Below are 56,645 nucleotides of genomic sequence, written 5' to 3'. Positions count from 1 at the left end.
GGCCGATCGCGCTGTTCAAGCGGCGAAGCACATCGTCAGAAAAGCCGGCGAGATACGCGGGGCAGACTATCGGCTTTCGGTGCGGGTGGGTGTGGCGACCGGGCTTGTCGTCGCCGAGTTCGACGGCACCAATTCCAAGATCACTGGAGCGAGCGGGGTTCTTGCCGCTCGCCTGCAGGCATCGGCCGATTCCGGATCGATCTATATCTCCGATCTGACACGTCGGCTCCTGCGGCGGGAAACGGAGGTCCGCTTCGTCGGGAATATGTCCCTCAAGGGTTTTTCGAAGCCGGAGCCCGTCTGGTGTCTCGATCTCGAAGATACAAAGCGAATGGGAGGCGATGGCTTTCCATTTTTCGGCCGGGACGCGGAACTATCGAGGCTGGCGCTGGCATGGGAAGCAGTCTTGCAAACCGGTCGCGCCAGTCCGCTTTGTATTCTTTCCGGCCGGCCGGGGATCGGCAAGAGCCGTATATTGCGGGAGCATGGCCTGCGTTGCCCGGCCGAGCAGAAGAGCATCGTGCTGCAGGCGGCCGAGCGGCAAAGCAATACGGCACTCTATCCTGTCGTGGAGTGGCTGAAGCTTGACGACCGGGTCTCTCTCGGAACTGATGATGCCGATTATTTGCGTGCGCTTTGCCAGCCCGAAACCGCTGTGGGATTGCATTTGAGAGAGGCGCCCGGCGCCATTCGCCAGGGGACATTCGATGCCCTATCGGCCTCCTTTCTCAGGATTGCTCAAGCCGGTCCGATACAGATCGTCATCGAAGATCTGCAGTGGCTGGATCATAGCACGCTTCAATTGATTGCCAGGCTGCTGACGGACCTGGACGACTGCCCCATCCAGTGGCTCGCCAGCGCCCGACCCGAGTTCATGGACGGCCCTGGAGAACTCCAGAGCGCGGTGCTGACCATCGGAGAGCTGAGCGCTGTCGAATGCCATGAGGCCGTCGTCAATTGCTGTGGAGAAGGTGTCACATCCGCTTTGGCGGAGGAAATCGTCGGTAAATCCGAAGGCGTGCCCCTTTTCCTTGAGCATCTCCTTCGCGAACTTAACGAAGGACGCATATCTGGCCATGAGACCGTACCTGAAACGCTCGTCGGAGCACTGGTCGCGTGGATCGACAGCACGGGACCGGCGCGACGTGTCGCCCAATGCGCTTCGGTCGTCGGGCGCTATTTTGACGAGACGATGCTTGCGCAGGTCTCAGGCCTCTCTCATCAGGATTTGAACTCCGACATCGAGCGCCTCTGCAAGGCGGAGATTTTCCGGCGGGAGAATACCTCTGCCTTGAGCTTTCGGCACGATCTGATCCGAGACGCGGCCTACAGCACTCTGCTGCGCAAGCGGCGAGAAAGTCTTCACAAGCGGGTTGCCTGGGTTCATACGCAGAGCAATCCCCATGTCGGCGACAAGGTCATGGCGGAAATCGCCTATCATCATGAGGCTGCAGGAGATCATTCTCTCGCGGCGGACTATAGGCATAAGATCGGCAGGTACACGACGGCCCTCGGCGCCTTTGACGAAGGCGAGAGCCAGCTCCGCCACGCTGTGAATCTGCTCGCGCTTGCTGCCCGAAACGGCCTGGATGTCGAGCATCAGCAGGCGAACCTGCTTGTCGATCTGGCTGCAAACCTGATGCAGACGCGGGGCTTCACCGATCAAGACGTGCTGGGAACCTATGTGAAAAGCCTGTCGCACCTCGAAAAGATCAATCGGGTTGACGGTGACAGCCTATCCATTTTCTGGGGTATATTCACATACCAGGTTCTGATCGGTCATACGAGGGATGCGGCCATGACCGTATCGAGAATGGAGGCCGTGCTTCATCGGCTGCCGGAAAGAGAAAGGCTCGCGGAGCATACGCTCTCCGTACTGGGAACCAGAAACGGGATTCAATTTTATTCCGGGCAGTTTCATGCGCAACTTGCGACGTTGGACAAGATCAAGACACACTATGAACTCGAGCTTCACGCACCTCTGGCGGCCAAGTACGGGATGGACCTTTTGGCGACCGCGCATGCATTCTCGCCTCACTCGGCAGCCATTACCGGACAGTTCTCGCGGGCACGCGACCTTGTTATCGAGGCGGATGCACATCAGTCCGTGCTCGACATTCCCCTCATGCTGCCGTTCATCGATATCTGGGGCGGGGTCGCATTAAGCTATCTCGGCGATTTCGATCTGGCATTGGCCCGCATGGAAAGAGGCATCGCGCTTGCCGATAGGCAGGGTGCCGCGTTCTGGTCGGCGACAGGCCGGATGTGGCAGGCAATTGCTGAGTTCGAAGCCACAGGCAATCCGTTCAGCCAATCAAAGATGGAACAGGCGCTTGCGCTCCAGAAACTCATGGGCGTCGGCATCGGCATTCCCTATTGGTCGGCAAAGTTGGCGGCTGCCTGTGCCATGAACGGCGATGATCGACGCGCGCAGGAGTGCATCAACGAGGCGTTGACAGGCTCGCCCGGCACTTCGGAAGGCGTGTGGCGAGCGGAACGCCAGAGGCTGGTAGGCTTCGTGCACGAGCGCGCCGGACGCCTGGACAAGGCAATTCACTTCTATCGTCTGGCTGCGCAAACCGCGGGTAAGCAGTCGGCGATATTATGGGAGATGCGCGCGAGAAGGGCAATTTCACACCTCGCGCCCCATGATGAATTGAACCGTCTCCGACTGACGATGCTTTCGGATGCGATCGCGCAAATCAATGCCCGAGAGAGTCCGGTCGCAGTTTCTGCAATGGTTTGAAACTGGCTGGACCGACGCCCCAGGTTACGCATCCGTAACCGTGAGCGCGAGCTGAAATTTTCCGCACGATATCTTTGATCCGATAACTGAAGTTGCGGAGCCTATATTCAAAAATCGCGGGAAAAGCGCATCTGGGACGCTTTGTGTGAGGCGCCGCACAGAGCGGAACGGCTGATCCCGATTTGCTGATGAAGTCAACCGATGCCGACGCGGCATCCAAACTTCATCGGATCTCACCATGTTTGAGCACGTCATACGCGACATCCGCCCGGCTTCGCCTGGCCTCGGCATGCCCTGGCTGCAGGAGCATGCCAGCCCCCTTATCGAATTGAACATTCCGCGCCGTTTCCTGTTCCTGGGCTTTACAGAAAGCAAGGCCCGGGAACTGCGCCAGATTCTCGAAGAGACGGAACACGCTGACCGCATTGTTTACGATGGAGGCGGTACGCCGAGCGTAGGTGCCGTAAGCCTTGTCGATGTTGGCGATGGCCTCTCACTCGACCTGTTCGGCCACACCCCGGCTGCCTCGCCCGCCATTGCGATCGTTGGGCGCGATCTGCCTGACATCGACCGGTTGTTTGCGTGCGGGTTCGTCGACTATATCACGTACCCCTTCAGCCCTCCGGAAATTCAACGACGCCTTTTTATCAGTTTAACGGCCATCCACGAGGCGACAGCCTCCGCGGGGATCGGCGGCGATCCTATGGTGCGAGCGGCATGCAGCTCGCTGGACGCCAACCTCGCCAATCCCGTGACAGTCGATGAACTGGCGGCCACCCTTGGGACCAATCGCAACACATTGAACAGGGCGTTCAACCAGGCATTTGGCGTTGGGCCGATGACGTGGCTGCGCCAGCGTCGCTGTGAAGTCGCGGCGCAACTTCTGCGTGATGGTTCAGAGAGCATTCTGAATATTGCGCTGACTGTCGGCTATGGCGATCCGAACAATTTTTCGACTGCGTTTCGCAGGCTCTACAACCAGGGGCCGATGGAGTTTCGCAAAAAATGTCAGGCGCAAAGAATTTAGGTACGGGCTCAAAGGCACGCCGCAACGATGCCGGCTAGTGTCCAATTGCTGGCGAGGGCCACGCGCTTCATCGAAACACGAGAGGATATATCGACAATGGTAACCGAGAACATCAGGCTCAATTTCAGGAACGGTTCGGGCGACACGAACAATTCCAGCATTCTCATTTTCCAGCAGAACGTCGCGGAATCCTTTGGGGAAATCGCCGTCGCCTGGAAGGTGATCAAAAACTGCGGGCGCCTCGACACGCATCCGTTCATTTTTCCGCTTCAATTCCAGGTTTCGGCCAAGGATAGCTGGGGCAACTACACTCCGCAGCTGACGGCCTATGACGGCCAGGCTTTCGACATGACCCTGGACAACTCCGGCGACGTGCTGGCACTGTCGAAGAACGGCGCTACCTCTCCGAACGAAGTCGAGGTGCGCAATCAGCTGAAGCAGGGCGCGATCAGCGCGTGCATCTTCAAGGATGGCAAACTGCTGGCGACCAAGACCAACATGGCTCCCGGCCAGAAGGCGGTCTTCCAGTTCCAGCCGCGCATCTATATCGGCGTCGTCAGCCAGGTGAGCGAAGGCCAGGTCATCGATTCCGCGATCATCAGCCAGGTGAACACCGAGATCAATCTCTTCGGGATCACCAGCGCCGACATCGTCATGACCGGCGGCGGCCCAGGCCCAAACTCGTCGCCCTTCGAATTCCACCTGGAAAACATCAACCAGTAAGCGCCCGTCATCTCGGCGAGATGACCATTGATCCGGGATACCAGACCAGCAGTCAGCGGGTATCCCGGTTTCCCTTTCATGAACAAGAGGACAGTCATAGCCATGAAAACGGAAACCAGCCTGAGGCTTTCTGGGGCGAAATCTGCTTTGGCCGCCACGAAGCCTGATAATACCGACGACCCGACCGACTCCGATTCCCCGATCGTGGACGACGGCACGGAAGATTCCGATGCCGCTGCTGCGGCCGGAGGTAGCTCCGACAACGCAATTGGCGGTACCGGCGACAGTGCCGCCGGCGACGATCGTGATCGCTCCAAGCTTCACGCAACGATCACAAAAAGCTGGACCTCGGGCGGTATTGCCGGAACCGACAAGGACAGGGTCACCATCACGGCAACCTATCCTGCCGTCCAGGACAAAAAGACCGGCGCGGTCAGTCTCGGCGCAAAAAGCTTTGCCCTGACGATAACCAACCTGGACACCAAGGCCAGCTCGACGATCCAAAAATATCTTTTCTCGAACACCGATTGGACGGAGATCCCGGCTCCTGAAAAGCCTGAACTCGCCGAGAAGTTCCATGTGAAAGGCAACGTCAAGATCGATGTGCAGACCTCGGGAAAGATGATGCGGGTGCGCTTCCATCTGGACACGGGAATCCACCTTTCGGACATCGGCTATATTTTCGTGCTGGATATTCCGGAGAACACGAAATTCATCGACGATGAGCAGAGCGAACCGTCGTCGTAGCCGCCATGCAAACCTGGTTGACCTACGAGAATGGCTCTCTCAATCCGCATGTCAGCCGCGTGGGTGTCTTCTGGGATGTATCAGGGATGCTGCCCGGCACCATGCCGGTCCTGTGGGCGGCGATCGAACGGTGCCGTTATGGGTGGCATCACCCTCTCTGCATCGGCTGGGAACCGGCATTCCTGATCCGTGACAGTTACGGCAACGAATGCCCGCTCCAGCCGGGCCATGGTAACCCTGACACGGGAACCAGGATAGACGGTCCGCACGGTTACGGATTGAAATCGGGGCTCCTTCTGAGCCAAGGCACGCCTCGCCCCGATCTGTCGCTCTGCATCTGCCGGAACAGCCGGCCGATCGCTGAATTGCCGCTCGACCGTGCAGGGTCGTGGGCCGTGTTCATGCCGGATCGCTTGAAGTTTCAGATCGACTGCCGCGTCGAATTGCGCGGCCGGGTCACTGACGCCTGCGGTACGCCCTTTGCTCTGAGCGGGCTGCATGCCCTCAAGGTTCAGCTTCGCGGCGGCACGCCCGGACCGCGGGCCACGCCACTCACCTTTGTCTCATATCGTGCGGAATCGGCCTGATCCGATCCGCATCTGAAACGGATAGAAAGGATAGTCCCATGCCTGATCTGCATTTTGTCTATACCATCGTATTTTCCCGTACGGCGCAGCAAAGCGTTCGGTTCATCTGCTTCCAGAAAAGAGCCAAGGGGTACTTCTTCTCCGGCAAGGGGGGCGCGATCATACCGGGTGGCCAACCCTTGAAAGGCGCGGCAAAGTTCGCCTTGCCGGGTGGGGAATTCGAGGGCGGCGACTGGGATAAGGACGCCGATGTTTACTCGGAATGCCAAAAGGAATTCACCGAGGAATGTGGGCGACAAATCAGTTTCGCGACCCACGACGAGGTCGTCACCGAAGGAGTCGGGGACGATGACGAGGTGATCCATGCGCTTGCCTATTTGCAGCGTTGGGGTGTGAATATACCCACCCGCAAGGGCACTATCAAAGGCTATGCCGCGATGTACATTCAGGTGGCGGATAACCAGCTTAAGCTTGTCGCCGACTATATCGGCGTCTGCTTTAAGCAACGTGACCAGGCCGTCGAAAAAATTCTTAAACAGGAGTGGGGAGCTCGCGATTACGCGAAAATTGCCCAGACATTTCCCATGGCGCCGCCGGATGATGAGCTGGATTTGGCAAACCCGGCGATCCGCGAGATTGCCCAGGGTGGCTTTGAGAATAATCAGTGGATCCAGACCCTCTCCGGGGATTCCGACACCGACTGGTTCGCCCAGATCATCAAGGGTCTTGAAACCATAGACAGTTGAGGGATGTCATCATGACCGGCCACACTGAGATCCAGGAATGGCGCGACATCCCGCATAAGGACCAGAACGAAGAAATCGTGATCCGTTTCCGCATCTCCTATGAGGATGCGGGTCGCCACTCTGTGCAGAATGTCGCGGCCGAGATCTTCCGGGCGGTTTTACCGCTCGAGACATATGTTGTCGAAGGCTTACGCTTCGATCACGAGACCCCGTTCCGCGTCGCGTTTTCGGGTGGCCGCAAGGTTCATGGCTGGTTGCGCTGGCGCACCGGGCTCGACGTGCAATATTCGCAGCAGATCATGGGCCGGGTGGAAATCGAAGAGGCCGATGACATCTACTACTGGAACTATATCGGTTTCATGATCTGCTTTGGCAGCACGCGGCCGGTCCCGCCTTCGCCGCCTGTTCCTCCGCCGGATGATGATCTGCCGGTGCCTGGACCGCTGCCTATCCCGGATCCCGCGGAAGGCATGGCGATCGCCGACGCGCATCTGGAGGCCGGCGAACTCTTCCCCTTCGTCTATATCAAGCCCTGGCCAAAGGTGGCGACCAATCTCGTCGATCAGCGGTTCATGGCTGTGCCTGCGGCCGCGGCCGCAAGCGCATTCTATGCGAAGTTGAAAGGCACCGATCCGGCAGCCAAGCGCGAGGCGGCTGTTGCCTTTATTGACGACACGATCTCGCCGGAGACGAACGGCACCCCAAGCGATCCGTTTGTGACGCCGACGCAACCGCTTGCGAAACCATACGCCAGCTTCCGTCATTTTCCGCATCGGCTGAGCAAGGACTGCACCTATGCAGGGCTCGACAACTGGGTGACGGAGACGTTCGACAGCTGGGAGAAACTGGCCAAGGAGCTGCAGTCGACCGAGGCCCAGGCTACGCTCACCGATATATGGAACTCGGCGATCGCCCTGATGATTACGCTCGGCTATGATCATACCTGGTTTGCCGATTTGATCCGGCTGTTGCAGGTCACGCATCTGATCAACTGGGTGCTGGCCTTTAAAGCGGCGCATCCGAAGGTGGATGAAGATCCCGCGCCAATACCGTCAGACGCGGCGCTTTCGCGCGTGCTCAACGCGGTGATGATCCTGCCCGATGATATTTTCCCTGTCGATCCGCCTCCGGCTCCGGCCGATCCTCCTGCCGTTCAGCCCTATGCCGTCGGCGCCATCCGCACCGTGCACTACCGACCGGGCGGCTATGCGCTCGGAGATATCGAGCGCATTGAAACCGTGATCGCGGGAGAAACCCGGCAGGAAGTACGCCGCAATTTGCGGCGTACGGAAACGGTCGAAGACGACCAGACATTGAGTGACAGCACCAGCAATTTCGGACGGGATACCACGACTGCCGACCTGATCAATCAGGTGCAAAAGACGCTGTCGGACCGTGTTTCGACCACGACGATCAACGATTATAAAACCGACTACGGGCAACCGGACGCCAATTCCATGAAGGTCACCGGCAGCTGGTGGGTGCAGGATCAACCGGCCGGCGGTTACCTGCAGGATATTTCGAAATTTGCGCGGGATGTCATTGACCGTTCGGTCAAGGCTTTGCGCCGTGAATCGGTATTGCGCCGCAGCAGCCGCGTATTCGAAGAACTGGAAACCACGCAAACGCGAACCCTGTCCAACTCCGGCAACAACGGCAATCTTCAGGCGGTGTTTTGCTGGGTGAACCGAGCATACGATCTCCAGACCCGGGCCAGTCAGGACAGGCTGGTGTTTGAGATGTTCGTCGATGATCCCGGCGCGCATCTGGCCGACGCGATTTCGCAGTATCATGACCTCAGGCTTGTCGCGCCGCCGTCTCCGGCCTCCATGGGCATAACGTCCTATGCCAGCCTGTCGCCGGAACCGGTCAAGTCCGGCTCGCCGCCGGCGTCGGTCTATTATCTCGATGCCTTCCAGGCCTATGGCATTGCCCCGGACGGGCCGCCGCCGCCGGCTCTTCGCGTGATCAGCAATGGCTTTAAGTCCCGAAATCCGTTGTCGGACGCGGAACTGGACGTGCCTGACGGTTATAAGCCCGTCACGGCGACCGTCAGCATCAGCAGTTTCATCGCCAATCCCACGGCGCAGGTGACGATGAGCGGCGTCATCCTGACGGCGGATCAGACCGGCACGATCACAACTTTCAAGGGGGATCTGACCGTGGCCTCCGCGCAATATGCCGACCGGCTACGGGCATCGATCCTGTGCAGTGCGCCGCCGAAGACATCTTCCGCAGCGAGCATGGCTTCCGGCAAAGAGGCCGGGTCCGGGCAGGGCGACGCGCCGGCTCCCGACACCTCTCCCGCGGAAGGGGCAACGGAATTCGATAGTTACTATGCAACGAGCATAGAGGTTCAGTGCGCGCGCAGCGCCGCGACGCTGGCCAATTGGCAAATGGCGACCTACCAGAGAATCCAGGCTGCCTACCAGGTGGCGATGGCAAACTATCACGCCGCCCTGACGGAGCAGAAGAAGGCGCTGGAGGCCGACAATCCCAAGCTTCTGACGCAGATCGTCCAGGAGCAGATCGTTCAGGCGGCCATCGCATTGTTTGCCCGCACAACGCTTGCGAGATCAACGGATGCCGCGGGCAAGGCCGCATCCATCAATTTCGAACCGCGTTATTTTCAGTTCCTGCGCCACGCGTTCGACTGGGATGGAATGGCGATCGAGCTGATCCAGGACCCTGCTACGGACCCCTATCTCAGCGACGGACAGACCGCGTTGATCTCGCTGTTTTCGCCCAGTCGCTATCTGCGGGACTTGCTGCGCGCCAAACGGGCGCATTTGTTGCTGTCGGTCAAACCCGAGGCGGCAAGGATGGTGCTGCTCGCATTCCGGACAGGTCAGATCTGGCCCTGCGCAGAAGACCTGACCCCGTGCATGACTGCGGATACGAGCGCGGTCGATCTTCTGCTGGAGCAGCCGGACGAGCCGTCCAAAACCATCCAGGACAGTTGGTCGATCACCGTTCCGACCGCAATGGTCGCGCTGTTGAATGACAATCCCTTCAAATGATCGCAGGAGCGACGAATGCTGCCACCTTCGTTTATTCCGCCTGTTTTTCCAGGAAATTTTCCCGGGCAGGAGCCGCGCCACCAGTTCTTCCCGCACCCGCGTCCTGGGGTTCACGATGGCGTTCCCATCGGGGCGATCATTATATTTCCTGGCGAGCTCCTGCAGCAGACACAAACGCTGACATCGGCCATGACGGATCTGCGCTATATGCCGTGGATGATCTGTGACGGGTCCAGCCTGCTGAGGACCGAATATCCGGAACTTTTTCGGGTGATCGGCGATCTTTACGGCGCGGATGGAAACGACAAATTCAAGCTGCCCGACTACCGCGGCTATTTTCTGCGTGGCGTGGATCTGAAGAAGTCGTTGGACAAGGATGACCGCACGCCGCCACCCGGTACGGCCGTCAATCCGCAGGGCGTCGGCTCGACCCAGAAGGATGCGTTGCAGGATCACAAGCATAAGTTGAATATGACTGCTATGTCCGTTACGCCGCAAGAAACACCACCGGTGAATTTCGAAGTGGCCGCGACTGACCCGTTGTCGCATACCGACACTATTTATCCGGAGGGTGACGTGCGCGTCAGCAAGACGGAAACGCGGGCCGTCAATATCGCGGTGAACTGGCTGATAAAGACAAAGTAGGGCGATCCGGTCGCGGTGCGCCTGTCACTGTTCGCTGAGCAAGGCGTTCGGCTGAAGGATCGTCAGCTTCTGCCGCCCGGCCTCCAGAATCCCGGTTCGCTTCAAGGCGGAGATGGAGCGGCTGACCTCTTCGCGACTGGCGCCGATGGACCCGGCGATTTCGGCATGGGTCGGAAATTTTGCCAGCTGCCCATTCGGCTTGAATGCGCCGCTTTCCAGCGCCATCCGCGCCAGATAGGCCTTCAGACGCTTATCCACGCTTTGGCTGGTCAGTTGGTAGCTGTGCCTGGTCAACCTGCGGATCCGCTCGGCCATGTCAATCATGATCCGCTGTCGCACTAGGGGTATCGTCTCGAGCAGATCCAGAAATGCCTGTCGTTTCATGATGATCAGGCAGGAATCGGTTTTTGAATAGACCGAAAGGGAACGCTTACCGCCATCAATGGCTGACAGTTCTCCGAAATAGTCATGAGTGTTCAGCCGCGTGAAGATAAGCTCCCTGCCATCCTGATCGAGATAGAGAGCCAACAGCAATCCGGAGCGCAGAAAATAGACATCGCCGCTCGTATCGTCCTGGTTGAACACGATCTGGCCCGGCGCATAGAAGCGGGTCCGCAAATCGCGGGCGTCGAGCACGACGCTTTCGCGGGCTACGCCGGCAAACAGGGGGCAGCCGAGCAATTGACCAATGTCGGTCACAGTGTCCTTCCGCAATTGTCCAAGTGGTTGAATTTGCTGTGAAACGCCAAATGAAGATGCCTGCTTCCGATGATCGAAGGTGATGTCGCGTCGCTACGGGAAATGTCGCATTGACGCGCGTTTTGAAAGCAAAAAGCACCTTCGAATCTATTTCAAAATTGCATATTGAAAAAATGAGACTGTGGTTGGGAGCATTATGTTTGAGCCAGAGAGGCACTCTCCACTATCCCATATTCTATGAGCCGGCGTTATAGGGCACGTGCCTCTGGCGAAGAAAATTTTCTTGAAACCTTAGGTTTCGCGCAAAGCCTAAGAGCGGGCTTGAATGCGTTATTGCCGGACCTGTTTTGCCTTGCGGGGAAATGACGCCAGGTTCACCCACTCTCTCCCTTCGCCAATGTTCCGCATCCCTCACTTCGAATGGTGCGAAGTCGTACGCCAGTGGCGTCCCGTAAAAAATGTCAGTCGCAAAGAATTCAGGTACCCGCGCAAAGGTAAGCCGAGATGACAATAGGTAGAATTTAAGTGTTGGCGATGGCCAAAGGTCTCAACACACACTTAGAGGGTAAGTTCATGATGCTACCTGAAAACATCAAGCTTGATGTCACCAATCGCTCTGGCGAGACGAACAACTCCCGCGGAGGCTACTGAAATGATCGCTATAAACCAGCCGCCGCGCTCTCTCGAGGTGGAATTGCCACTGACGACGCTACTTAATGATTACAGCGTGCAGTTGAAAATAAGAGAGCAAACTGTCGCAGTCAGCCTGGATCTCAGCGGTGGCCCGAGGGAAGTTCAGAGCGAGCCAATATCGGTGGGTTCTTTCGATGGCGTGCCGATCATGGCGCAAATTAGCTTTCAGTATGATTACAACGTCGATGAGGACGAACTCACCATCCATGGGAACGATGACCGGACGGAGGATCAGCTCCGGATCACGGCCTTTCTGCAAAGCGCACCGGGGCAGCTACCCGACCAACGCGTGGAGTTTAATGCAAGACCGAATGATGCCGGGACAAACCAACCTGTTACCAAGCTTTGGGCCGACTATGTCGCGAAAAATACAACGCTTCATCAGCGGTTGATGGATATAGCCCACCGCTGCAATGAGATACTGGTTGATGCCGCCATAGAGGCCGGCGTCGGCCGTGTCGTCGAGCTCGGGACAGCCCCTGTCGTTACGCTGGACAATCTCGACGACTTCAAGCGCATGTATGGCAGGCCGATAGTGGCAGAACCTCCCACCGACAGGACCGCCGAGCTCGCCGAGATCCAGGAGCTTGTGCGCTCCACCTATGTTGGAACCGTCACTTGGGCAGACAACGCTGATTTTGCCAATGTCAGAGGTAGCACGCATGATCCGAAGGTGGACGGATTGTCGTGGATCGCTTTGTGGGAGGAGAAATGCAAAGCGACGGCTCACTATTGCACCTCTCATAACTGGTTCAGTAACGATCACACTCGGCCATGCAACGGTGTTCTCATTGGCGGACATGTGATCACAGGGCAAGAGTCGTCACGAGAGCACAAGGGCGCGACCGTTTATATCTATCCGATATGTACGAGGCACAATGCGAACAATAACTCGTATATGCATGTTGTCTATAACAACAAGGGTGTTCAATTGAAGTATTGGGAATAATTGATCCTATATACTTCTTTGAACTGAGAGCCGGCGGGCGATGTCGGAGTCCCACACCGTGGAAAGAAACCTCCGGACTTGGATCGGCAAGTGATCCAAGCCCGGACCAGCATTGCAACGCCAGCCCGTATCGATCAAGTTGCGCGATCTGAAGAGATCATCCGATATGCTTGCGCCGGAGATCGACGTCGTGTGTGAGCGGGCTGGTTCCTTGTTTCTGTGCATGCCCGTAGGTTAAGGCTGACTTATTCCAGTATCCCTACGAAAGACAGACGCCTTCTTGGCACGACCTTGACAATTCCGGCGCAAATACCCGGCAAAACCGTTCTCGCCGGGTATTTGCTTGAATCAGAAGACATCGAGCGTCGTCTCGCCGCCGGCGAACGGCCGTGATTTCGCTATCGGTCAGGCTGCGCACAGCCTGAAATACGGCCTGCTCAAGCTGCGATCGTCTGGTCGTGGCGAGGCCTGACGATACAGTCGGCGATCTCGACGGCTTCGTCGCGTTCTTCGGCGTGGCGCTGACCCCATCGGCAAAGAGCGAGCAGAATCGGCTCCAGGCCCAGCCCGAGTTCGGTTGCATTGTATTCGACGCGAATCGGAACGTCGGGGAAGATCTGCCGGTCGACCAGCCCATGCTCCTCCATTTCCCGCAATTGCTGGATCAGCACCTTCTGGGTGATGTCAGGCATCATGCGCTTCAATTGCGAAAGCCGCTTCGGCCCTGAAAACAGGTAACAGAGGATCACCGGCTTCCAGCGCCCCGAGATGACCTTCAAGGCGCGTTCGACAGGTAGTTTCGGCAGTTTCTTGATCGGCTCCGGCATGGTCACTTCCTGGTGGGTAGGGCACGAAAGGGTGTGTATCTCGGCGGCGAGGCTTGCTGCTAAAGCCAGCCTCACATCATTTTAAGGTGAGGTTGCGATGCGAGCTGTTCAATACAAGCGTTTCGGCGGGCCGGAGGTGCTCGAAGTTGTCGAGGTGGAAACACCAAGGCCGGCTCCCGGCGAAGTTCTGGTGAAGGTCCATGTTGCCGGCGTGAACTTCTTCGAGGCGCTGATGCGCGCCGGCCGTTACGCGGTCACCCCGCCACTTCCGGTCTTTCCCGGTGTCGAAGTTGCCGGCGTTGTCGAGGCCCTGGGGGAAGGGAGCGATCTCCACATGCTGGGTGCCCGCGTCGCAGTGCCGCTCTTTGCCACGGGCCGCGGGGCCGGCGGCTACGCGGAATATATCGCCGTCAATGTTGAATCTTTGATACCGCTGCCCGACGCGCTCGCCTTCGAAGATGCGGCCGCCTTGATGGTTCAGGGGTTGACGGCGCTCCATTTGATACGCCAGGCGCCGCCGGCCGGCAGGGTAGTGCTGATCCACGCGGCTGCGGGCGGTGTTGGATCGCTGCTCCTGCAACTTGCCCGACGTGCGGGGGCCAGCCGCATTATTGCGACCGCAAGCAACGCGGAGAAGCGGGCCTTGGCTTGTTCGCTCGGGGCCGATGCGGCAATCGACTACACAGTCGATGGATGGCAAAACGAGATAGGCTCTCAGGCCGCTGGAGCGGATCTGATCTATGAAATGATTGGCGGGAGCGTCAGCCGCGCTTCGATCGAGGCTTTGGCGCCGGGCGGCGAGATGGTGTTCGGCGCCATGGGGCGTTTCGAGCTGGACACTGCCGACATCGAACGCATGCTCGGTCTCAATCAGTCGCTGAAAGGTTTTGCGCTCCTGCCCTTGTTGACGCCGGAAAACCTGCGGCGAGATCTGCTGGAGCTCTTCGATCTCGCCGCCAAAGGCGAGCTGACCGTCGTACAGGGCGGCCGCTTTTCACTGGAGGCCGCCGCTGAAGCGCATCGCGCGCTCGAAAGCCGCAAAGCCAGCGGCAAGATCGTCCTGGTCCCTTGAGGGTGGCCTGATGCGATGGCTGTTGCAGCGGAGTAACCGGCAAAGAGTAGCAAACGAATTCGTCGTATCTTGACGGTAGCGATGCCGGCTGGTGCCCGGAGGTCCCCTCTGGCGACGGATGCGAGCGAGCGGGCGGCATCGCGGCAAAACATCGAAGGCCGTTGTCTTCTGTAGGTTGAGTTTTTTAATCGATTACTCAACCTGATCTTAAAGATTGTGCCTTATAGCGTGAACCATGGAGGCGATGTCACGTCGGCATGATCTGGATTTTATCAGGGTCGCAGCATTCATGCTGCTGATCGTCTATCATGTCAGCCTGATGTACAACTCCAGGGGCTTTCTGCTGAAGGCACCGGACAGCTCTTCCATCTTTGACATCATCCATCTGTGGACCCACCCTTGGCGCATGTCGCTGCTGTTTTTGATCTCAGGCGTCGTCACGGGGATGTTGCTGACGCGGCAAACTCCCGAGGTGCTGAGGAGGGCGCGAACGAGGCAGTTGCTGGTTCCGCTGCTGGTTGGTGTGCCGTTTCTGATCCCTCCCCAAATGTATGTCTGCCTGAATACCAGCCTGGGGGTCAACATCAGCCTCCGAGACGTCTTCTGGCACTATCTGACCCTGACGCCCGTTCCGCTGCCCGACGGAAGTGAGGTCAATCTCTTCTGGATGCAGCACCTGTGGTACCTCGCCTATCTCTGGACCTATACCGTAATCCTGACGCTTGTCGTATCCGCCTGGCCGAAGTTGCTGCCCCTCGCGAGCGATCGGCTGACGCCACGGCTGGCGGGCAAATGGATACTGATAATTCCCGTCATGCTGTTCATCTTGCTCAGGCTCGCGCTGCGACCGGCCTTCCCCCCGACACTCAATATCCTGACCGACTGGTACAGCCACAGCGTCTATCTGATGTCATTTCTGTTCGGCGTCGTGATGGCCATGCGCAGCGAATACTGGGAGGCGGTCGTCGACATGCGAAAACCCGCGCTGATACTGACGTTGGGTTGTGCGGTGCTTTTGGCGATGCTCTTTCCGGGCCTGCCTGCCGGCGCGCCTGACAGGTGGCAGGCATTTGCAGGAAGGGTGCTTGCCGGCACCTTCCAATGGTGTGCGATCGTCGCAATTCTCGGATATGCAAAGATCTGGCTGAATTCGGAGAACGCCGTTATCCGCTATCTGAATAGGGCAGTGCTGACCTACTATGTGCTTCACCAGACGGTCATGTTGGTTATTGCCTACTGGTTGCGTGAGCTCGGGTTGATGTCCGCCTCGTCTTTCATGCCGATTGTGGTTGCGACGCTCGCCATCTGTGCGTTGTGTTACGAACTGAAACGACGCCTGGAAATCTCCTGGAAAGCCAGGATCCGCGCTGGCATTGCCTGACGCATGGATGTCTCGATATCCACGCCGGGTCTGTGTGAAGTCCAGACAATATAAATATATAAAGATTTGTTTATATCTCTTGAAAATTTCGCTCGGTTGATGAGAAATCATCCCGTCATGGTTCCCTGGAGCAATCTGTTTGCTTCAAGGCTAAGAGGGAATCCGATGCGCCGACAATCGGCCCCGACGTCGACGACATCCACTCGCCGCGCATTCCCGAGGTCAAGGAGATGACCGATCTTCTGTTCTTGGCGCGAAAGCGTCTTCAGGACTTAGCCACAGGCCTTATCAACATCTTAAATGAAGGATCGGTGACGGAACCTGTTGACGCAAATTTAACCTCGTCTACTATATATAGTGTTCGAGGTTCCTTCGATTCGCAAGGATTGGAGGCTAAGATGGGAATACGGTCGACGAGCATGATGCTCATCAAGCCGTAGCTGCCCCCGCAACTGTGAGCGGCGAGCATTTGTTCTGCATGTGCCACTGAGGAATATATGCCTCGGGAAGGCAAGAGCAAATACTTCGACCCGCAAGCCAGGAGACCTGCCTCGAGCAATAGCGTCCACGGGCGGGGTGTCCGGATGGCGAGTGATGGCTTGCGGCATGTCGCCGTTGCCGTCGCTTTCCCCGAATGGCCCGCAAAGGTTAGTTCGGGGTGTGAAGTCCATGTCTTTGAGTATCCTTATCTGCCTGCGCGAATGACGGCCGCCTGAGCGTCCGGCAGTCGGCTGTGCCCGCCGCCATTTTTCAGATTGCCGAACGGGTGTCGCTCGACGCCCGGACGATCTTGCACGCCTGTCATATATACGAGGACAACCATGAGCATTACCGTCTACAGCAAGCCTGCCTGCGTCCAGTGCACCGCGACCACCCGCGCCCTTGACCGTCAGGGCATCGATTACACCATCGTCGATGTGTCCACTGATACTGAAGCCTACGAGCTGGTGCAGGGTCTCGGCTATCGTCAGGTCCCGGTCGTTGTCGCCGGTGAGCAGCATTGGGCCGGCTTCCGCCCCGACATGATCAGCTCCCTCGCCTGAGGAGGCGGGCGGTGGGCGAGATCGTCTATTTCTCCAGCAGATCTGAGAACACCCATCGGTTCATTACCAAGCTTGCCTTGCCGGCCGCTCGCATTCCGCTTGGCGCGGGAGAAGAGCTTCGAGCGGCCCGTCCTTACGTTCTCATCGTCCCGACCTATTCCGGCGAAGGGGGCAAGGGTGCCGTGCCCAAGCAGGTGATCCGCTTCCTCAATGATGCGGATAACCGTTCAAACATCCGCGGAGTCATCGCCGCGGGCAACAGCAACTTCGGGGCGACCTTCGGTATCGCCGGCGACATCGTCTCCACCAAATGCCAGGTGCCGTACCTTTACCGGTTCGAGCTTTTGGGCACGGAAGAGGATGTCGCGAATGTCAGACACGGATTGGAACGATTTTGGACACGCTAAGCTCTTCTTTGTCGCGGGACGCAGGCGAAAAACCGCTTCACGCTTTTTCTCATCCCGCGAACGACCGGCCATCGAAGGTCACGGAAACGGCATTGGACTATCACGCCCTCAACGCCATGCTGAACCTCTATGACGAGCAGGGTAAGATCCAGCTCGACAAGGACCGGCTGGCGGCCAAGCAGTATTTCCTTCAACACGTCAACCAGAACACCGTCTTCTTTCATAATCTGCGGGAGAAGCTCGATTACCTCGTGACCGAGGGCTATTACGAGCAGGAGGTGCTGGATCAATATGCGTTCAATTTCGTGCGCGATCTCTTCGATCACGCCTATGCGAAGAAGTTCCGCTTTCCGACGTTTCTCGGCGCGTTCAAATATTACACCAGCTACACGCTGAAGACCTTCGACGGAAAACGCTATCTGGAGCGCTATGAAGACCGCGTCTGCATGGTGGCGCTGGCGCTGGCGCAGGGCAGCGAGCAGCTTGCCCGCGACATGGTCGACGAGATCATCTCCGGCCGCTTCCAGCCGGCGACGCCGACCTTCCTCAATGCCGGCAAGAAGCAGCGCGGCGAGCTGGTCTCCTGCTTCCTGCTGCGGGTCGAAGACAACATGGAGTCGATCGGCCGCGCCATCAATTCGGCGCTGCAGCTTTCAAAACGCGGCGGCGGCGTGGCGCTGTCTCTCACCAACATTCGTGAGGCCGGCGCGCCGATCAAGCACATCGAGAACCAGTCCTCCGGCATCATTCCGGTGATGAAGCTGCTCGAAGACTCCTTCTCCTATGCCAATCAGCTCGGAGCCAGGCAGGGGGCGGGCGCCGTCTACCTCAACGCTCATCACCCTGATATCATGCGTTTCCTCGATACCAAGCGCGAGAATGCCGACGAGAAGATCCGCATCAAGACGCTGTCGCTCGGCGTGGTCATTCCCGACATCACCTTCGAGCTCGCGAAGAACAATGACGATATGTACCTGTTTTCGCCCTATGACGTGGAACGCGTCTATGGCGTGCCGTTCACGGAAATCTCGGTGACGGAAAAGTACCGCGAGATGGTGGCCGACAGCCGCATCCGCAAGAAGAAGATCAAGGCGCGCGACTTCTTCCAGGTGATCGCCGAGATCCAGTTCGAGAGCGGCTATCCCTACATCATGTTCGAGGACACGGTGAACCGCGCCAATCCGATCGCCGGCCGCATCACCATGAGCAATCTCTGCTCGGAAATCCTGCAGGTGAGCGAAGCGAGCGAATATAGCGACGACCTTTCCTACACGCACATGGGCAAGGACATCTCCTGCAATCTCGGTTCGCTCAACATCGCAGCCGCGATGGACAGCCCCGATTTCGGCAAGACGATCGAAATGTCGATCCGCGCGCTGACGGCAGTATCCGACATGAGCCATATCTCGTCGGTGCCTTCGATCGAGAAGGGCAATGACGACAGCCACGCCATCGGCCTTGGCCAGATGAACCTGCATGGCTATCTCGCCCGCGAGCGCATCTTCTACGGCTCCGAGGAAGGCGTCGATTTCACCAACATCTACTTCTATACCGTCACCTATCACGCCATCCGTGCCTCTAACCTGCTTGCGGTCGAGCGAGGACAGAGCTTCAAGGGCTTCGAGAACTCGAAATATGCGTCCGGCGACTATTTCGACAAATATACCGAGCAGGAATGGGTGCCTGCGACCGAGCGCGTGGCCGAGCTGTTCGAGAAGGCCGGCATCGCCATCCCGACACAGGAAGATTGGGCGGAGTTGAAGCAGGCCGTGATGAAGGGCGGCCTCTATAACCAGAACCTGCAGGCCGTGCCTCCCACAGGCTCGATCTCCTACATCAACCACTCGACCTCTTCGATCCACCCGATCGTCTCCAAGATCGAGATCCGCAAGGAAGGCAAGATCGGCCGCGTCTATTACCCGGCCGCCTTTATGAGCAACGACAACCTCGATTACTATCAGGACGCATACGAGATCGGGCCGGAAAAGATCATCGACACCTATGCGGCGGCCACCCAGCATGTCGATCAGGGCCTGTCCTTGACGCTGTTCTTCCGCGATACGGCGACGACGCGCGACATCAACCGCGCCCAGATCTACGCCTGGAGGAAGGGTATCAAGACCATCTACTATATCCGCCTTCGCCAGATGGCGCTGTCCGGCACTGAGGTGCAGGGCTGCGTTTCCTGCGCCCTCTGATTTCCGGTTTGAAAAGGACATTCCCGTGAACATGCAATTCAAGCCGGTAAGCCGTATCCGCGCCATCAACTGGAACCGTATCGAGGACGACAAGGATCTCGAGGTCTGGAATCGCCTGACCGGAAATTTCTGGTTGCCGGAAAAGGTGCCGCTGTCGAACGACATCCCGTCCTGGGCGACCCTGAAACCGGAGGAGCAGCAGCTCACCATCCGCGTTTTCACCGGTCTGACCCTGCTCGACACCATCCAGAACGGCGTTGGTTCCGTGAAACTGATGGCCGATGCCGCCACGCCGCATGAAGAGGCGGTGCTGTCGAACATCTCCTTCATGGAGGCCGTGCACGCTCGGTCCTACTCATCGATCTTCTCGACGCTCTGCTCGACGCCGGATGTGGACGATGCCTATCGCTGGTCGGAGGAAAACGAATTCCTGCAGCGCAAATCGACGTTGATCATGGAGCAATATTCTTCCGGCGACCCGCTGAAGAAGAAGGTCGCCAGCGTCTTTCTCGAAAGTTTCCTGTTCTATTCGGGCTTCTATCTGCCGATGTTCTGGTCGAGCCGCGCCAAGCTCACCAACACCGCCGACATGATCCGCCTCATCATCCGCGACGAGGCGGTGCACGGCTATTACATCGGCTACAAGTTCCAACGGGGGCTTGAGCGGCTGCCGGAGGAGCGCCGGCAGGAGATCAAGGACTTCGCCTTCGACCTCCTGCTCGAACTCTACGACAACGAGGCTAGATATACCGAGTCACTCTATGACGGCGTCGGCCAGACCGAAGACGTCAAGAAGTTCCTCCACTACAACGCCAACAAGGCGCTGATGAACCTTGGCTACGAGGCGCTGTTTCCTGCCGAGGCCTGTAAGGTCAATCCGGCGATCCTCTCGGCGCTGTCCCCGAATGCCGACGAAAACCACGACTTCTTCTCCGGCTCCGGCTCGTCTTATGTGATCGGGAAGGCCGTCGCGACCGAAGATGAAGATTGGAATTTCTAGGACTGAGTGATCCGCTCGCGCGGCGTCGGGGATCGCCCTGACGCCGGCGATGCGGAAAGCCTACTCGGACGCCGGTTTTCCGGCGGCCGCGCCCGGCAAGCCGAAAGCCTGTTGGAAGTAGTTCCGAAATGCCTGCATCGCAGGCGTCAAGGCGTTACCCGCACGCCATGCAAGTCCGACATCCATGGCCGGCACGGTTTCCTGGATGTTGATCGTCTCGATGCGGCGGCCTTCGAGTGACCACGGCCGATACACCATGTCGGAAAGGATGGCGACGCCTTGATTGTTCGCGACCATGGACCGAACGGCTTCCACCGATGACGTGCGAAGCGTGACATTCGGCTGGTAGGGTGTCTTGCTCCAATATTTGAGCGATGACTGGGCGGCTTCGTCCACCGTCAGCATGATATAGGGCTCTTGCGATATTTCCTGCAGACCTACGCCCTTTCGCTGCAGCAGGCGATGTTGCGCCGGAACCCAAAGCCTGCGCACTGAGCTCAATAGCGTCTCTGTCGTGATCATCGGATTGAGAATGTTCGAGGTGAGCAGCACGGAAAGGTCGTAGCGGTTGGTCAGCAAGCCTTCCTCGATCGATTCCCTGTTCAGTTCATAGAGCTGCACCCGCAGTTTCGGGAAGAGCCGGCGTATCCGCTCGATATGCATCGGCAGGAAATAGCCGATCACCGTGTAGGTGGCCGCGACGACCAGTTCGCCCTCGACATCGGTGTTGATGAAGTTGAGCTGCATCGCCTCGTCGATCTTGGCGAGGATCTCATAGGCATGCGACAGGAACTGCCGTCCCGACGAGGTCAATTCCATCCCCTGCGCCGTGCGGGCGAAGAGGGGAACGCCGACGATCTGCTCGAGCTCCTTGATGGCGGCGGTTATGGCGGACTGAGAAATGTTCTGGCTGATCGCCGCCTGGGAAACCTGCCCATATTCCGCTGTCGCGACGAAATAGCGAAGCTGGCGAATGCTGAGAGCCACTGAACCATCCCTCCAATAAATTCAGATTACTGCACTGCAAAAATGAATAATGCTGGTCAAAACTGCATCATGTTCAGGAGCAATTTTTGAGCATGCCTTGTAAGTATATATTTTATCGCGATTTTTTCCGCATCACTCTGGCGTATCATTATCATATTTTCAGATATTACTGCTCAAAAGAATCTATTTTTCAAGCCTCAAATTAGACCCTACCGTACGGATGAGGAAGGCCCCCGCCAAGGGATGGCCCTCGGTGCTGACGTTACCAATGAGGATTGCGGGTTTGAAGCGAGCGGTCGATATCAACTGCGATATGGGGGAGGCGTTCGGCCGGTGGCGTATCGGCGATACCAGCGATGAGCATCTCATAGCGCATATAAGCTCCGCCAACATAGCGGCCGGCTTTCATGCCGGCGATCCCAATCTCATCAACGACACCGTAAAACTGGCCGCCGAACACGGCGTCGCGGTCGGCGCGCATCCGGGATACAACGACCTGCAAGGTTTCGGGCGCCGAAAGATCTCGGGCAGCAACAAGGAAATCGTCAACGACATCGTCTACCAGGTCGGCGCGCTTCGCGAATTCTGCAGGCGTCATGGCACCAGCATGCAGCACGTCAAGCCGCACGGCGCGCTCTATATGGAGCTTGCGGCCAATCCGGAACTGTCGGACGCTTTCATCGAGTACATGCGCACGACTGCGCCCAATGCCCCCATTTTCTGTATGGGGAACTCGGCGACCTACGAGGCTGCCAGACTATTGGGCCATCCGGTCGTCAGGGAATTCTACGCCGATCGCGATTACGACGACAATGGCTGGATCGTCTTTACCCGCGATGCCGGCCGGCCGGATCCCAAGGCGATCGCCAGAAAGGTCTTGCGTGCCTGCACAGAAGGAAAAGTGCGCACCGTCCAGGGAAGCGATATCGCAATCGAATTTGAATCCATCTGCTTCCATTCCGATACGCTCGGAGCATTGGATATCGTCCGCGACATGCGCGAGGCGCTGGTGGCCGAAGGAATCCGGATCACGCCCGTTTCCCAGATATTAGAACAGCAAAAATGAGGGGCTATCATGAGCAAAGCTGAAATCAGATCACCGCTGCCCGGCACCTTTTACAGGGCCTCGTCGCCGGACGCTCCTCCGTTCAAGGCCGATGGTCAGGACGTCGCGGAAAGTGACATCGTCGGCGTGATCGAAGTCATGAAGACCTTCCATGAGATCCCGGCGGGGCTTTCCGGAAAGAACATCACCTTCCTCATCGACAACGAAGAGCCGATCATGGCCGGCCAGGTCATCGCGGAGGTGGAACAGTGACGATCAGCTCCGTTCTCATCGCCAATCGCGGCGAAATCGCGGTTCGGATCATCAAGGCCGCCAAGGCCCTTGGTATCCGCACGGTGCAGGTCCATAGCGCAGCCGATGCCGACATGCTGGCGGTGCGGCTGGCGGACGAGGCGGTCAACATCGGACCGCCGGCGCCGAAGAAATCCTATCTCAATATCGAGGCCGTCATCGCGGCTGCCAAGGCCGCGAATGTCGATGCGGTGCATCCCGGCTACGGCTTCCTATCGGAGAATGGCGATTTCGCCGATGCCGTCGCGGCGGCCGGCTTGACGTTCATCGGCCCGAGTGGCGATGCCATTCGCCTGCTCGGAGACAAGGTGGCGGCGCGCGAGGTTGCCAAGCGCGCCGGCGTGCCGACCGTGCCCGGCAGCGGCGGGCGCATCTCCGATCTCGCAGCAGCTCACGAGATTGCCAATCGCATCGGGTTCCCGGTGATGATCAAGGCCGCCGCCGGCGGTGGCGGCCGCGGCATCCGCATGGTCGAGTCGCTTGCGGATCTCGACAAGCAGTTTCCGCTTGCCGCGGCTGAAGCGCTGGCTGCTTTCGGCGATGGCGGCCTCTATATCGAGAAAGTCATTTCCCGTGCGCGCCATGTCGAGGTGCAGATCTTCGGCGATGGCGAGAATTTCATCCATCTCCATGAGCGTGAATGCTCGTTGCAGCGCCGCCGTCAAAAGGTCTGGGAGGAGGCGCCGTCGCTCCTTCTGCCGCAGGTCGTGCGCCAGAAGCTCTGCGATAGTGCCGTCGCGCTGGCAAGAGAGGTTCGCTACAAGGGCGCCGGCACGGTCGAATATCTCTACGACGAAGATAGCGGCGAATTCTATTTCATCGAGGTCAACACGCGCATCCAGGTCGAGCATCCGGTGACCGAGATGATCACCGGCGTCGATCTTGTCCAGGAGATGTTCAGGGTTGCCGGCGGCGCGCCGCTTTCCGTCACGCAGGACGATATCCGCCCGCGCGGACATGCCATCGAGTGCCGCATCAATGCCGAGGATCCCTTCAAGGGGTTCGCGCCGGCGCCGGGGCTTATCGGGCGCCTGGTGGTTCCCGAGGGAGACGGCATCCGCTTCGATACGATGCTCTACGAAGGATATACCGTCCCGCCCTTCTATGACTCCCTGCTGGGCAAGCTCATTGTCTGGGGTGAGACACGAGGCGAATGCCTGATAAGACTTGGTCGAGCGCTCGACAACCTTGTGATCGAGGGGCTGGCGACGACCATTCCGCTGCATCAGGCACTCGTGCGCTCCTCGGCCGTGCAAATTGCGGCCTTCCATACACGCTTCCTTGAGGGGTGGCTGGAAACCGAATTCTCTCCCAAAAACCATATTCGATCGGAGGTCGCCTGATGGCCGCGCGCTATAGCTTCGGAGGGGATGAGCATCTCTTCATCGAATGCAGCGATGAGATGTCGCTGGACGCCTTCTTCAAGAGCCTGTCGATGGCAACAGCGGTGCGGGAAAGCCAGATCAAGGGCGTCACCGAGATCTGCCCCGCCAACGCCTCGTTCCAGGTCAAGTTCAACCCGGATATCATCAAGCCCGACGACATTCTGAAGGAAGTCAGGGCGATCGAGGTCGATGCGGAAAAGGCCGAACCCGTGCTCAAGACACGGATCGTCGAGATCCCCGTTTTCTACAACGATCCCTGGACCAACGAGACTTTGATGCGCTTTCGCGAGCGGCACCAGGAACCTGAGGGCACCGATCTCGATTACGCCGCCAGGATCAATGGCTACGATGCCGTCGGCAGCTTCATCGAAGCCCATCACGGCTCGCCGTGGTTCGTCTCCATGGTCGGCTTCGTCGCCGGCCTTCCCTTCATGTATCAGATGGTCGAGCGCCAGCGGCAGATCGAGGTGCCGAAGTATCTGCGCCCGAGAACCGATACGCCGCGGCTGACCGTCGGCCATGGCGGTTGCTTCGGTTGTATCTATTCGGTGCGCGGCGCCGGCGGCTATCAGATGTTCGGCATCACGCCCATGCCGATCTTCGATTCCAGCCAGACGACGAGCTATCTCCGCGACTTCATGGTCTTTTTCCGCCCGGGCGACATCGTGAAGTTCAAGCCTATCGACCGTGCCGCCTATGACCAGGCGGTCGATGACGTCGACAGCGGCAGGTTTTCGCCGCCGATCCGCGAGGTCACCTTCGATCTTCGCGAATTCCAGAAGGACATCGACGGCTACAACACCAAGCTGGAGGGTAGGCTCTATGCCCATTAAGATTCTACATCACGGCGTTTCCACCAGCGTTCAGGATCTCGGCCGCCCGGGCTATTTTCATCTGGGCATTCCGATGGGCGGCGCCATGGATCGCTATGCGTTGCGGGCAGCGAACCTTTTGGTCGGCAACGACGAGGGTGCCGCCGGCCTCGAGGCCGTCTTCATGGGGCCGAAGCTCGAGTTCACGCAGGATGCGCTCGTTGCCGTCACTGGCGCGGACATTCCCGCCAAGCTCAATGGCGAACCGGTCCCCGGCTGGACTGCCTTCAAGGTGAGGAATGGTCAGGTCCTGACCTTCGATTTTCTGAAGTCCGGCGCCCGCATCTACATCGCGGTTGCCGGCGGCATCGATGTGCCGATCGCCCTTGGCAGCCGCTCGACCTATCCGATCGGCGCGCTCGGCGGCTACAAGGGGAGGGCGCTTGCGCCGGGAGACGAACTGCCGGTCGGCCAAGGCGGCCTTCAAGGCGAAGGGCGCACCATTGCTGAGGAGCTGCGCCGCAAACCGGGAATGCCGGCGGAACTTCGCGTGCTGCCGGGCCTCTACTGGGACAGGCTGACTGACGCGGCGAAGGCGAACTTCTTCGCCGACACTTGGAAGGTGGCGCCGGAGGCCGATCGCATGGGCTATCGCTTTCGCGGCGGTCGCAAGATCGAGTTCGTCGAGCGCAAGCAGTCGTTCGGAGCCGGTTCCGATCCGTCCAATATCGTCGACAGCTGCTATCCCTATGGCTCAATCCAGATCCCGAGTGGCACGGAACCGATCATCCTGCACCGTGATGCGGTCTCGGGCGGCGGCTATTTCATGGTCGGCACGGTGATTTCAGCCGACATGGATCTGATCGGGCAACTCCAGCCGCATACGCCGACACGATTCATCGAGGTTTCGATGGACGAAGCCTTGGCTGCGCGAAGGGAGCGGGCCTCGCTGCTCGATAAGCTCAGATCCACGTTTAACTGAGCATCTGCCCGTTTCGGCTTCTGAACTGCCGATGGGTGCGTCATCCAAGAACTCGCAAGACGAATACACCGGCCCTCAAACAGGGCCGGTATTTTCATCGTTGCACAACGAGGCCGTAACCCGCTCTTACTTGTTCAACGCATCCTTCAGCGCCTTGGCCGGCGTGAAGGCGAGCTTCTTTGCGGCGGCAACCTTGATGGTCGCACCGGTCGATGGATTGCGTGCTTCCCGTGCCGGCGTGTCCTTGACCTTGAACTTGCCAAAGCCCGGGATCGACGTCTCGGCGCCGGAGGTTGCAGCTCCGGTGATGGCGGCGAAGACTGCTTCGACGACAGCCTTGCTCTGAGCCTTTGTCAGCTTGTGATCTGCGGCAATCTTGTCTGCGATTTCGTTGGTGGTGGTCATCATGCTTCCCCCGGGTTGTTTACGGTTGAATCATTTCCATCGTAATCGCCCAATGTCACGCGCTGCCCGGGTCTCAGAGGGCTCATACACCGGCATTTCCACAATTTCCGATGGGGAGATGCCCATTTTCGGGCTTTTCCCCTACTGGTCCCAGGAGATGCGGTGCCGATTGTTGTTCTGTCGCAAACACCGCGCTCTCTCCGCTTTTGCTGATTCTCCCCCGGGCACGTGCCACGGCGGTCTCGCCAAAAGGCATAATCTGGATGGACAAAATGATGGATCCATCACGTCCTGAACCGCGTTATGCCAGCGATACTGGTCATGGGGCCGGTGACGGTATAGATGCCTGACAACGACAAATAACGGGACAAGCAATGGAAGACGCGATCAAGATAGACAACCGCGGCGACTTCGGTCTGTGGGCCATCGAAGTTGCAAAGCAGATCGTCAGCGAGCAAGGTTTCGCTCTCGCCAAGGCAGCCCGAGACGGCACAGACGAAGATGTTCGCGTCGCCGGCGGCGCCCTTGGGCAGGCGATCACCAACGCGCTCATGGAAGTCTATGACGGTTTGCTCGATGGTGTGGATGAAGGCTAGGCGAGCGCGCTAGCATCTCGCCGCCAGCGCGGGGCGGAATGCTCACGCATCATGGTCGAAGCGCGGGTGGAGCCGGAAAGTCGAGAACGCTATTCGTGTAGGTTTCGACCAGCGTGCTGAATGGCGTGCCATCCGGCAGCTTCAGCACCGCGCGATGTTCGAGAAGAAACGGCGGCAGCGCAAGCTGTCCCTTGCCGGCGGTTGGCAGATCGGGTTCCATCTCCCAACCCTCGGCAAGAGGTGACCAAAGCAATTTTGCCGACAGGTTCGTACGAGTGAAGTTGAGAGACTGAACGGCTCGCCCAAAGGCGATATCGGAGGTGTTCAGTGCCTCGTTCATGTCAGCCGTCAGTTTTGCCGGGACATACCAATTATCGGCTTCCGACAGAACGCGATCGCCACAGGCCAGACGAACGCGGCGATAGGCAATCGGAGCATCCGGCCCCACAGCCAGCAGCTCACGGATATGGGCATCGGCCGGCTTATCCTGCCCATGCACGCGCTGCGCCAGGATCTTGGAGCCTGCCGGCGCAAGCTTATGCGCGGCACACCAGCGGTCGAGCGTTAAAGTGGCGCTGGCATTGCTGAGGAGATTGGCATTCAGCGTCTGGAGGACCGCAAGGGCTTCCAGACGCGATGTCGGAGTGTCGGGCCATTGCGACGGAGCGGCTGAATCCTGAGCCATCAAAGCGTGGGTAGCCAGCATGACGGCCGCGGAGCCGGCCAGAGCTGCGATCCGGACGAATGTCGAAAGGCGGAAAGGCATGGGAAAGGAAATCCTCTATATGAACATGTCTTATCGATCAGAATCTACGCATCCAACGTCTTGAAAGGCCATGCTTGCAAGCTCAATGGCGGCATAGATGGAGAGGGCTTTTCCGGCGGCAAGGCCCAGGGCCAACAATGGTCTCGATCCTGGCAATGAGCGGAGCAGTGCAGCGAGCGACCAGATCCACGACCGCCGGCGTCGACCGAGGAACCCGGAAGCCATATCGACTTGCAGCCTATGGCGACCGGCGCGCCATAAGGGCAAGCGCGCTTCCGAACACCACCAACATTCAAGAGCGCCCGAATGCCAAAAGGACCGGGATCGCCATCGGTGGCGACACACCGGACAAGGTTGCTTTTCGCGACTGTGATAACGACGCAGCCTTATCGAATGCGCGTATTTTTTGGCGGCCCTGCCCCTGTACCAACTTACAATCGCAATTTGGCATCCCCATATGGTCGGCAGATTGTCTTTCTGCCCAATGACAGGAGAACCAATGTTCAGTGCAGTTCCGCGTTTCGCCAAGATCGCAGCCATCGTCGCCCTCGCTGCCGCATCGTCCTTTGCGAGCTTTAGCGACGCTGACGCTCGCCGTGCTGGCTCCAGCGGATTCGGTAGCCGCGGAACAAGGACCTTCGACACGCCTGCCATTACGCGGACAGCGCCGACCCAGGCCGCTCCGATCGACCGGACGATGACACCCCAGACGCAGACAGCGACGCAGCCGCCGATCAACGCGCAGCCGCGTCCCGGCCTTTTCGGCGGCTTCGGCGGGTCGATGATCGGCGGATTGATCGCCGGCGGCCTGCTCGGCATGCTGATCGGTCATGGTTTCGGCGGCGGCTTCGGCTTCCTCGGCATGCTGCTGCAGATCGGCCTGATCATCGCGGCGATAAGCTTTGCCATGCGGTTCTTTGCAAACCGCCAAAGAACCAACTATGCGGGATCGGCGCCGGGCACATCCTATAACATGAACAGCATGAATACGTCGCAGCGCCCCTCCTTCTCGATCCCGCCGATCGGCGGTGGTGGCGCGGCGAACGCGAAGCCGGCGGCGCGGCAGGCCAATGACGAGATCGGGCTGAAGCAGCCCGATCTCGAACGCTTCGAGCAGCTTCTCACCAAAATTCAAACGGCCTACGGCTCCGAGGATTACGCCACGCTGCGCCAGCTGACCACGCCCGAGGCCATGTCCTATCTTGCCGAGGAGCTCGGCGAGAACGCGACCAACGGCGTCCGCAACAGCGTTTCCGATGTTCGCCTGTTGCAGGGCGATATCGCCGAAGCGTGGCGCGAAGACAATGCCGAATACGCGACGCTCGCCATGCGCTATTCGAGCATTGACGCGATGGTCGATCGTACGACGGGAAAGCTCGTGGATGGCGACGATCGCAATTCCTCGGAAACAACCGAGATCTGGACCTTCGTGCGCAGGCCGGGTTCGGACTGGAAGCTCTCCGCTATCCAGGGAACCGGGCCTCGCGGCGCCTGAGTCTGACTTTGGCAGAAGATTGTCCTCGCGAAAGATCGAGGGCAATCGACCGGCGTTCTCTTCTCGGGATAGCTTACGGTCTCGTGCCCTTTGCGTCTCATCTCAACGACAATCGCCACTCAGTAATTGTTGGCGCCGAAGCCGATGTCGTCGGCTTGGCGATTGCGGACCACATGTCGTGGAGTGCGATCCGATTGTCGAACTCGCTGCGGACACTCCTGCTTCTTGGCAAGCGGTGAGCCGAATTAGGAAGACGGGCCTCATCAGGCTCGTCACTTTTAGAATCTCTCAGGAACCCAAACGAGGCAAATGTGGAAACGATACCGCATCTGTCTTGACTCGTTATGCCCGTTCTCTACTGTAGTATGGAAACGTTACCATACTGGGAGGAACTGGATGAAGTCCGCGCGGCTCAACCGCCTTTTTGGCGTGTCCGGAAATTGCTTCGACGTCGCCATCGATCATGGCATGTTCAATGAACGGACCTTCCTCGCCGGCATCGAGGACATGAAGACCGCGATCAAGGTGATTGCGGATGCTGCGCCGGATGCTATCCAGCTGCCGCCGGGTACAGCGCCTCTGCTGCAAGCAATCCCCGGCAAGCATCGACCGGCACTGGTCTTGCGCACGGATATCGCCAACATCTATGGCAATCCGCTGCCGTCAGCGCTGTTTTCCGAAATGATCGACCGGGCGGTGGAGCAGGGCGTGGCGCTGGATGCGGCCTGCGTCGTCGTCAATCTCCTAATGTTGCCGGACCAGCCCGAAGTCTATCGCGCCTGCGTGCGCAACGTGAACAGCCTGAAGCGTGAATGCGAGATCTATGGCATGCCGCTGATGGTCGAGCCGCTGGTCATGCAGGACAATTCCAAGGGCGCTTATATGGTCGATGGCGCGATCGACAAGATCCTGCCGCTGGTGCGTCAGGCGGCCGAACTGGGCGCCGATATCATCAAGGCCGACCCGTGCGACAACGTCGAAGAATATCACCGAGTCATCGAGATCGCTCAGGGTCTTCCTGTGCTGGTGCGCGGCGGCGGGCGTGTTTCTGATCAGGAAATCCTGAGCCGCACCAAGCAGTTGATGGGGCAGGGCGCGCGCGGCATCGTCTATGGCCGTAACGTCATCCAGCACCAAAATCCTGCCGGCATGACACGCGCCTTGATGGCGATCGTCCACGACGCGGCTTCCGTCGAGGAAGCCTCGCGGCATCTCGCCTGACGCATCCTGGGAGGAATGGACATGACAAGGGTATTCCGTTTCGGCGTCATTGGCTGCGGCCTGATGGGGCGTGAATTCGCAAGTGCGGCCGCCCGCTGGCTACATCTTGCCGACGTGAAGGCGCGACCGGAAATCGTCGCCGTCTGCGACACCAATGCGACGCTGCTCGACTGGTTCAGGGATCATGTGCCGACCGTGCGCCAGTTTACCGGCGACTATAAGGAGCTTCTGGCCAATCCAGAGATCGACGCGATCTATTGCGCCGTGCCGCATGTGCTGCACCAGCAATTCTATATCGACATTCTGAAGGCCGGAAAGCATCTGCTCGGTGAAAAGCCATTCGGCATGGATGCGGCTCAGAACCGCGAGATCATGGCGGCTCTCGTCGAGCACCCGGAATTGCTGGTTCGCTGCTCGTCGGAAATGCCTTTCTTCCCTGGTGCACAGAAGGTCATCGCCCTCGCGGAAAGCGGCGAGATGGGCGACATCCTCGAGGTCGAGGCGGGTTTCCTGCACTCGTCCGATATCGACCGGCAGAAGCCGATCAACTGGAAGCGCATGGCTGAGATCAACGGTGAGTACGGCTGCATGGGCGATCTCGGCATGCATGTCCTGCACGTGCCGTTGCGGCTTGGCTGGCGCCCGACCACGCTGCATGCGCAACTGGTCAAGAAGGTCACCGAGCGTCCTGACGGCAAGGGCGGAATGGCGCCTTGCACCACCTGGGACAATGCCACGATCAGCAGCCGGGTGCGCACGGCGGATCAGGATTTCCCGATGGTGCTCAAAACCTGGCGCATCGCGCCCGGCGAATCCAACACCTGGTACATTCGTATTCTCGGCATGAAGAAGAGCGCCTTCTTCAGCACCAAGTCGCCGCGCCAGTGGCAGTGGATGGATTATACCGGCGGTACGCAGGCCTGGAGCACCGAGGACCTCGGATATGGCTCGCTGTTTCCGGCAATCACCGGCAAGATTTTCGAGTTCGGCTTTGCCGACGCCATCCAGCAGATGTGGGCGGCCTTCGTCGATGAGCTGGCAGGCGGGAACGCCAACGGCTTTGGCTGCGCCACCCCGGCCGAGGCACAGGCGCATCACGCGGTTCTGACGGCGGCGCTCAGATCCGGCCGTGAGAACATCGTGGTGCCGGTCGACTATGAGGGGGCAGCGATCTGATGAAGCGCTCAGAGATCAACGCCGCATTGCGGCGGGCGACCGAAACTCTTGAACACTGGCATTGGTCCCTGCCGAGCTGGGGATATTGGACAGCGGCGGATTTCGCCGCCGATCCGCAGGCGACAGCCTATCTGCGTGCCCATCAGCTGGGCTGGGATGTCACCGATTTCGGCTCGGGCCGGTTTGCAGAATGCGGTCTCGTGCTGTTCTGCCTGCGCAACGGCATCGTCGGCGCCGAGGGTGAGCGGAGCTATGCTGAAAAACTGCTGTTCGTCGAGGAAGGCCAGGTAACGCCGACCCATCGTCATGCGGCGAAGATGGAAGATATCATCACCCGGGCCGGCGGCGATCTCGTCATCGAATTCGCCGCGGCCGACGCCGAAGGCAATGTGCTGAAGGACGATGTCACCGTTCCGGTGGACGGACTGCCGGGCAAGCTCGCGGCATGGGAACCGCTGGTTCTTTCACCCGGCCAGAGCGTGACGATCCGCACCGGGCTCTATCATCGTTTCTACGGCAGAAAAGGCGGCGGCCCGGTTCTCGTCGGCGAAGTCAGCCAGGTCAACGACGACAATAGCGATAATTTCTTTCTGGAGCCGATCGGGCGCTTTGCCGCAATCGAGGAGGATGAGCCGCCTCTCAGGCCCTTGTGGAACGAGGCAGGCTGATGATGCGGACAGGGGAAGGGGAGGAGGTTCGCGGCAGCAAAAGGCAGAAGACGGGCGGCATCGTTTGCGCGGGAAATTTCATCGTCGACCGCGTTCACACACTGTCCTACTGGCCCGAACAGGGCAATCTTTCCCACATTCTACATCAGGATCTGGGTGTGGGGGGCGGAGCCGCCAATGTCGTCACCGACCTCGCCTCGCTCGGGTTTCCCGGAAAGCTGGCGGCAGCGGGATGTGTCGGCGCCGATATTGACGGAGAGATCGTCAAGTCGCGCCTGATCGATGCGGGTATCGATGTCGGTGGGCTGATGGTGCTGTCCGACCGGGCGACGGCGCATACCCATGTCATGAATGTGCCGGGTGAGAACCGCACGTTCTTCTATCACGGCGGTGCCAATGATGCGGTCACGGATGCGCTCGTCTTCCCCGAGGTCTTCGCGAGCGCCGGCTACCGGCTGTTCTATCTCGGTTATCTTATGCTGTTGCCTGGTCTCGACCGGCTCGATCCGGATGGCCGCTCGGGAGCGTCGCGCCTGCTCGAAGCCGCCCGTCGCGCGGGCCTTACGACCTGCGTCGATTTCGTATCGAGCGAAGATCCGGAATTCGCAGCCAAGGTCGGCGCTTCGCTGCCATATTGCGATTTCCTGATCATCAATGAGGTGGAGGCGGGTCGCGCAACGGGCGTGACCGTGCGCGACGCGCGGGGAGACCTGATCGAAGCGGGAATTCTGACGGCCGGCGAGCGTCTGCTTGCGGCGGGCGTGGCCAGAGGTGCCGTCATTCATGCGCCGGAAATCTGCTTCTGGTTTGCGCCAGATGCCTTGCCTGTTGTCACACGTTCGCGGCCCGTCGATCCAGGCGACATCGTCAGCACCGTCGGTGCCGGCGATGCGTTTTGCGCCGCCGTGCTTTACGGCCTGCACGAGAATTGGCCGGTCGAGCGCATCTGTGCCGTTGCCCACGCCGCCGCCGCCCGCTGCCTGGGAGGTGCGACGGCGACGGATGGCATCCCCGACATGGCGGTCCTCGTCGATGATGCGAAGGAAATGCATCCGGCATAGAGCATCGCTCATGAGGTCATCAGCATTGTTGGCAATTGGTGTAGTTTATCGTGACGATTGGCGCATCATGCGGCGATGATCAATGGAATCTGAAGATTGGAGGCGAGGAATGAGGGCTGTCCGCTTGGAATCGATCGGGTCCATGATCATGCGCACCGTTGAGAAGCCGGTTGCCCGACCCGGCGAGCTCCTCGTCCGCGTCTTGGCTGCCGGCATCTGCGGCTCCGATCGGCACATGTACAAGGGCGAGTATCCGACAGCGCTCCCCGTGACGCTCGGCCACGAATTCTGTGGCATCGTGGAGGAGGTCGGCGATGGCGTCTCGTCGTTTGCCGGCGGAGAACTCGTCACCGTGGACCCGAATATCGCCTGCGGCACCTGCCAGGCCTGCCGGCGCGGGCGACCGAACCTGTGTGCAAGGCTGACGGCCATCGGAGTAACACGGGACGGCGGCTTCGCGGAATATGTGGCGCTGCCGTCTGATCAGGCATTCACGCTGCCGTCCGATCTCGATCCCGTGCATGGCGCCTTCTGCGAACCGCTCGCCTGCTGCATTCATGCCATCGACAAGGCAGACATCCGACCAGGCGATAGCGTCGCCATCCTGGGCGGAGGTGTGATCGGCCTTCTCGTGGTGCAATTGGCATGCCTGGCCGGGGCAAGCCAGGTGATCCTGATCACGCGACAGCTATCGAGGCGCGAGACGGCGTTGCGTCTGGGCGCTACGCACACCTTCGATCCAGCATCTTCGGACACGGTCGCTTCCGTTCGAGATGTTACCCAAGGCGGCGCAGATGTCGTCATCGAGTGTGCCGGTGTCGCCGACACCTTGCAGACCGGTCTCAGGATGGCGCGACGAGGCGGCACGTTCGTGCTGTTCGGCGTGACGCCGGCTGGCATTGAAGTGCCCGTTCTGCCCTTCGACCTGCTCGTCAACGAGGTCGATATCAGGCCGGCCTATCTCAACCCGTTCACGCATTCCCGTGCCGCGGCAATGGTCGCGAGCGGAGCGCTGGAATTGGACTCCTTGGTGACCAAAGCCATAGGTCTCGAAGAGGTTGCAGACGTGGTCGGCAGCGCGCCATTGCCGGGCGAGATCAAGGTCATCGTCCGACCCTAGCTTTGGGAAATCACCGGCCTATCTTGCCGGTCAGCTACACGCCGCTCGCCTCAGCCGCGGACAGGTCCCGTGGAGTCGCGTTCGATCAGCGTCACGGGGATCTTGACGATCATGCCCTGTCGCGGCTCGTGCCCCGCCTGCTGCTCTTCGATCAACGCCTTCAATCGCTGCGCCGCCTGCTCACCGACCTCGCGGATCGGCTGTGCGACCGTGGTCAATCGGGGAAAGACATAGGCGGCCTCCGGCAAGTCGTCGAAGCCGATCACTGAATAGTCGCGCGGAACAGAAAAGCCGCGATCCTGGACCGCATGGATGACTGCGATCGCCGAAATATCTGTTGTGCCGACGATCGCCGTCACTTCCGGCCGGGACGTGAGCAATTCGCGAGCAAGCTCATAGGTTGCCGCAAAGCTATGCTCCTCCGCCATCGTCACCACCGCGGGCGCGATCCGGTCCTTCGCCATTTCCGCCCTCATGCCCTCAAGGCGAAGCTGGACGGGCTGGCTATGCGCGGGTGCGCCGACGATGGCGATCGACCGGTGGCCGAGACCGATCAGATGGCGCGCCATCAGCCGCCCGCCTTCCTCGTGATCGGCCATGACGGCATCGTTTGCGATACCACCCAGTTCGCGGTCGATGGCGACGATCGGAATATCGGCATCGCGCAGCGCCCCGAAATGTTCGATGCTGCCGAAGGCGCTGGCCACGATGACGCCGTCGACGCGCTGGGACAGCAGCATGGAAATGTAGCGCGCCTCGTGTTCCATGTTTTCCGCCGTGCTGCAGATCAGCGTCTGGTAGCCGTGCCGGAACAATTCCTGCTCGATGGCATGGGCGAGAATCCCGAAGAAAGGTACATCGATCGACGGCAGCATCAGCCCGATCATCCGGCTCGGCGCACCCCGCAGCATGCGGGCGCCCTTGCTCGGCGTGTAGTTCAGCTTGCGGATCGCCGCTTCCACACGTTGTCTGAGCTCCGGGGAGGCATAGCCGCTATTGTTGAGCACGCGCGAGACTGAAGAGACCGATGTTCCTGCAAGCTTGGCGATATGTCTGATGCTGGTCGTCACTTGCTCGCATTTCTTTGTCTGGCGGTGGAACATTCGCCCGACGGGCTGTAGACGTTCAACTCTATGTCGGCACCGACTAAATCACTGGCGGCACGTCGCATCAAGCGCAATAGGGGCGATCATTGACAGCGATCGGCAACGTCGGCGTCGATCCTATCAGGCATGAGCAAAGAGCCTCAGGCTCTTTTATCACGCGTAAACATCCTTATCTCAGCGCTACGGCAATATCTGTTGGGGCGCGAAGTGCTTTTTCATCCAGATCGACTTTCATTCGGTATCGTCCTGCCGGCCCAACCGAGAACCTCCGCCGATGTCGAGTTCGATGCCCAGTTGAAGCTCGCAAGCCATGCGGACGAATTGGGTTTCGATGCGCTCTGGGTCCGGGATGTGCCGCTGAACAGCGAAAGCTATCCGGATCCCGTCGGACACGCCGATCCCTGGGTCTTCCTTGGAGCGTTGGCGGCGGTCACATCGAACATCGGCCTGGCGACAGGCGCGATCGTTCTGCCTCTGAGACATCCTCTGCATATTGCCAAGGCCGCGCTTTCGGTGGCGGCCCTGTCGCGAGGGCGGTTCGTGCTTGGTCTCGGGTCGGGAAACAGACCGACCGAGTACGAGGTATTCGGGAAAGATCTGGAGAAACGGAAGTCGATCTTTCAGGAAAATTGGGAGCGCCTGGCTGCCGCGCTTCGCCCGAATCAGGAGATATTGGACGAGAACGGCCAGGTGCGAAGAGAATTCGCCGTCAGACCGAGGTTGCAACAGGCACCCATTCCTTTGGTGGCTGTCGGTTCTTCGTCGCAATCGCTCGAATGGATCGCTCGGCACGCGACCGCATGGATGACATATTACCGGCAATTGCCCGTCCAAAGGGACCGGCTGACGCTTTGGCATAATGCCCAGGCGAAAGTGACTACGGAATTCCGCGGCTTCGGCCAGTCGATGGTGCTGGAGCTCGTCGATAAGCCCGATGCGGCCTACGAAGAGATAAATCTCGGTGGCAGAACGGGCAGGCAAGGGCTGATCGGCGCGCTATCGGCCATGCGCGAATCCGGCATTCATCACGTCGCGTTCAATCTCGTTTCGGGAGATAGGCCGCCAGGCGACGTCATGGACGAAATCGCCGGGGACGTGATGCCTGCTTTGGTCTAGACGGCGCGGCGCGGCAGACGCCATCCATCGTCGGCAAGGCATTCGAGAGCGCCGGACTGCCGGTGCTGGCATTTATAAGATTTTTATATCTTCTGCATTCCCGCCGTCTCGAACCTTAATGCGGTTTAGTCGCATATTGTATGGCGAAGATACACGCTAGGTGATCTTCTCTCTGTGCGGAAAGAAAAGAGGCGCTCTTACCAAGGGCGCCCTGTATCATTTTCGCAATCAACAAGAACAATCAAGGAATCGCGATCGATGATGGACATTATTCTTGTCGGGATCGGCGTTTTATTTTTCCTCCTCTGTGTCGCTTACACCAAGGCCTGCGACAGCCTCTAGTCGGAGAGACGGCAATGCTTCTCGATTACATTCTCGGTGGCGGCGTGACACTTTTTCTCACCGCCTACCTGATTTACGCTCTCATTCGCCCCGAGCGCTTCTAATTCCATAGCGCTGGATAGGGAAAGTTACCCGCATGACCTTCAACGGATGGCTTCAGATCCTAATTTACATCGGGATCCTTCTTCTGCTCGTCAAACCGCTCGGCGGTTACATGACGCGTGTCTTTACCGGCGAGCGCACATTTCTTTCTTATGTCCTCGGTCCGTTGGAACGGGGACTTTATCGTCTCGCCGGCACGAATGAGCGCGAAGAGCAGCACTGGACGACCTATTCGATCTCCATGATTCTGTTCAGCCTCGCCGGCTTCTTCGTACTCTATATCCTGCAGCGGTTCCAGGGGAGCCTGCCTTACAATCCCGCAGGCATGTCCTCGATCGGCCCGGAGCTTTCGTTCAACAACGCCGCGAGCTTCGTAACCAACACCAACTGGCAGAACTACGGCGGCGAAAGCACGATGTCCTATCTCGTGCAGATGGCCGGTTTCACTGTCCAGAACTTCGCCTCCGCCGCGACCGGTATTGCGCTCGCCATTGCGCTGATACGCGCCTTCTCGCGCGCTTCCGGCAAGGCGATCGGCAATTTCTGGGTCGATTTGACCAGGGCGACGCTCTATGTACTGCTGCCGATCTGCATCGTCCTGACGCTGGTGTTCGTCTATCTCGGCGTGCCGCAGACGCTCGGACCCTATGTCAACGCCACAACGCTCGAGGGCGCGCAGCAGACGATTGCCGTCGGCCCGGTCGCCTCGCAGCTTGCCATCAAGATGCTCGGCACCAATGGCGGCGGCTTCTTCAACGCCAACTCCGCTCATCCCTTCGAAAATCCGGATGCGATCTCCAATCTGATCCAGATGCTGGCGATCTTCGCGATCGGCGCTGCACTGACCAACGTCTTCGGACGCATGGTCGGCAATCAGCGTCAGGGCTGGGCAATCCTCGGCGCGATGGGCGTGCTCTTCATCGCCGGCGTCATCGTCACCTATTGGGCTGAAGCTGCCGGCAATCCGCTGGTGCATGCGCTCGGCGTCCAGGGCGGCAATATGGAAGGCAAGGAAGTCCGCTTCGGCATTACGCTGTCGTCGCTCTTTGCGGTCATTACCACGGCGGCGTCCTGCGGCGCGGTCAACGCCATGCATGGCAGCTTCACAGCAATCGGCGGTATGATCCCGTTGATCAACCTGCAGCTCGGCGAAGTCATCGTCGGCGGCGTCGGCGCCGGTTTCTACGGCATCCTGATGTTCGTGATCATCGCCATCTTCGTTGCCGGCCTGATGGTCGGGCGCACGCCGGAATATCTCGGCAAGAAGATTGAGGCCAAGGAAGTGAAGATGGCGATGCTCGCCGTGCTTTGCCTGCCCTTCGGCATGCTGATCTTCACGGCGATCTCCGTCGTGCTGCCGTCGGCAGTAGCCTCCATCGGCAATCCCGGTCCGCACGGCTTCTCCGAAATCCTCTATGCCTACAGCTCGGCGGCGGCGAACAACGGCTCGGCCTTCGGTGGTCTCTCCGGCAACACGCCCTGGTATAACGTCACCCTCGCTATCGTCATGCTGATCGGCCGCTTCCTGGTCATCGTGCCGGCGCTTGCGATTGCCGGTTCGTTGATCACCAAGAAGACGGTCCCGGCTTCCGCTGGCACCTTCCCGACGGATGGTCCGCTCTTTGTCGGCCTCTTGGTCGGCACGATCCTCATCGTCGGCGGCCTGACCTTCTTCCCGGCGCTCGCGCTCGGACCGATCGTCGAACATCTGTCGATGATCGCAGGCCAGACCTTTTAAAGGATTGATGTCATGAGCGGTTCGCTTTTGACCAAGCTTAGAAAAGTCATCGATCCACGCCCCTTCGACAGGGGGCGTGGCCCAGCCGGGACGACCTGTGCCTCTGACGCCATTCTCTTGGCGATGGTCACCCTGTTCCTCGGCCTCGTCATCTTCGGATTCTTAATCGGCTGATCGGTGCGTTCCGATCTGACGTTTTCCTCTTCACGCTGGAGCCTCTTATGAGCCAGTTAAAATCAGCGAGTATTCTGGATTCTCGCATCCTCATTCCGGCGGTCGGCGCTGCTTTCCAAAAGCTGAACCCGCGCACGCTTGCCAAGAACCCCGTCATGTTCGTGGTCGCCGTCGTTTCAATGCTGACGACCGTCCTTTTCCTGCGTGACCTTGTCAGCGGCGGCGGCAATCTCGCCTTCTCCCTGCAGATCAATATCTGGCTGTGGTTCACGGTGCTGTTTGCCAACTTCGCCGAAGCTGTTGCCGAAGGCCGTGGCAAGGCGCAGGCGGATTCGCTGCGCAAGTCGCGCACCGAAACCCAGGCAAAACTTCTGAGCGGCAACAGCCGGACCGACTACAAGATGGTGCCGGGCACCAGCCTGAAGGTCGGCGACGTTGTTCTCGTCGAGGCCGGCGATATCATCCCGTCGGACGGCGAAGTCATCGAAGGCGTGGCCTCGGTCAACGAGGCGGCGATCACAGGTGAATCGGCTCCGGTCATCCGCGAATCGGGCGGCGATCGCTCCGCCGTGACAGGCGGCACGCAAGTGCTGTCGGACGAGATCCGCGTACGGATCACGGCAGCAGCCGGTTCGACCTTCATCGACCGCATGATCGCACTCGTAGAAGGTGCCGAACGACAGAAGACGCCAAACGAAATTGCGCTCAACATCCTGCTCGCCGGCATGACGCTGATCTTCGTGCTTGCTACGGTGACGATCCCGAGCTTTGCAGCCTATGCCGGCGGCTCGATCCAGACGGTCGTGCTCGTCGCCCTGTTCGTGACGCTGATCCCGACCACCATCGGCGCGCTGCTGTCGGCCATTGGTATCGCCGGCATGGACCGCCTGGTGCGCTTCAACGTGCTTGCCATGTCGGGCCGCGCCGTCGAAGCCGCTGGCGACGTCGACACGCTGCTGCTCGATAAAACTGGCACGATCACCCTCGGCAATCGCCAGGCGACCGCCTTCCGCCCGGTCAGGGGCGTCAGCGAGCAGGATCTGGCCGATGCGGCCCAGCTCGCCTCGCTTGCCGACGAAACGCCTGAGGGACGCTCCATCGTCGTGCTCGCCAAGGAGAAATATGCGATCCGCGGCCGCGACATGACGAGCCTGAAGGCAACCTTCGTACCCTTCACCGCCCAAACGCGGATGAGTGGCGTCGACCTCGATGGCTCCTCGATCCGCAAGGGCGCCGTCGATGCGGTGCTTGCCTATGTGGACGGTGCCGCAAACAGCGGAACCGATGGTACGGCTGTCATCTCGCGCACCACGAGCGAGACGCTTCGCGAGCTGCAGGCAATCGCCGACGAGATCGCCAAGGCCGGCGGTACGCCGCTTGCGGTAGCCCGCGACGGCCGCCTGCTCGGTGTCATCCATCTCAAGGACATCATCAAGGGCGGTATCCGTGAGCGCTTTGCAGAACTGCGCCGCATGGGTATCCGCACCGTGATGATCACGGGCGACAATCCGCTGACGGCCGCCGCCATCGCCGCGGAAGCCGGCGTGGATGACTTCCTCGCCCAGGCGACGCCGGAAATGAAGCTGGCACTGATGCGCGAAGAGCAGGCCAAGGGCAAGCTCGTCGCCATGTGCGGCGACGGCACCAACGACGCCCCGGCACTTGCCCAGGCCGATGTCGGCGTCGCCATGAACACCGGCACGGTCGCCGCGCGCGAAGCCGGCAACATGGTCGATCTCGACAGCGACCCGACGAAGCTCATCGAGATCGTCGAAATCGGCAAGCAGCTGCTGATGACCCGCGGCGCGTTGACCACTTTCTCCATCGCCAACGATATTGCGAAATATTTCGCGATCATCCCGGCGATGTTCATCGCCTTCTATCCGCAGCTGAAGGCGCTGAACATCATGGGGCTGGCGACGCCGCAAAGCGCCATTCTTTCGGCCATCATCTTCAATGCCTTGATCATCGTTGCGCTGATCCCGCTGTCGCTGAAGGGTGTTCGCTATCGCCCGATTGGCGCCGGTGCGCTGCTCAGCCGTAATCTGCTGATCTACGGCGCTGGCGGTATCATCGTGCCCTTCATCGGCATCAAGGCCATCGACATGGTGATTACCGCCATCGGCCTCGTTTAAGGAGCTTTTCCATGCTGAAACAAATCAGACCGGCCATCGTCATGATCGTGGTCACCACTGCCGTGACAGGCCTTCTCTATCCGATCGCCATGACGGGCGCCGCCCAGGCGCTCTTCCCTCACCAGGCAAACGGCAGCCTGGTGGAAAAGGACGGCAAGGTGATCGGCTCGACCCTCATCGGCCAGAACTTCGCCACCGACCGCTACTTCCATGGCCGTCCGTCGGCGACAACCGCCGCTGACCCGAATGACGCAACCAAGTCGATTGCCGCACCCTACAACGCGGCCAATTCCGTGGGCTCCAATCTCGGCCCGACCAGTGCGAGCCTGATCACCCGCATCAAGGGCGACGTCGCCACCTTGCAGGCGCAGAACCCGAACATGCCGGTTCCGATGGATCTGGTGACCACATCAGGCAGCGGTCTCGATCCGGATATCTCGCCTGATGACGCCTACTTCCAGATCCCGCGCGTCGCCAAGGCCCGCAACATGGATGAGGCCAAGCTCCATACGATCGTCGATGCAGCAGTCGAGGGGCGCGAGCTTGGGGTTCTCGGCGAGCCAGTCGTTAACGTCCTGGCATTGAACCAGGCGTTAGATGCTTCTATGACTCAGTAAGACCAAAGGGTTGAGGCGGCGATAGTCGCCTCAACCTCAGTGCGTCACGAAAGAGTAATTGATGCCAGACGATAGTCGCGACACCTTGAGCAGGCCTTCGCCCGATGCGCTTCTCGAAAAGGCGCGGGCCGAGGCACGCGGGCGGCTGAAGATCTTTCTGGGTGCTGCGCCCGGCGTCGGCAAGACCTACGAGATGCTGATCTCCGGCAGGGCGAAGATCGCCGATGGCGTGGATGTGGTCGTCGGCGTCGTCGAAACCCATGGCCGACGCGAGACGCAGGCGTTGATCGAGGGCTTCGAGATCATCCCGCGTGTCAAGGTCGACTACAAGGGACGGGCGCTCGAGGAGATGGATCTCGACGCCATCCTGAAACGCCGGCCGCAGCTGGTGCTGGTCGACGAACTTGCCCATACCAACGCGCAGGGCAGCCGCCACCCGAAACGTTATCTCGATGTCAAGGAACTGCTGGACCGTGGCATCGACGTCTATACGACGCTGAATATTCAGCATGTCGAAAGCCTGAATGATGTTGTTTCCCAGATCACCCGCGTCCGTGTGCGCGAGACCGTGCCGGATTCGATCATCGATCTCGCCGACGATGTCGAGATCATCGACCTGACGCCCGACGACCTGATCAAACGCCTGCATGATGGTAAGGTCTATGTGTCGAATACGGCTGAGCGGGCGCTGACCAACTATTTCACACCCGGCAATCTGACGGCGCTACGCGAGCTGGCGCTCAGGCGCACGGCGCAGCGCGTCGACGATCAGCTGCTCACCCACATGCAGGCGCATGCGATTTCAGGCCCTTGGGCTGCAGGCGAGCGCGTGCTGGTGTCCATCGATCATCACCCGCGCTCGGCCTCGCTGGTGCGCTATGCCGCGCGCATGGCCTCCCGCCTGCGCGCGCCCTGGGCTGCGGTCTATGTCGAAACCAACCGCTCGATCAACCTGACGGAGCCGCAGCGCGACACGATCGCCGCAACGCTGCGACTGGCCGAACAGCTCGGTGGCGAGGCCATCACCATTCCCGGCCGCGAAGTGGCCGAGGAACTGATCCGTCATTCCGCCAGCAACAATGTCACCCATATCGTCATCGGCTCGCCGAAACTGGGGTCCTGGCGTGATTGGTCGCGCCGCTCGGTTTCCTATGATCTGATCCGCAAGGCCGGCGAGATCAGCGTCCATGTCATTTCCGGCAACGATGCGGATGCCCAGGCCGCCAGCCGCGGCGTCCGGTCGGCGCCTGCTCCTACCCCCTTCCAGTTGCACGGCTATGTGCTGGCAACGCTCTATGTCGCCGTCGCGCTTGGTTTCTGCGTCATCCTCGATCAGGTGCTCGACGTGCGCAATCTGGCGCTCGTCTTCCTGATGGCGGTCCTGGCGACCGCGGTGACGCAAGGGCTGCGTCCGGCGCTTTATTCCTGTATTCTCGGTGCACTCGCCTTCAATTTCTTCTTCCTGCCTCCGCGTTACACGCTGACGATCAGCGATCCGGAAAGCGTGCTCGCCTTCTTCTTCTTCCTCGGCGTCGCTGTCATCGCCAGCAATCTGACGGCGACCGTGCAGCGGCAGGCGTCGGCCGCGCGCCAGCGGGCGCGAACGACGGAAGATCTTTACCTGTTCTCCAAGAAGCTCGCCGGCACCGGCACGCTTGATGACGTATTGTGGGCGACGGCTTTTCAGCTGGCCTCGATGCTGAAGCTGCGGGTCGTGCTGCTTCTGCCTGAGAGTGGCACGATCGCGGTCAAGGCCGGCTATCCGCCAGACGATACGCTCGACGACGCCGATATCGCCGCGGCGCGTTGGGCCTGGGAGCACAATCATGCGGCCGGTCGCGGCGCCGACACCTTGCCCGGCGCCAAACGTCTATACGTTCCGCTGCGCACCGGCCGCACCGCCGTCGGCGTCATCGGTCTCGACAGTGATCGGCGCGACGGGCCGCTCCTGACACCGGAACAGCAGCGGCTGCTCGATGCCCTGGCCGATCAGGCGGCGCTTGCTATCGAGCGCGTGCAATTGGTGGCGGACGTCGACCGGGCAAAGCTCGCCGTCGAGGCAGACCGGCTGCGCTCGGCGCTGCTGACGTCGATTTCCCATGACCTGAAGACGCCGCTCGCCGCCATCCTGGGTGCTGCCGGGACGCTGCGTGACTATCTTGAAACGCTGCCGCACGAGGATCGTGTCGATCTTCTGGCGACTGTCATCGATGAATCCGAACGGCTGAACCGCTTCATTGCCAACCTGCTCGACATGACGAAGATCGAGTCCGGTGCGATGGAGCCGAACTATGCGCTGCACTATGCCGGCGATATCGTCGGGAGCGCCCTTCGACGGGCCACGAAGATGTTGGGTCGCCATCGCGTCGAGGTGCAGATGCCGGTCGATCTGCCGATGGTGCGGGTCGATCCCGTGCTGTTCGAGCAGGTGCTGTTCAACCTGCTCGACAATGCCGCCAAATATGCGCCTGAGACCTCGGCTATCCGCCTGGAGGCATGGGCCGATATCGACAACATCGTTTTCAGGGTCATGGACGAGGGGCCTGGCATCCCGCCCGCCGATCTCGAGCGCGTCTTCGATACCTTCTACCGCGTGCGCAAGGGTGATCAGGTGCGGGCTGGCACCGGTCTCGGCCTTTCCATCTGCCGCGGTTTCATCGAGGCCATGGGCGGTACCATTGCCGCCGGCAACAGAACGGATCGTCAGGGGGCGGTCTTCACCATCCGCCTGCCAAGACCAACGGATATCCCGAAGCTGGATGAATTGAAATGAACACGACTGCCGTCAAGATTCTCGTTGTCGACGACGAGCCGCCGATCCGCAAGTTGCTGCGCGTCGGTCTCGGTGCCCAGGGCTACACTGTAAACGAGGCGCAGAATGCCGCCGCCGCCCAGGCCTCCGTGGACGAAGACCGGCCTGACCTGATCGTGCTCGATCTCGGACTGCCCGACAAGTCCGGCCAGGATCTGCTGATCGAATGGCGTGAGGATGGCATGCAGATTCCGGTCGTCATTCTATCGAGCCGCACCGATGAGGCCGGCATCGTCAAGGCATTGGAAAGCGGGGCGGATGACTACGTCACCAAGCCCTTTGGCGTCAACGAGCTTGCGGCGCGCATCCGCGTCGCGCTGCGCCACCGACTGCAGCAGCAGGGCGAAAAGGCGATCTTCCAGACCGGCGGCCTTTCGATCGATCTCGTCAAGCGCATCGTCAAGGTCGAGGGCAAGGAGATCAAGCTATCGCCGAAGGAATACGATATCCTGCGTGTGCTTGCCCAGCATGCCGGCAAGGTGCTGACCCATCAGTTCCTGTTGAAGCAGATCTGGGGGCCGGCGGCGGATGTGCAATATCTGCGCGTCTATGTCCGCCAGCTCAGGCAGAAGATCGAGCAGATTCCCGATCAGCCCCACTATATCACCACTGAGACAGGCGTCGGCTACCGCCTACGCGAACCGGAATGAGGCGAAGGATTCGGTCCTGCGATGAGGCGCCCTTGTCCTGACCGATGTCGCGATGAACACCACTCCAGCATTATCGATTGTCCGACCCCCTAAGAGCGACCATGGCCCTTTCCACTATCATCCTGCCCGAGCATGTCTTCATCGGGATGTCGGCCCCGACCAAATGGCGGGCATTGCAGATGCTCTCGTCAAAGGCGGCTAGCTGTTTCGGCCTTGACGAGGGCACGGTCCTTCGGGCGCTGGAAACGCGCGAGAGGCTCGGAACAACCGGTATCGGCAATGGCGTTGCTGTTCCGCACGCCGCGATCGCCGGCATGACCAGGCCGCGTGGCCTGCTGGTCCGTTTCTCTCATCCCGTGGATTTCGAGGCCATCGACGACATCCCGACCGAATGGGCCTTCGTGCTGCTTTTCGGGGAAGGCGCGCGCAGCGACTATCTGAACGTGCTTTCCGCAATTGCCAGGCGGTTGAGAACGGAGGGTGTTCTGACGGCGATGCGGCAGGCAAAAAGCGCGGACGAACTTTATTCCGTTTTCATGTCCGACTCCGTCGCCTGATACCGGTGATTGTGGAGCGTTGTAGCCAAGCGAGAATGTGATTTCATTTTTCCGGATTCTATGGGATGCTGTTCTCTGGAATTCCCCAAAACGGGAACGGTCTTCGTTACTTTATACGACCAAGTTGATAGGGTTTAAAGACAAACGAAGGGGGTTCATCCATGCAGACGATAAAGCTTTCCCGGCTTCTCGCCACCGCAGTTCTGATCGGCAGTTTCTCGATTGCGGCGGTTGCGCCGACATGGGCTGCGGACAAGACGCTTCTGAATGTGTCCTACGATCCGACGCGTGAATTATATAAGGATTTCAACGCCGTCTTCGCTGCGAAGTGGAAGAAGGACACCGGCGAGACTATCAATATCAAGGCTTCGCATGGCGGTTCCGGCGCGCAGGCCCGTTCGGTTATCGACGGTCTCGATGCCGATGTCGTCACCCTGGCGCTCGAGGGTGATATCGATGCGATCGCCAAGGCGACGCATAAGATCCCCGCGGACTGGAAGACCAAGTTCCCGAACAATTCCGTTCCCTATACCTCGACCATTGTCTTCCTTGTGCGCAAGGGCAACCCGAAGGGCATCAAGGACTGGTCGGATCTGGTCAAGGACGGCGTCGAAGTCATCACGCCGAACCCGAAGACATCGGGTGGCGCGCGCTGGAATATTCTGGCGGCATGGGCATGGGCCAAACAGGCCAATGGCGGCGACGACGCAAAGGCGCAAGAGTATCTCACGCAACTTCTCAAGCATGTGCCGGTTCTCGATACCGGTGCGCGCGGCGCAACGACGACCTTCGTCCAGCGCGGCCTCGGCGATGTCCTGCTTGCCTGGGAAAATGAAGCCTACCTCTCGATCGACGAACTCGGTGCCGATAAATTCGAGGTCGTGACCCCGTCTTTCTCGATCCGGGCTGATCCGCCGGTCGCAGTCGTCGATGGCAATGTCGACGCCAAGGGGACCCGCAAGATTGCGGAAGCCTATCTGAACTATCTCTACTCGGATGATGGTCAGAAGATCGCCGCCAAGCATTATTACCGGCCGATCAAGCCGGCAGCGGCCGATCCCAAGGATGTCGCCCGTTTCCCGGCTTTGAAGCTCGCAACGATTGACGATTTCGGTGGATGGGCTAAAGCTCAGCCGAAGTTCTTCGACGACGGTGGCGTCTTCGATCAGGTCTACAAGCCGGGAAAATAAGTCTGAATGCAATCCATAACCCGCAAACGGTGGCGGTTTCGGCAGCCGAGTGTCATTCCGGGCTTCGGATTGGCACTCGGCGTTACCTTGGCTTGGCTCATCTTTATCGTTCTCATCCCGCTGTCGGGGTTGCTGTGGAAGAGCAGCTCTCTTGGCTGGGAGAAATTCTGGGCCCTGGCTCTTGATCTGCGCACGCTTTACGCGCTGCGCATGAGTTTTGGCGGCGCCTTCATCGCGGCGCTCGTCAATGCCGTCCTCGGCCTCATCCTGGCCTGGGTTCTGGTGCGTTACCGTTTTCCCGGCAAGCGCGTCATCGACGCCATGGTCGATCTGCCATTCGCGCTGCCGACAGCAGTCGCCGGTATCGCGCTGACGACGCTTTATGCACCGACCGGCTGGATCGGACAGTTTCTGGCGCCGCTCGGCATCAAGATCGCCTTCACTCCGGTTGGCATCGTCATCGCGCTGATTTTCGTCGGTCTGCCCTTCGTGGTGCGCACCGCGCAGCCGGTCATGGAGGAAATCGACCGCGAAGTCGAAGAGGCGGCTGCGACCTTGGGAGCGACCCGTTTCCAGACGATCACCCGGGTATTGTTGCCGGGACTGGCACCTGCCGCGCTCACCGGTTTTGCGCTGGCTTTTGCGCGTGCTGCCGGCGAATACGGATCGGTCATCTTTATCGCCGGCAACAAGCCCTATGTCTCGGAAATTGCGCCTTTGCTTATCGTCATCCGCCTCGAGGAATATAATTACGCGGCGGCAACGGCGATCGCGACGGTGATGTTGTTCATCTCCTTCACCATGCTTTTGATCATCAATCTCACTCAGGCGTGGAGCAGAAGGAGGTACGGCTATGGCACATGATCTTTCCGCCGCCTCCGGTGTGGAACATCCCGTCATCACCGAAAGCCGGGTCGCGCGCATTATTTTCGTGGTGATCTCGCTCGTCTTTCTGACGCTGATGGTGCTGTTGCCTCTGGCCGCCGTATTCGTCGAGGCTTTCCGCAAGGGCATCGAGGCATTTTTCGATGCCTTGGTCGACGAGGAGACCTTTGCGGCCATCCGGCTGACACTGATCGTCGCCGGCATCAGCGTGCCATTGAATCTCGTCTGCGGCGTCGCTGCCGCCTGGGCAATCGCCAAGTTCGAATTCAAGGGCAAGGCATTCCTGACGACTCTGATCGATCTGCCTTTCTCTGTCTCTCCGGTCATATCGGGTCTGGTGTTCGTGTTGCTGTTCAGTTCTAACAGCACGCTCGGCCCCTGGCTGCAGAGCCATGGTATCCAGATCCTGTTTGCGGTTCCCGGTCTCGTCCTGGCGACGATGTTCGTGACTTTCCCCTTCGTCGCGCGTGAATTGATCCCGCTGATGCAGGAGCAAGGAAACGCGGACGAGGAGGCGGCGCTCTCGCTCGGGGCCAATGGCTGGCAGACCTTCTGGTATGTCACGCTGCCGAATATCAAATGGGGTCTGCTTTACGGCGTGCTGCTCTGCAACGCCCGAGCCATGGGTGAATTCGGCGCCGTTTCTGTCGTCTCGGGTCACATCCGTGGCGAAACCAACACCATGCCGCTGCAGGTCGAGATTCTTTATAACGACTATAATTTCTCGGGGGCGTTTGCCGTTGCCACGCTGCTGGCCATGCTTGCCCTTGTCACACTTATACTGAAGACGTTGCTGGAAATGCGCTATAGCGAAGAGATCGCAGCCAGCCGGCGTCACTGAAGGAATTTTTGATGGAAGTTCGCGTTCAAAACCTGCGCAAGGAATTCGGTCGCTTTCCCGCATTGCATGACGTCTCCCTGGATATCCGTTCGAGCGAACTGATTGCGCTTCTCGGGCCGTCCGGTTCCGGCAAGACGACGCTTCTGCGGCTGATCGCCGGGCTGGAGACGCCGACGGAAGGCCAGATCTTTTTCGGCGAGGAGGATGCCTCGCGAAAGACCGTGCAGCAGCGCAATATCGGCTTCGTGTTCCAGCATTATGCGCTGTTTCGGCATATGACCGTGCTGGAGAATATCTCATTCGGCCTCAAGGTGCGCTCTGCATCGCGTCGCCCGCCACGCGCGGAAATTCACCGGCGTGCGACGGAACTGCTGGAATTGGTGCAGCTCAACGGGCTGGAGAAGCGTTATCCGGCGCAGCTTTCTGGCGGACAGCGGCAACGTGTAGCGCTGGCGCGCGCCATGGCGGTCGAGCCAAACGTGCTGCTTCTGGACGAGCCTTTCGGCGCTCTCGATGCTCAGGTGCGCAAGGACTTGCGCAAGTGGCTCAGGGAGATCCACGATCGCACCGGTCACACGACGGTTTTCGTGACCCACGACCAGGAAGAGGCGTTGGAGCTTGCCGATCGGGTCGTGGTTCTCAACAAAGGCGCAATCGAGCAAGTCGGCACACCGGACGAGATCTACGATACGCCGAATTCTCCGTTCGTTTATGGTTTCATCGGCCAGTCCAACCGCGTCAAGGTGCGCATCACCAGCGGCGAGATATGGTTCGAGGACAGGCCGCTCGGTTTGAGTACGCCGCACGAGCCGGATGGCGAGGCCTATCTCTATTTCCGTCCGCACGATATCGAACTTCATGAAGGCGATGGTGGTGCAATCGCCGGCCTGCTCGTTGGAAGCCGGCGTGTCGCCGGCACGCGCCATCTCGAAATCAATATCGGCGCCAGCCACGATCATATCGAGATCGAGCTGCCGCCGAACAAGGCAGATGCTCTCGACCGCAACCGCATCGCATTCAGGCCGACCCGTTGGAAGCTGTTTCGCAACGGCAGTTAAAATCGATCGCGGTGCTGATAATTCCGCCTCAGTCTTCGGGGTGAGCGGCTGAAGCAAAGCCGCCGCCCTGAAAGATGACGGCCGGATCGTTCGGATCTTCCGCCGGTGTCTTGGCGAGAATTTCGGCCCGCCAATGGGCAGCATTGTCCTGCGGTTTCCAGCCGAGGAAGGCGGCATTGCCGTTATCCCACCATTGCTCGTCATTGTCGGAGACGCCGTAGACGATCGTATGTCCGAGCCGGGGGGCTTCGAAGGCGCGTCCGCAGAGGGAGAGAAAATCCCGGACGCTGAACCAGGTTGCCAGCATGCGCGTGTTGCGCGGCTCGGGAAAGCACGAGCCGATGCGCACGGAGAGCGTTTCCTGGCCGAACTTGTCGAAATAGAGGCTCGCCACCGCCTCGCCGAACACCTTGGAAACGCCGTACAATGAATCGGGTCGTGTCGGCACAGTGTTGTCGATGCGCTCGTCGCGGCGATAAAAGCCGATCGTGTGGTTCGAACTGGCAAAGACGATGCGCGGTCTGCCGGCAGCGCGGGCAGCCTCGTAGAGATTGTAGAGGCCGACGATGTTTCCCTGCAGGATCATGTCGAAGGGCTTTTCAAGCGAAATCCCGCCGAGATGAATGATACCGTCGACACTCCTAACCAATTCCTCGACCCCGCTGCGGTCGGCAAGATCGCAGGCAACGAAGCGTTCGCTCGGGCGAAGGTCGTTTATGGGCGTGAGATCGGACAGCACGACAGTCTCGGCAATCTGCGACAGAAGCGGCCTGAGCGCCTGGCCGACGCCACCGGCAGCGCCAGTCAGCAGCAGAGTTTTCAGCATGATTTCCTCCCGGATCGGTCTAGTCGGTGGGGACGTTATAAGATGGTCTTTCGGCAGTCACCATATATCTGCGGAGTGCCTATGCAAAAGCGAGGAAGGCCGGAATGTGGTGTTATATCAGGCTGATCGCCGGGAATGTTTGATCAAGCAAACTGCGACGCCGGCGATCTCTAGGCAGTGCGCGAATGCGCCGCGGCTTCACCGTCCAATGTCTCCAACCTGATCACGGCCTTGATGGGCAGATGATCGGACGCGATGCGCGCCAATGGCGAGTCGTGGACTTCGACCGCCGAGATCATGCCGCGCCGGTTGGCCATGATGCGATCCAATGCCAGAAGCGGCAGCGCCGCGGGGAAGCTCGGCACGGCCGGAGGCAATGGCCCAAAGGCGGCCTGGAAGGTGCTGAGCGACGAACGGTCGCCGAGCCGCCATTCATTGAGGTCGCCAAGCAGGACTGTCGGGATTGAGCCGCCGTCATTCATCAGCTCGACGATCAGGCGCGTCTGCTGGGCACGCGATCGATGCAGCAGGCCGAGATGCGCGGCGATGATCCTGATGCTTCCGCCACGCGCCAATTCTATCTCGGCAATCAAGGCGCCGCGCGGCTCCAGCCCGGGCAGCTTTATCTGATGCACGTCGCGCACAGTACCCTGCTTGAACAGCACGACATTGCCGTGCCAGCCATGCGCCTTGGTGACGCCGGCGATCGGCACGGGAATTAGCCCGGTCTCGCGTTCGAGCCGGCGCAGATCGAGCAGGCCCGTGCGTTCGCCAAAACGCGTATCGGCCTCCTGCAGGCCGATGACGTCGGCATCGATTTCATGGATGACCCGGCTGGTCCGCTCGGGATCGAAGCGTCGGTCGGCGCCGACGCATTTATGAACATTGTAGGAGGCGATCAGAGTGCCTTCTGGGCGGGCAGGGTTGCCGGCTTGCTTGGGGCTCGATTTGCTTCTGCTCTTCAGGCTTTCCAGGATGCTCGCACGGAGACTTTCTTTCTTTTTCCGCATTTGTCCGTCGACCGTTCCCTTGACCAGACCACGCCGGGCGTATCGGTAGGAGTATAGGAAGCGAAGGCTGGCCTTGTCATGTAAAAAGGCCGCGACGAACGGAGATTGGCCGAGAGGGCCTCTATCAGAGATAGGGCGAGCCGAGCCAGAGGATCTTCTCGATCAGCCTGACGACAAAAGGCCGCGCCCGGAGCTTTTCGAGGTCTACCGGTTGCGCCGTTTCGAGTATCGCGCCGATATGGGCGTCGATCGTGCCGGCAAAACCGCGGTCGATGACCTCCAGATCAACTTCGAAGTTCAGCCGCAACGAGCGGGGGTCGAGATTGGAGGAGCCGACATAGGCCCATGTGCCGTCGATCGCCAAAAGCTTGGAATGGTTGAACGGACCTTCGGCGCGCCAGATACGGCAATAGTTCTTCAGCATCTGGTCGAACTGCGCCGTCATGGCGCGGTCCACGAGCACGAGATTGTTGGCTGTCGGCACGACGATATCGACCTCGACGCCACGTCGTGCTGCCGTCACCAGCGCGCTGATGAGCTCCCGATCCGGCAGAAAATAGGGCGACATGATGCGGATCGACTTGCGTGCGACCGAAAGCGCGCCGATGAGCATCTTGTGGTTGGTTTCGACGCTGCGATCGGGGCCGGACGTGACAACCCGCATGAAGACCGGCGCCCCCGGCTCGTTGGATGGCGCTGCAATCCGCCACTCGTTCCCACTCAAAACTTCGCCCGTCGTGAAGCGCCAGTCCTCGGCCGCCGTGTTGAAGAGATCGGCGACTGCAGGCCCCGTCACGCAGAAATGCATGTCGCGGGCGCAATGGTCGTTGGCGAATTCGCGCGTGAAGCCCTGGCGGATATTCATGCCGCCGGTAAAGGCGATCCGTCCGTCGATGCTCAGGATCTTGCGGTGGGTGCGCAGATTGGCATAGGGCAATCTGAGCCCGATGATGACGTTGCCGTTGAAGACGTCGACGTCGACGCCGCCTTGGCTGAGATAGCCCATGATGCTCGGCACGGAATAGCGGGCGCCGACGGCGTCGATCAGCACGCGAACGCTGACGCCGCGTTTGACCGCTTCAATCAGCGCGTCGGCGATGCGCAGGCCGATGGGGTCGCGGTCGAATATATAGGTTTCCATGAGAATGCTGCGTTCGGCGCCGTCTATGGCGGCCTTCATCGCCGCATAGGCCGCATCGCCGCTCGTCAGCATTTCGATCGTATTGCCGGTGCTCATCGTGTAGCGGGTCACGCGATCGCCGAGCGTCTTCATCGAGCCGAAGCGTTCGCCGAAATTGCGCCGCACCTGGGCGTCGTCTGCGTCGAAGCTGGCAAGGTCGCCGTTCGCATCCTTGCGAAACAGGGCGTCGCGCTGCGAACTCAGCGAAGCGCGGCGGATGCGGTTGATACCGGCGAACATGTAAAGCAACGCGCCGATGATCGGCGACAGGATGACGACGCCGACCCAGCCGATTGCCGCTCGCACATCCTCTTTCGTCATGGCCGCATGAATTGCCGCCGCCGCGCCCATGGCAATGGAAAGGACGGCAAGAATTTGGCCCCAATGGGCAACCAGAAGGTCAAACATGGCACGAGTATATCTTTGCCCGCGAAAGCTGCAATCTCACCAGCCTTGCCGATCCACTGTGTCCGGCCGATAGCAGTGCGAAAAGCTGTCGTATTAGATATTTTTAATTGAACAGCATTCTTGCTGCCTTCATATTGATGGTGCTTCGGCTGCTTCGCTACCGTCCCCCACGGTACTCATGTTTCTTGTGCGAGGCGCCACTGCGGTTCGAGAGTCGAGACTCGCGGAATCGTGCCATGGCGTTGTCATGGCCATGGTGTCTTGGCTGCTCGGGGGAGGCAAGAAGCCCGCATTTTAAGAACGGGCATTGGTCATCAACCATGTTCAATGATGCGAACGGAGGACAGCAGATGTTGGAATCTCGGGACGAATGGATCAAGAAACGCGCATATGCGATCTGGGAGGAGGAGGGCTATCCTTCTGGTCGCGATGCCATGCATTGGGAACAGGCGAGCAGCGAGCGCATAGCGCTTGAAAAAAGCGCCGGCAAGGATGTCAAGATCGGCGCCAAGTCCAAGGCGAAGCGCAAGGCGGCGATTGTCGTGGCTATTGCAAGTGAACCTGCGCCCAAGCCTGCCGCGAAACTGACATCGAAGAAGGCGGCGGTAGCCAAGGTATAGAGCAGGCGTGCTCTTCTCAAGAATGTGGCGGGGACAAGAGCGGCTCGATGCTCAGCATCGGGCCGTTCGCTTTTTAAAGCTGCGGCGGCAGAAATATCTGCAACAATTTCGGCAGTTTGCGAGCCGGGCGCGAAACAGATGTCACACATCGGTGCTATTGGACGGGAAGGGAGTTTTGCCATGCGCAACAGCTGCATCGATTATCTGGAAATCGTTGTTCCGACGATCGTCGTGGTGCGTTGTCCATTACCCTTTGTCGGTTGTGCCGAGGTGACGCCATGACGTCGCTGCTTGTTCTTGCCAGCCTCTATCTTTTGGCAGCTCTGGTGGTGATCCTGATCATCGACCGATCCGTCGGCGTGTTTTTCCCCGCATCGGCCAAGCGACGCGTCACTCCGCGGAATGGCCGGCGCCTGCCGCTACTGCCGACGAGCCGTGATTCCTCCAGTTAGACATCGGAACCTTTTCCGTGACGATGGGTTGGTCTTCTATCCGCAACGAGGAGAAAGACCATGCCACGAGGAGACAAATCCGCCTATACCGACAAGCAGAAGCGCAACGCCGAGCATATCGAGGAGGGCTACGAAAGTCGCGGTGTTTCCGAGGATGAGGCCGAGCGGCGCGCATGGGCGACCGTGAACAAGGAAAGCGGTGGCGGCAAGAAATCCGGCTCGGGCCGGGGTCATCCTGAAAATCATGAATCGTCGGAAAAGGGAGGCAGGATCGGCGGACGTGCTTCCGCAAAGCGTCCCGCCGCTGAGCGCTCCGCATCCGCAAAGAAGGCGGCCGAAACCCGCAAGCGCAACGAACAGCGCGTTCATCCGTAGCAGCTGCCACCGACTTAGCCGCCTGGTCCGCTGTCGGATTACTGTACGACCAATCAGGATCGTAGTATCGCTGAGCCGTCGCGCCAGGCCCTTTCATTGTGGCGATTGGCAAAATATTACGGAAGCGGGATGATGAAAGCTCTCACGGGACAATGCAGGTGCCGAGCCGTCACTTATGAAGTCGCCGACGAATTTGCTTATGCCGTGAACTGCCATTGCTCGAATTGTCGGCGAACGACTGGGTCGGCGTTCAAGCCCCTGGCGGGCATCGAGATTGAAAAAATCAAAATAATTGACGGCACAGAGAACACCATGTCCTATGGGGACGAGGCTGCGAAATACATGCACTGTGGGAAATGCGGCTCGCTGTTGTATGCGGTCGTTAAGAATGGAACTTACGCCCATGTCACCATGGGGACGCTTGTGGATACGCCAAGTATCCGCCCGACTCACCATGTTTTCGTAGGCTCAAAGGCCGAGTGGTTTGAAATCACCGACGATCTTCCACAGTATGACGAGTGTGATTGATCACTGCGTGCCCGATGGGAGAGAAGCCGAATGCCTTATGAGCTTTACTACTGGGACGGCATCCAGGGCCGCGGCGAATTCGTGCGGCTGGCGCTGGAAGAGGCCGGCGCGGGTTACATCGATATTTGCCGTGGTCCGGCTAGCAAAGGAGAGGGAACGCCTGCCATGATGGCTATCATGGGAAGCAGGTCGGACGCTAGCATCCCATTTGCTCCGCCGTTTCTGAAGGACGGCGATCTGATCATTTCGCATGTGGCGAACATCCTGATGTATCTCGGTCCGATACTCGGTCTCGCGCCCAGGGATGAGGCGCAGCGTCATGTGCTGAACGGTCTGCAACTGACGATCACCGATCTTGTGGCCGAGGTGCACGACACCCATCACCCCATTGCCACCTCGAAATATTATGAGGATCAGAAGGAAGAGGCCAAGGCCCGGTCCGCTGAATTCATCGACAATCGTATCCCAAAATACCTTGGCTATTTCGAGCGCGTCCTGCAACAGAACCCGCGTGGGCCGGCGCATATTTTCGGCAGCGGGCTCACCTATGTCGATCTCTCGCTATTTCAGGTCTATGAGGGATTGCGTTACGCCTTTCCGCGCGCCACCGTGCATCTGGCTGACTGCTATCCGCATCTTGCCGCTCTACACGCCGCTGTCATGAAACGGCCGAATATTGCTCGCTATCTTCAATCCGACCGTCGCATTGCCTTCAACGAGGACGGCATCTTCCGGCACTATCCGGAGCTGGACAGGAGCGAGGCGTGAGCGAAGGAAGGCTGCTGACGTTATTCTTTCCAGTCTGCTGGGGCATATGGGCATTGATCTGGTTCGTGGCATCGTTCGGCGTCAAGAAGGCGACGCGGCACGAAGATCCATGGTCGCGACTGTCGAATACCGCCCCGATCTGGATCTGCGCCTTTCTGTTGGTCGTGCCTCCGTCCTGGCTCGGTCCCCTCTCGCTCCGGCTCGTCCCGCGAAATCTGACCTATTACGGCATCGGCGCTGTGCTAACCGTCATCGGCCTCGGCTTCGCCGTCTGGGCGCGCTATCACATCGGCCGTAACTGGAGCGGGGTGATCACGGTCAAGGAGGATCACGCGCTGATCCGCACCGGCCCCTACGCCATCGTCCGCCATCCGATCTATTCCGGCCTGATACTGGCCATCCTCGGCTCAGTGCTCGCTCGAGGCGATATTGCTGCCTTGCTTGCTTTCGCCTTCATGCTCTATGCCGTTCTGCGCCGCGTCAGCATCGAGGAACGTTGGATGAGCGAGACCTTCGGCCGAGACTATGCCGACTACAAGGCCAGCACGCCGGCACTGATTCCTTTTGTCGCGTGACGCTAGGTCTTCAGTGGTGAAGCAGCATCGAAAAAGTCG

The 56,645-nt window shown here is 59.6% G+C and carries 56 protein-coding genes and 1 riboswitch (2 of these 57 only partly in view); of the genes, 46 read left to right on the top strand and 10 right to left on the bottom strand.

All coding sequences use genetic code 11. From position 1 onward, the window contains the following. The 8 genes from JTP94_RS12495 to JTP94_RS12460 form a co-directional block, all read left to right on the top strand. Window positions 1–2,746: the 3' portion of an AAA family ATPase gene (locus JTP94_RS12495; RefSeq protein ID WP_204850805.1), read on the top strand. The gene continues 260 nt to the left of window position 1, outside the view; 2,746 of the gene's 3,006 nt are visible here — the last part of the coding sequence; its start codon lies off the left edge, out of view; it ends in the stop codon at window positions 2,744–2,746. A 238-nt stretch (window positions 2,747–2,984) separates the two neighbouring features. Then, on the top strand, window positions 2,985–3,773 hold the full coding sequence (locus tag JTP94_RS35450) for a helix-turn-helix domain-containing protein (RefSeq protein ID WP_246754851.1): 789 nt from the start codon (window positions 2,985–2,987) through the stop codon (window positions 3,771–3,773). Between the two features lie 96 nt (window positions 3,774–3,869). Then, the gene (locus JTP94_RS12485; protein ID WP_204850804.1) at window positions 3,870–4,496 is read left to right on the top strand and encodes a hypothetical protein; all 627 of its coding nucleotides are present in this window, start codon (window positions 3,870–3,872) and stop codon (window positions 4,494–4,496) included. Between the two features lie 102 nt (window positions 4,497–4,598). Then, the gene (locus JTP94_RS12480) at window positions 4,599–5,243 is read left to right on the top strand and encodes a hypothetical protein (protein ID WP_204850803.1); all 645 of its coding nucleotides are present in this window, start codon (window positions 4,599–4,601) and stop codon (window positions 5,241–5,243) included. A gap of 5 nt (window positions 5,244–5,248) precedes the next feature. Next, window positions 5,249–5,830 (top strand): hypothetical protein, encoded by a 582-nt coding sequence (locus JTP94_RS12475; protein ID WP_204850802.1) that lies wholly within the window; start codon window positions 5,249–5,251, stop codon window positions 5,828–5,830. Window positions 5,831–5,868: 38 nt separating this feature from the next. After that, window positions 5,869–6,576, top strand: coding sequence for a hypothetical protein (locus JTP94_RS12470; protein WP_204850801.1), 708 nt, complete (start codon window positions 5,869–5,871; stop codon window positions 6,574–6,576). 11 nt (window positions 6,577–6,587) lie between these two features. Further along, entirely contained in the window at window positions 6,588–9,596 is a 3,009-nt protein-coding gene (locus tag JTP94_RS12465) for a hypothetical protein (protein WP_204850800.1), read from the top strand. A 15-nt stretch (window positions 9,597–9,611) separates the two neighbouring features. Next, the gene (locus JTP94_RS12460; protein WP_204850799.1) at window positions 9,612–10,241 is read left to right on the top strand and encodes a phage tail protein; all 630 of its coding nucleotides are present in this window, start codon (window positions 9,612–9,614) and stop codon (window positions 10,239–10,241) included. A 24-nt stretch (window positions 10,242–10,265) separates the two neighbouring features. Here JTP94_RS12460 and JTP94_RS12455 read toward each other — a convergent pair whose 3' ends face one another. Then, the gene (locus tag JTP94_RS12455; RefSeq protein WP_204850798.1) at window positions 10,266–10,940 is read right to left on the bottom strand and encodes a Crp/Fnr family transcriptional regulator; all 675 of its coding nucleotides are present in this window, start codon (window positions 10,938–10,940) and stop codon (window positions 10,266–10,268) included. A 652-nt stretch (window positions 10,941–11,592) separates the two neighbouring features. Here JTP94_RS12455 and JTP94_RS12450 point away from each other — a divergent pair. Next, window positions 11,593–12,582: a hypothetical protein gene (locus JTP94_RS12450; protein ID WP_204850797.1), complete on the top strand. Its 990-nt coding sequence runs from the start codon at window positions 11,593–11,595 to the stop codon at window positions 12,580–12,582. A gap of 437 nt (window positions 12,583–13,019) precedes the next feature. Here the strand turns inward: JTP94_RS12450 and JTP94_RS12445 are convergent, their stop codons facing one another. Continuing rightward, the gene (locus JTP94_RS12445; protein ID WP_204850796.1) at window positions 13,020–13,409 is read right to left on the bottom strand and encodes a helix-turn-helix domain-containing protein; all 390 of its coding nucleotides are present in this window, start codon (window positions 13,407–13,409) and stop codon (window positions 13,020–13,022) included. A 97-nt stretch (window positions 13,410–13,506) separates the two neighbouring features. Here JTP94_RS12445 and JTP94_RS12440 point away from each other — a divergent pair, with 97 nt between their 5' ends. The 6 genes from JTP94_RS12440 to nrdF all read left to right on the top strand — a co-directional run bounded on the left by JTP94_RS12440 (window position 13,507) and on the right by nrdF (window position 20,510). Next, window positions 13,507–14,481, top strand: a complete 975-nt coding sequence (locus JTP94_RS12440) for a zinc-binding dehydrogenase (RefSeq protein WP_204850795.1) — start codon at window positions 13,507–13,509, stop codon at window positions 14,479–14,481. 244 nt (window positions 14,482–14,725) lie between these two features. Further along, the gene (locus JTP94_RS12435) at window positions 14,726–15,862 is read left to right on the top strand and encodes an acyltransferase family protein (protein ID WP_204850794.1); all 1,137 of its coding nucleotides are present in this window, start codon (window positions 14,726–14,728) and stop codon (window positions 15,860–15,862) included. Between the two features lie 347 nt (window positions 15,863–16,209). Next, window positions 16,210–16,431, top strand: a riboswitch (cobalamin riboswitch). A 252-nt stretch (window positions 16,432–16,683) separates the two neighbouring features. Continuing rightward, the gene (gene nrdH / locus JTP94_RS12430) at window positions 16,684–16,905 is read left to right on the top strand and encodes a glutaredoxin-like protein NrdH (RefSeq protein WP_204850793.1); all 222 of its coding nucleotides are present in this window, start codon (window positions 16,684–16,686) and stop codon (window positions 16,903–16,905) included. 11 nt (window positions 16,906–16,916) lie between these two features. After that, complete coding sequence (gene nrdI / locus JTP94_RS12425) at window positions 16,917–17,312, top strand: class Ib ribonucleoside-diphosphate reductase assembly flavoprotein NrdI (RefSeq protein ID WP_204850792.1); 396 nt, start codon at window positions 16,917–16,919, stop codon at window positions 17,310–17,312. Next, complete coding sequence (nrdE, locus tag JTP94_RS12420; RefSeq protein ID WP_204850791.1) at window positions 17,300–19,510, top strand: class 1b ribonucleoside-diphosphate reductase subunit alpha; 2,211 nt, start codon at window positions 17,300–17,302, stop codon at window positions 19,508–19,510. The genes nrdI and nrdE overlap by 13 nt, the downstream gene beginning before the upstream one ends. A gap of 31 nt (window positions 19,511–19,541) precedes the next feature. Next, window positions 19,542–20,510, top strand: a complete 969-nt coding sequence (nrdF, locus tag JTP94_RS12415) for a class 1b ribonucleoside-diphosphate reductase subunit beta (protein WP_210384100.1) — start codon at window positions 19,542–19,544, stop codon at window positions 20,508–20,510. A gap of 60 nt (window positions 20,511–20,570) precedes the next feature. On the opposite strand, the gene JTP94_RS12410 is transcribed toward nrdF, so the two are convergent. Next, window positions 20,571–21,497, bottom strand: a complete 927-nt coding sequence (locus JTP94_RS12410) for a LysR family transcriptional regulator (protein ID WP_204850789.1) — start codon at window positions 21,495–21,497, stop codon at window positions 20,571–20,573. A 283-nt stretch (window positions 21,498–21,780) separates the two neighbouring features. On the opposite strand from JTP94_RS12410, the gene JTP94_RS12405 reads away from it, so the two are divergent. From JTP94_RS12405 to JTP94_RS12385, 5 genes are read left to right on the top strand one after another with little or no spacing between them, the layout of a single operon-like run. After that, window positions 21,781–22,563 (top strand): 5-oxoprolinase subunit PxpA, encoded by a 783-nt coding sequence (locus JTP94_RS12405; protein WP_204850788.1) that lies wholly within the window; start codon window positions 21,781–21,783, stop codon window positions 22,561–22,563. A gap of 9 nt (window positions 22,564–22,572) precedes the next feature. After that, a complete protein-coding gene (locus tag JTP94_RS12400) occupies window positions 22,573–22,815 on the top strand; it encodes an acetyl-CoA carboxylase (RefSeq protein WP_168595874.1) in 243 nt (80 codons plus the stop codon). Next, window positions 22,812–24,197 (top strand): acetyl-CoA carboxylase biotin carboxylase subunit, encoded by a 1,386-nt coding sequence (locus tag JTP94_RS12395; protein ID WP_204850787.1) that lies wholly within the window; start codon window positions 22,812–22,814, stop codon window positions 24,195–24,197. Before JTP94_RS12400 ends, JTP94_RS12395 begins: the two co-directional genes overlap by 4 nt. Beyond that, window positions 24,197–25,072 carry an allophanate hydrolase subunit 1 gene (locus JTP94_RS12390; protein WP_204850786.1) on the top strand — a complete coding sequence of 292 codons (876 nt, stop codon included), beginning with the start codon at window positions 24,197–24,199 and terminating at the stop codon, window positions 25,070–25,072. The genes JTP94_RS12395 and JTP94_RS12390 overlap by 1 nt, the downstream gene beginning before the upstream one ends. Beyond that, window positions 25,062–26,033: a biotin-dependent carboxyltransferase family protein gene (locus JTP94_RS12385; protein ID WP_204850785.1), complete on the top strand. Its 972-nt coding sequence runs from the start codon at window positions 25,062–25,064 to the stop codon at window positions 26,031–26,033. Before JTP94_RS12390 ends, JTP94_RS12385 begins: the two co-directional genes overlap by 11 nt. Window positions 26,034–26,159: 126 nt before the next feature. Here the strand turns inward: JTP94_RS12385 and JTP94_RS12380 are convergent, their stop codons facing one another. Continuing rightward, the gene (locus JTP94_RS12380) at window positions 26,160–26,438 is read right to left on the bottom strand and encodes an HU family DNA-binding protein (RefSeq protein WP_204850784.1); all 279 of its coding nucleotides are present in this window, start codon (window positions 26,436–26,438) and stop codon (window positions 26,160–26,162) included. A gap of 374 nt (window positions 26,439–26,812) precedes the next feature. Here JTP94_RS12380 and JTP94_RS12375 point away from each other — a divergent pair, with 374 nt between their 5' ends. After that, window positions 26,813–27,034, top strand: a complete 222-nt coding sequence (locus JTP94_RS12375) for a hypothetical protein (protein ID WP_034509924.1) — start codon at window positions 26,813–26,815, stop codon at window positions 27,032–27,034. Between the two features lie 49 nt (window positions 27,035–27,083). Here the strand turns inward: JTP94_RS12375 and JTP94_RS12370 are convergent, their stop codons facing one another. Further along, window positions 27,084–27,800 carry a hypothetical protein gene (locus JTP94_RS12370; protein WP_204850783.1) on the bottom strand — a complete coding sequence of 239 codons (717 nt, stop codon included), beginning with the start codon at window positions 27,798–27,800 and terminating at the stop codon, window positions 27,084–27,086. 499 nt (window positions 27,801–28,299) lie between these two features. On the opposite strand from JTP94_RS12370, the gene JTP94_RS12365 reads away from it, so the two are divergent. From JTP94_RS12365 to JTP94_RS12340, 6 genes are all read left to right on the top strand, one after another. Beyond that, complete coding sequence (locus JTP94_RS12365; protein ID WP_204850782.1) at window positions 28,300–29,295, top strand: Tim44 domain-containing protein; 996 nt, start codon at window positions 28,300–28,302, stop codon at window positions 29,293–29,295. Between the two features lie 396 nt (window positions 29,296–29,691). Continuing rightward, window positions 29,692–30,516 (top strand): class I fructose-bisphosphate aldolase, encoded by an 825-nt coding sequence (locus JTP94_RS12360; protein WP_204850781.1) that lies wholly within the window; start codon window positions 29,692–29,694, stop codon window positions 30,514–30,516. Window positions 30,517–30,537: 21 nt separating this feature from the next. Further along, the gene (locus JTP94_RS12355; RefSeq protein WP_204850780.1) at window positions 30,538–31,692 is read left to right on the top strand and encodes a Gfo/Idh/MocA family protein; all 1,155 of its coding nucleotides are present in this window, start codon (window positions 30,538–30,540) and stop codon (window positions 31,690–31,692) included. Further along, window positions 31,692–32,360: a D-lyxose/D-mannose family sugar isomerase gene (locus tag JTP94_RS12350; RefSeq protein WP_204850779.1), complete on the top strand. Its 669-nt coding sequence runs from the start codon at window positions 31,692–31,694 to the stop codon at window positions 32,358–32,360. The genes JTP94_RS12355 and JTP94_RS12350 overlap by 1 nt, the downstream gene beginning before the upstream one ends. Before the next feature lie 2 nt (window positions 32,361–32,362). Next, entirely contained in the window at window positions 32,363–33,421 is a 1,059-nt protein-coding gene (locus JTP94_RS12345) for a carbohydrate kinase family protein (protein WP_204850927.1), read from the top strand. 109 nt (window positions 33,422–33,530) lie between these two features. After that, window positions 33,531–34,541: a zinc-dependent alcohol dehydrogenase family protein gene (locus JTP94_RS12340; RefSeq protein ID WP_204850778.1), complete on the top strand. Its 1,011-nt coding sequence runs from the start codon at window positions 33,531–33,533 to the stop codon at window positions 34,539–34,541. A 50-nt stretch (window positions 34,542–34,591) separates the two neighbouring features. On the opposite strand, the gene JTP94_RS12335 is transcribed toward JTP94_RS12340, so the two are convergent. Then, window positions 34,592–35,611, bottom strand: coding sequence for a LacI family DNA-binding transcriptional regulator (locus tag JTP94_RS12335; RefSeq protein WP_204850777.1), 1,020 nt, complete (start codon window positions 35,609–35,611; stop codon window positions 34,592–34,594). Window positions 35,612–35,854: 243 nt separating this feature from the next. On the opposite strand from JTP94_RS12335, the gene JTP94_RS12330 reads away from it, so the two are divergent. From JTP94_RS12330 to JTP94_RS12270, 13 genes are all read left to right on the top strand, one after another. Then, window positions 35,855–36,763 carry a TIGR03571 family LLM class oxidoreductase gene (locus tag JTP94_RS12330; RefSeq protein ID WP_204850776.1) on the top strand — a complete coding sequence of 303 codons (909 nt, stop codon included), beginning with the start codon at window positions 35,855–35,857 and terminating at the stop codon, window positions 36,761–36,763. Window positions 36,764–37,119: 356 nt separating this feature from the next. After that, window positions 37,120–37,209 (top strand): K(+)-transporting ATPase subunit F, encoded by a 90-nt coding sequence (gene kdpF / locus JTP94_RS12325; RefSeq protein ID WP_034509905.1) that lies wholly within the window; start codon window positions 37,120–37,122, stop codon window positions 37,207–37,209. A 32-nt stretch (window positions 37,210–37,241) separates the two neighbouring features. Then, window positions 37,242–38,945, top strand: a complete 1,704-nt coding sequence (gene kdpA / locus JTP94_RS12320) for a potassium-transporting ATPase subunit KdpA (protein ID WP_204850775.1) — start codon at window positions 37,242–37,244, stop codon at window positions 38,943–38,945. Between the two features lie 12 nt (window positions 38,946–38,957). Further along, window positions 38,958–39,119, top strand: coding sequence for a hypothetical protein (locus JTP94_RS12315; protein WP_204850774.1), 162 nt, complete (start codon window positions 38,958–38,960; stop codon window positions 39,117–39,119). A gap of 47 nt (window positions 39,120–39,166) precedes the next feature. Next, a complete protein-coding gene (gene kdpB / locus JTP94_RS12310) occupies window positions 39,167–41,254 on the top strand; it encodes a potassium-transporting ATPase subunit KdpB (protein ID WP_204850773.1) in 2,088 nt (695 codons plus the stop codon). Window positions 41,255–41,265: 11 nt separating this feature from the next. Then, complete coding sequence (locus tag JTP94_RS12305; protein WP_204850772.1) at window positions 41,266–41,871, top strand: K(+)-transporting ATPase subunit C; 606 nt, start codon at window positions 41,266–41,268, stop codon at window positions 41,869–41,871. 61 nt (window positions 41,872–41,932) lie between these two features. Beyond that, window positions 41,933–44,644: a sensor histidine kinase KdpD gene (locus tag JTP94_RS12300; RefSeq protein ID WP_204850771.1), complete on the top strand. Its 2,712-nt coding sequence runs from the start codon at window positions 41,933–41,935 to the stop codon at window positions 44,642–44,644. Beyond that, complete coding sequence (locus tag JTP94_RS12295; protein ID WP_204850770.1) at window positions 44,641–45,333, top strand: response regulator; 693 nt, start codon at window positions 44,641–44,643, stop codon at window positions 45,331–45,333. Before JTP94_RS12300 ends, JTP94_RS12295 begins: the two co-directional genes overlap by 4 nt. Before the next feature lie 101 nt (window positions 45,334–45,434). After that, window positions 45,435–45,890, top strand: a complete 456-nt coding sequence (locus JTP94_RS12290; RefSeq protein ID WP_204850769.1) for a PTS sugar transporter subunit IIA — start codon at window positions 45,435–45,437, stop codon at window positions 45,888–45,890. 161 nt (window positions 45,891–46,051) lie between these two features. Further along, on the top strand, window positions 46,052–47,080 hold the full coding sequence (locus tag JTP94_RS12285; RefSeq protein ID WP_204850768.1) for a sulfate ABC transporter substrate-binding protein: 1,029 nt from the start codon (window positions 46,052–46,054) through the stop codon (window positions 47,078–47,080). A 6-nt stretch (window positions 47,081–47,086) separates the two neighbouring features. Beyond that, window positions 47,087–47,944, top strand: coding sequence for a sulfate ABC transporter permease subunit CysT (gene cysT / locus JTP94_RS12280; RefSeq protein ID WP_204850767.1), 858 nt, complete (start codon window positions 47,087–47,089; stop codon window positions 47,942–47,944). Beyond that, window positions 47,934–48,806, top strand: coding sequence for a sulfate ABC transporter permease subunit CysW (gene cysW, locus JTP94_RS12275; protein WP_204850766.1), 873 nt, complete (start codon window positions 47,934–47,936; stop codon window positions 48,804–48,806). The genes cysT and cysW overlap by 11 nt, the downstream gene beginning before the upstream one ends. An 11-nt stretch (window positions 48,807–48,817) precedes the next feature. After that, entirely contained in the window at window positions 48,818–49,864 is a 1,047-nt protein-coding gene (locus tag JTP94_RS12270; RefSeq protein ID WP_204850765.1) for a sulfate/molybdate ABC transporter ATP-binding protein, read from the top strand. Window positions 49,865–49,892: 28 nt separating this feature from the next. Here JTP94_RS12270 and JTP94_RS12265 read toward each other — a convergent pair whose 3' ends face one another. The 3 genes from JTP94_RS12265 to JTP94_RS12255 form a co-directional block, all read right to left on the bottom strand. Then, window positions 49,893–50,690 carry an NAD(P)-dependent oxidoreductase gene (locus JTP94_RS12265; protein WP_204850764.1) on the bottom strand — a complete coding sequence of 266 codons (798 nt, stop codon included), beginning with the start codon at window positions 50,688–50,690 and terminating at the stop codon, window positions 49,893–49,895. A 170-nt stretch (window positions 50,691–50,860) separates the two neighbouring features. Beyond that, window positions 50,861–51,700: an endonuclease/exonuclease/phosphatase family protein gene (locus JTP94_RS12260; protein ID WP_204850763.1), complete on the bottom strand. Its 840-nt coding sequence runs from the start codon at window positions 51,698–51,700 to the stop codon at window positions 50,861–50,863. 124 nt (window positions 51,701–51,824) lie between these two features. Then, entirely contained in the window at window positions 51,825–53,288 is a 1,464-nt protein-coding gene (locus JTP94_RS12255; protein ID WP_204850762.1) for a phosphatidylserine/phosphatidylglycerophosphate/cardiolipin synthase family protein, read from the bottom strand. A gap of 350 nt (window positions 53,289–53,638) precedes the next feature. Here JTP94_RS12255 and JTP94_RS12250 point away from each other — a divergent pair, with 350 nt between their 5' ends. The 6 genes from JTP94_RS12250 (at window position 53,639) to JTP94_RS12225 (ending at window position 56,606) form a co-directional block, all read left to right on the top strand. Further along, window positions 53,639–53,908, top strand: coding sequence for a DUF2934 domain-containing protein (locus JTP94_RS12250; protein ID WP_204850926.1), 270 nt, complete (start codon window positions 53,639–53,641; stop codon window positions 53,906–53,908). Window positions 53,909–54,186: 278 nt separating this feature from the next. After that, window positions 54,187–54,360 (top strand): hypothetical protein, encoded by a 174-nt coding sequence (locus JTP94_RS12245; protein ID WP_204850761.1) that lies wholly within the window; start codon window positions 54,187–54,189, stop codon window positions 54,358–54,360. Between the two features lie 60 nt (window positions 54,361–54,420). Beyond that, entirely contained in the window at window positions 54,421–54,735 is a 315-nt protein-coding gene (locus JTP94_RS12240) for a plasmid stabilization protein (protein ID WP_204850760.1), read from the top strand. Window positions 54,736–54,864: 129 nt separating this feature from the next. Next, the gene (locus JTP94_RS12235; protein WP_204850759.1) at window positions 54,865–55,263 is read left to right on the top strand and encodes a GFA family protein; all 399 of its coding nucleotides are present in this window, start codon (window positions 54,865–54,867) and stop codon (window positions 55,261–55,263) included. A gap of 30 nt (window positions 55,264–55,293) precedes the next feature. Continuing rightward, entirely contained in the window at window positions 55,294–56,031 is a 738-nt protein-coding gene (locus tag JTP94_RS12230; RefSeq protein ID WP_204850758.1) for a glutathione S-transferase, read from the top strand. Continuing rightward, window positions 56,028–56,606 (top strand): isoprenylcysteine carboxylmethyltransferase family protein, encoded by a 579-nt coding sequence (locus tag JTP94_RS12225; protein ID WP_204850757.1) that lies wholly within the window; start codon window positions 56,028–56,030, stop codon window positions 56,604–56,606. The genes JTP94_RS12230 and JTP94_RS12225 overlap by 4 nt, the downstream gene beginning before the upstream one ends. Window positions 56,607–56,608: 2 nt before the next feature. Here JTP94_RS12225 and ligD read toward each other — a convergent pair whose 3' ends face one another. Beyond that, window positions 56,609–56,645, bottom strand: the end of a protein-coding gene (gene ligD, locus JTP94_RS12220; protein ID WP_204850756.1) for a non-homologous end-joining DNA ligase. It continues 851 nt past the right edge of the window; only the last 37 of its 888 coding nucleotides appear in the window; the start codon falls outside the window, past its right edge; its stop codon occupies window positions 56,609–56,611.

Origin of the sequence: Martinezella lusitana, assembly GCF_016901135.1 — a bacterium.
Lineage (GTDB): Bacteria > Pseudomonadota > Alphaproteobacteria > Rhizobiales > Rhizobiaceae > Rhizobium > Rhizobium lusitanum_D.
Note: the sequence above shows the minus strand (reverse complement) of the source record. Positions and strands in the feature narration are given on the sequence as shown.

What these genes read in the sequence shown, in the direction of transcription:
- JTP94_RS12265 (WP_204850764.1), bottom strand. Translation starts at nt 50,690, where the DNA reads ATGCTGAAAACTCTGCTGCTGACTGGCGCTGCCGGTGGCGTCGGCCAG.
- JTP94_RS12245 (WP_204850761.1), top strand. Translation starts at nt 54,187, where the DNA reads ATGACGTCGCTGCTTGTTCTTGCCAGCCTCTATCTTTTGGCAGCTCTG.
- cysT (WP_204850767.1), top strand. Translation starts at nt 47,087, where the DNA reads ATGCAATCCATAACCCGCAAACGGTGGCGGTTTCGGCAGCCGAGTGTC.
- cysW (WP_204850766.1), top strand. Translation starts at nt 47,934, where the DNA reads ATGGCACATGATCTTTCCGCCGCCTCCGGTGTGGAACATCCCGTCATC.
- JTP94_RS12300 (WP_204850771.1), top strand. Translation starts at nt 41,933, where the DNA reads ATGCCAGACGATAGTCGCGACACCTTGAGCAGGCCTTCGCCCGATGCG.
- JTP94_RS12450 (WP_204850797.1), top strand. Translation starts at nt 11,593, where the DNA reads ATGATCGCTATAAACCAGCCGCCGCGCTCTCTCGAGGTGGAATTGCCA.
- JTP94_RS12380 (WP_204850784.1), bottom strand. Translation starts at nt 26,438, where the DNA reads ATGACCACCACCAACGAAATCGCAGACAAGATTGCCGCAGATCACAAG.
- JTP94_RS12240 (WP_204850760.1), top strand. Translation starts at nt 54,421, where the DNA reads ATGCCACGAGGAGACAAATCCGCCTATACCGACAAGCAGAAGCGCAAC.
- JTP94_RS12235 (WP_204850759.1), top strand. Translation starts at nt 54,865, where the DNA reads ATGATGAAAGCTCTCACGGGACAATGCAGGTGCCGAGCCGTCACTTAT.
- JTP94_RS12345 (WP_204850927.1), top strand. Translation starts at nt 32,363, where the DNA reads ATGCGGACAGGGGAAGGGGAGGAGGTTCGCGGCAGCAAAAGGCAGAAG.
- JTP94_RS12270 (WP_204850765.1), top strand. Translation starts at nt 48,818, where the DNA reads ATGGAAGTTCGCGTTCAAAACCTGCGCAAGGAATTCGGTCGCTTTCCC.
- JTP94_RS12255 (WP_204850762.1), bottom strand. Translation starts at nt 53,288, where the DNA reads ATGTTTGACCTTCTGGTTGCCCATTGGGGCCAAATTCTTGCCGTCCTT.
- JTP94_RS12440 (WP_204850795.1), top strand. Translation starts at nt 13,507, where the DNA reads ATGCGAGCTGTTCAATACAAGCGTTTCGGCGGGCCGGAGGTGCTCGAA.
- JTP94_RS12370 (WP_204850783.1), bottom strand. Translation starts at nt 27,800, where the DNA reads ATGCCTTTCCGCCTTTCGACATTCGTCCGGATCGCAGCTCTGGCCGGC.
- nrdF (WP_210384100.1), top strand. Translation starts at nt 19,542, where the DNA reads ATGCAATTCAAGCCGGTAAGCCGTATCCGCGCCATCAACTGGAACCGT.
- JTP94_RS12445 (WP_204850796.1), bottom strand. Translation starts at nt 13,409, where the DNA reads ATGCCGGAGCCGATCAAGAAACTGCCGAAACTACCTGTCGAACGCGCC.
- JTP94_RS12340 (WP_204850778.1), top strand. Translation starts at nt 33,531, where the DNA reads ATGAGGGCTGTCCGCTTGGAATCGATCGGGTCCATGATCATGCGCACC.
- JTP94_RS12475 (WP_204850802.1), top strand. Translation starts at nt 5,249, where the DNA reads ATGCAAACCTGGTTGACCTACGAGAATGGCTCTCTCAATCCGCATGTC.
- JTP94_RS35450 (WP_246754851.1), top strand. Translation starts at nt 2,985, where the DNA reads ATGTTTGAGCACGTCATACGCGACATCCGCCCGGCTTCGCCTGGCCTC.
- JTP94_RS12315 (WP_204850774.1), top strand. Translation starts at nt 38,958, where the DNA reads ATGAGCGGTTCGCTTTTGACCAAGCTTAGAAAAGTCATCGATCCACGC.
- JTP94_RS12435 (WP_204850794.1), top strand. Translation starts at nt 14,726, where the DNA reads ATGTCACGTCGGCATGATCTGGATTTTATCAGGGTCGCAGCATTCATG.
- JTP94_RS12375 (WP_034509924.1), top strand. Translation starts at nt 26,813, where the DNA reads ATGGAAGACGCGATCAAGATAGACAACCGCGGCGACTTCGGTCTGTGG.
- JTP94_RS12480 (WP_204850803.1), top strand. Translation starts at nt 4,599, where the DNA reads ATGAAAACGGAAACCAGCCTGAGGCTTTCTGGGGCGAAATCTGCTTTG.
- JTP94_RS12400 (WP_168595874.1), top strand. Translation starts at nt 22,573, where the DNA reads ATGAGCAAAGCTGAAATCAGATCACCGCTGCCCGGCACCTTTTACAGG.
- JTP94_RS12355 (WP_204850780.1), top strand. Translation starts at nt 30,538, where the DNA reads ATGACAAGGGTATTCCGTTTCGGCGTCATTGGCTGCGGCCTGATGGGG.
- nrdH (WP_204850793.1), top strand. Translation starts at nt 16,684, where the DNA reads ATGAGCATTACCGTCTACAGCAAGCCTGCCTGCGTCCAGTGCACCGCG.
- JTP94_RS12390 (WP_204850786.1), top strand. Translation starts at nt 24,197, where the DNA reads ATGGCCGCGCGCTATAGCTTCGGAGGGGATGAGCATCTCTTCATCGAA.
- JTP94_RS12360 (WP_204850781.1), top strand. Translation starts at nt 29,692, where the DNA reads ATGAAGTCCGCGCGGCTCAACCGCCTTTTTGGCGTGTCCGGAAATTGC.
- kdpA (WP_204850775.1), top strand. Translation starts at nt 37,242, where the DNA reads ATGACCTTCAACGGATGGCTTCAGATCCTAATTTACATCGGGATCCTT.
- JTP94_RS12470 (WP_204850801.1), top strand. Translation starts at nt 5,869, where the DNA reads ATGCCTGATCTGCATTTTGTCTATACCATCGTATTTTCCCGTACGGCG.
- JTP94_RS12350 (WP_204850779.1), top strand. Translation starts at nt 31,692, where the DNA reads ATGAAGCGCTCAGAGATCAACGCCGCATTGCGGCGGGCGACCGAAACT.
- JTP94_RS12230 (WP_204850758.1), top strand. Translation starts at nt 55,294, where the DNA reads ATGCCTTATGAGCTTTACTACTGGGACGGCATCCAGGGCCGCGGCGAA.
- JTP94_RS12305 (WP_204850772.1), top strand. Translation starts at nt 41,266, where the DNA reads ATGCTGAAACAAATCAGACCGGCCATCGTCATGATCGTGGTCACCACT.
- JTP94_RS12465 (WP_204850800.1), top strand. Translation starts at nt 6,588, where the DNA reads ATGACCGGCCACACTGAGATCCAGGAATGGCGCGACATCCCGCATAAG.
- JTP94_RS12250 (WP_204850926.1), top strand. Translation starts at nt 53,639, where the DNA reads ATGTTGGAATCTCGGGACGAATGGATCAAGAAACGCGCATATGCGATC.
- JTP94_RS12385 (WP_204850785.1), top strand. Translation starts at nt 25,062, where the DNA reads ATGCCCATTAAGATTCTACATCACGGCGTTTCCACCAGCGTTCAGGAT.
- kdpF (WP_034509905.1), top strand. Translation starts at nt 37,120, where the DNA reads ATGCTTCTCGATTACATTCTCGGTGGCGGCGTGACACTTTTTCTCACC.
- kdpB (WP_204850773.1), top strand. Translation starts at nt 39,167, where the DNA reads ATGAGCCAGTTAAAATCAGCGAGTATTCTGGATTCTCGCATCCTCATT.
- JTP94_RS12260 (WP_204850763.1), bottom strand. Translation starts at nt 51,700, where the DNA reads ATGCGGAAAAAGAAAGAAAGTCTCCGTGCGAGCATCCTGGAAAGCCTG.
- JTP94_RS12285 (WP_204850768.1), top strand. Translation starts at nt 46,052, where the DNA reads ATGCAGACGATAAAGCTTTCCCGGCTTCTCGCCACCGCAGTTCTGATC.
- JTP94_RS12295 (WP_204850770.1), top strand. Translation starts at nt 44,641, where the DNA reads ATGAACACGACTGCCGTCAAGATTCTCGTTGTCGACGACGAGCCGCCG.
- JTP94_RS12365 (WP_204850782.1), top strand. Translation starts at nt 28,300, where the DNA reads ATGTTCAGTGCAGTTCCGCGTTTCGCCAAGATCGCAGCCATCGTCGCC.
- JTP94_RS12485 (WP_204850804.1), top strand. Translation starts at nt 3,870, where the DNA reads ATGGTAACCGAGAACATCAGGCTCAATTTCAGGAACGGTTCGGGCGAC.
- JTP94_RS12290 (WP_204850769.1), top strand. Translation starts at nt 45,435, where the DNA reads ATGGCCCTTTCCACTATCATCCTGCCCGAGCATGTCTTCATCGGGATG.
- JTP94_RS12460 (WP_204850799.1), top strand. Translation starts at nt 9,612, where the DNA reads ATGCTGCCACCTTCGTTTATTCCGCCTGTTTTTCCAGGAAATTTTCCC.